The organism is Microvirga massiliensis, assembly GCF_001006805.1.
Classification (GTDB): domain Bacteria; phylum Pseudomonadota; class Alphaproteobacteria; order Rhizobiales; family Beijerinckiaceae; genus Microvirga; species Microvirga massiliensis.
Genome location: NZ_LN811357.1, coordinates 35,779 through 92,543 on the forward strand (window position 1 = coordinate 35,779; position 56,765 = coordinate 92,543).

The 56,765-nt window shown below is 65.3% G+C and carries 55 protein-coding genes; 25 read left to right on the forward strand and 30 right to left on the reverse strand.

Annotated features, from left to right (window positions below):
* The 5 genes from BN1233_RS22590 to BN1233_RS22610 all read right to left on the reverse strand — a co-directional run.
* A partial coding sequence (locus BN1233_RS22590) for a molybdopterin-dependent oxidoreductase (protein WP_046865901.1) occupies nt 1-1,735 on the reverse strand: 1,735 nt, incomplete at its 3' end.
* 7 nt (nt 1,736-1,742) lie between these two features.
* Nucleotides 1,743-1,964: a formate dehydrogenase gene (locus BN1233_RS22595; protein ID WP_046865902.1), complete on the reverse strand. Its 222-nt coding sequence runs from the start codon at nt 1,962-1,964 to the stop codon at nt 1,743-1,745.
* A gap of 91 nt (nt 1,965-2,055) precedes the next feature.
* Entirely contained in the window at nt 2,056-2,658 is a 603-nt protein-coding gene (locus BN1233_RS22600) for a TorD/DmsD family molecular chaperone (RefSeq protein ID WP_187144348.1), read from the reverse strand.
* Between the two features lie 284 nt (nt 2,659-2,942).
* Complete coding sequence (locus BN1233_RS43215) at nt 2,943-3,707, reverse strand: DUF3306 domain-containing protein (protein WP_052763886.1); 765 nt, start codon at nt 3,705-3,707, stop codon at nt 2,943-2,945.
* Nucleotides 3,704-4,225 (reverse strand): DUF3305 domain-containing protein, encoded by a 522-nt coding sequence (locus BN1233_RS22610; RefSeq protein ID WP_046865904.1) that lies wholly within the window; start codon nt 4,223-4,225, stop codon nt 3,704-3,706. Before BN1233_RS22610 ends, BN1233_RS43215 begins: the two co-directional genes overlap by 4 nt.
* Before the next feature lie 183 nt (nt 4,226-4,408).
* On the opposite strand from BN1233_RS22610, the gene BN1233_RS22615 reads away from it, so the two are divergent.
* Together BN1233_RS22615 and BN1233_RS22620 are read left to right on the forward strand one after the other, a co-directional pair.
* A complete protein-coding gene (locus BN1233_RS22615) occupies nt 4,409-4,654 on the forward strand; it encodes a type II toxin-antitoxin system Phd/YefM family antitoxin (protein ID WP_046865905.1) in 246 nt (81 codons plus the stop codon).
* Entirely contained in the window at nt 4,651-5,109 is a 459-nt protein-coding gene (locus BN1233_RS22620; RefSeq protein WP_046865906.1) for a PIN domain-containing protein, read from the forward strand. Before BN1233_RS22615 ends, BN1233_RS22620 begins: the two co-directional genes overlap by 4 nt.
* A 26-nt stretch (nt 5,110-5,135) precedes the next feature.
* Here the strand turns inward: BN1233_RS22620 and BN1233_RS22625 are convergent, their stop codons facing one another.
* The 3 genes from BN1233_RS22625 to BN1233_RS22635 form a co-directional block, all read right to left on the reverse strand.
* Entirely contained in the window at nt 5,136-6,143 is a 1,008-nt protein-coding gene (locus tag BN1233_RS22625) for a DUF6352 family protein (RefSeq protein WP_046865907.1), read from the reverse strand.
* 79 nt (nt 6,144-6,222) lie between these two features.
* Nucleotides 6,223-6,768, reverse strand: coding sequence for a DUF6505 family protein (locus BN1233_RS22630; RefSeq protein WP_046865908.1), 546 nt, complete (start codon nt 6,766-6,768; stop codon nt 6,223-6,225).
* Nucleotides 6,765-7,520 carry a biotin/lipoate--protein ligase family protein gene (locus BN1233_RS22635; RefSeq protein ID WP_046865909.1) on the reverse strand — a complete coding sequence of 252 codons (756 nt, stop codon included), beginning with the start codon at nt 7,518-7,520 and terminating at the stop codon, nt 6,765-6,767. Before BN1233_RS22635 ends, BN1233_RS22630 begins: the two co-directional genes overlap by 4 nt.
* 219 nt (nt 7,521-7,739) lie before the next feature.
* On the opposite strand from BN1233_RS22635, the gene BN1233_RS22640 reads away from it, so the two are divergent.
* Nucleotides 7,740-9,731: a 4Fe-4S binding protein gene (locus tag BN1233_RS22640; RefSeq protein ID WP_046866142.1), complete on the forward strand. Its 1,992-nt coding sequence runs from the start codon at nt 7,740-7,742 to the stop codon at nt 9,729-9,731.
* A 458-nt stretch (nt 9,732-10,189) separates the two neighbouring features.
* On the opposite strand, the gene BN1233_RS47155 is transcribed toward BN1233_RS22640, so the two are convergent.
* The 4 genes from BN1233_RS47155 to BN1233_RS22655 form a co-directional block, all read right to left on the reverse strand.
* A complete protein-coding gene (locus BN1233_RS47155) occupies nt 10,190-10,327 on the reverse strand; it encodes a hypothetical protein (protein WP_154678283.1) in 138 nt (45 codons plus the stop codon).
* 257 nt (nt 10,328-10,584) lie between these two features.
* A complete protein-coding gene (locus BN1233_RS22645; RefSeq protein WP_046865910.1) occupies nt 10,585-11,865 on the reverse strand; it encodes a c-type cytochrome in 1,281 nt (426 codons plus the stop codon).
* Between the two features lie 7 nt (nt 11,866-11,872).
* The gene (locus BN1233_RS22650; protein ID WP_063776646.1) at nt 11,873-13,816 is read right to left on the reverse strand and encodes a molybdopterin biosynthesis protein; all 1,944 of its coding nucleotides are present in this window, start codon (nt 13,814-13,816) and stop codon (nt 11,873-11,875) included.
* A 157-nt stretch (nt 13,817-13,973) separates the two neighbouring features.
* Complete coding sequence (locus BN1233_RS22655) at nt 13,974-14,942, reverse strand: hypothetical protein (protein WP_187144349.1); 969 nt, start codon at nt 14,940-14,942, stop codon at nt 13,974-13,976.
* Between the two features lie 184 nt (nt 14,943-15,126).
* Here BN1233_RS22655 and BN1233_RS22660 point away from each other — a divergent pair, with 184 nt between their 5' ends.
* Together BN1233_RS22660 and BN1233_RS22665 are read left to right on the forward strand one after the other, a co-directional pair.
* Nucleotides 15,127-15,363, forward strand: coding sequence for a sulfurtransferase TusA family protein (locus tag BN1233_RS22660; protein ID WP_046865913.1), 237 nt, complete (start codon nt 15,127-15,129; stop codon nt 15,361-15,363).
* Nucleotides 15,364-15,426: 63 nt separating this feature from the next.
* A complete protein-coding gene (locus BN1233_RS22665; RefSeq protein WP_187144350.1) occupies nt 15,427-16,173 on the forward strand; it encodes a phosphatase PAP2 family protein in 747 nt (248 codons plus the stop codon).
* Nucleotides 16,174-16,213: 40 nt separating this feature from the next.
* On the opposite strand, the gene BN1233_RS22670 is transcribed toward BN1233_RS22665, so the two are convergent.
* Both BN1233_RS22670 and BN1233_RS22675 read right to left on the reverse strand, forming a co-directional pair.
* Nucleotides 16,214-16,537 carry an Hpt domain-containing protein gene (locus tag BN1233_RS22670; RefSeq protein WP_046865914.1) on the reverse strand — a complete coding sequence of 108 codons (324 nt, stop codon included), beginning with the start codon at nt 16,535-16,537 and terminating at the stop codon, nt 16,214-16,216.
* 520 nt (nt 16,538-17,057) lie between these two features.
* On the reverse strand, nt 17,058-17,447 hold the full coding sequence (locus BN1233_RS22675; RefSeq protein ID WP_046865915.1) for a hypothetical protein: 390 nt from the start codon (nt 17,445-17,447) through the stop codon (nt 17,058-17,060).
* 414 nt (nt 17,448-17,861) lie between these two features.
* Here BN1233_RS22675 and BN1233_RS22680 point away from each other — a divergent pair, with 414 nt between their 5' ends.
* From BN1233_RS22680 to BN1233_RS22695, 4 genes are all read left to right on the forward strand, one after another.
* Nucleotides 17,862-21,512 carry a VCBS domain-containing protein gene (locus tag BN1233_RS22680; protein ID WP_046865916.1) on the forward strand — a complete coding sequence of 1,217 codons (3,651 nt, stop codon included), beginning with the start codon at nt 17,862-17,864 and terminating at the stop codon, nt 21,510-21,512.
* 49 nt (nt 21,513-21,561) lie between these two features.
* Nucleotides 21,562-23,772: a CHASE2 domain-containing protein gene (locus BN1233_RS22685; RefSeq protein ID WP_342341664.1), complete on the forward strand. Its 2,211-nt coding sequence runs from the start codon at nt 21,562-21,564 to the stop codon at nt 23,770-23,772.
* Between the two features lie 317 nt (nt 23,773-24,089).
* A complete protein-coding gene (locus BN1233_RS22690; protein ID WP_046865918.1) occupies nt 24,090-24,317 on the forward strand; it encodes a hypothetical protein in 228 nt (75 codons plus the stop codon).
* 22 nt (nt 24,318-24,339) lie between these two features.
* A complete protein-coding gene (locus tag BN1233_RS22695) occupies nt 24,340-25,332 on the forward strand; it encodes a magnesium transporter CorA family protein (protein ID WP_046865919.1) in 993 nt (330 codons plus the stop codon).
* Nucleotides 25,333-25,789: 457 nt separating this feature from the next.
* On the opposite strand, the gene BN1233_RS22700 is transcribed toward BN1233_RS22695, so the two are convergent.
* The 14 genes from BN1233_RS22700 to BN1233_RS47160 all read right to left on the reverse strand — a co-directional run bounded on the left by BN1233_RS22700 (nt 25,790) and on the right by BN1233_RS47160 (nt 38,827).
* A complete protein-coding gene (locus BN1233_RS22700; protein ID WP_046865920.1) occupies nt 25,790-26,248 on the reverse strand; it encodes a prefoldin domain-containing protein in 459 nt (152 codons plus the stop codon).
* A complete protein-coding gene (locus BN1233_RS22705; protein ID WP_046865921.1) occupies nt 26,248-26,445 on the reverse strand; it encodes a hypothetical protein in 198 nt (65 codons plus the stop codon). The genes BN1233_RS22700 and BN1233_RS22705 overlap by 1 nt, the downstream gene beginning before the upstream one ends.
* Nucleotides 26,446-26,511: 66 nt before the next feature.
* Nucleotides 26,512-27,051, reverse strand: a complete 540-nt coding sequence (locus BN1233_RS22710; protein ID WP_046865922.1) for a TIGR02594 family protein — start codon at nt 27,049-27,051, stop codon at nt 26,512-26,514.
* A 302-nt stretch (nt 27,052-27,353) separates the two neighbouring features.
* Nucleotides 27,354-28,484 (reverse strand): hypothetical protein, encoded by a 1,131-nt coding sequence (locus tag BN1233_RS22715; RefSeq protein ID WP_046865923.1) that lies wholly within the window; start codon nt 28,482-28,484, stop codon nt 27,354-27,356.
* Nucleotides 28,485-28,515: 31 nt separating this feature from the next.
* A complete protein-coding gene (locus tag BN1233_RS22720; protein WP_046865924.1) occupies nt 28,516-29,205 on the reverse strand; it encodes a hypothetical protein in 690 nt (229 codons plus the stop codon).
* Nucleotides 29,206-29,215: 10 nt separating this feature from the next.
* Entirely contained in the window at nt 29,216-29,488 is a 273-nt protein-coding gene (locus tag BN1233_RS22725; protein ID WP_046865925.1) for a hypothetical protein, read from the reverse strand.
* Nucleotides 29,485-30,903 (reverse strand): hypothetical protein, encoded by a 1,419-nt coding sequence (locus BN1233_RS22730; RefSeq protein ID WP_046865926.1) that lies wholly within the window; start codon nt 30,901-30,903, stop codon nt 29,485-29,487. The genes BN1233_RS22725 and BN1233_RS22730 overlap by 4 nt, the downstream gene beginning before the upstream one ends.
* On the reverse strand, nt 30,903-31,235 hold the full coding sequence (locus BN1233_RS22735; protein ID WP_046865927.1) for a hypothetical protein: 333 nt from the start codon (nt 31,233-31,235) through the stop codon (nt 30,903-30,905). The genes BN1233_RS22730 and BN1233_RS22735 overlap by 1 nt, the downstream gene beginning before the upstream one ends.
* Nucleotides 31,236-31,300: 65 nt before the next feature.
* Complete coding sequence (locus BN1233_RS22740; RefSeq protein ID WP_046865928.1) at nt 31,301-32,386, reverse strand: phage capsid family protein; 1,086 nt, start codon at nt 32,384-32,386, stop codon at nt 31,301-31,303.
* 46 nt (nt 32,387-32,432) lie between these two features.
* Nucleotides 32,433-33,047, reverse strand: coding sequence for a hypothetical protein (locus BN1233_RS22745; RefSeq protein ID WP_046865929.1), 615 nt, complete (start codon nt 33,045-33,047; stop codon nt 32,433-32,435).
* A 251-nt stretch (nt 33,048-33,298) separates the two neighbouring features.
* Nucleotides 33,299-34,810, reverse strand: coding sequence for an SGNH/GDSL hydrolase family protein (locus BN1233_RS22750; protein ID WP_046865930.1), 1,512 nt, complete (start codon nt 34,808-34,810; stop codon nt 33,299-33,301).
* Between the two features lie 499 nt (nt 34,811-35,309).
* On the reverse strand, nt 35,310-36,941 hold the full coding sequence (locus tag BN1233_RS22755) for a portal protein (protein WP_046865931.1): 1,632 nt from the start codon (nt 36,939-36,941) through the stop codon (nt 35,310-35,312).
* Nucleotides 36,942-37,107: 166 nt separating this feature from the next.
* Nucleotides 37,108-38,655: a terminase large subunit domain-containing protein gene (locus BN1233_RS22760; RefSeq protein ID WP_187144351.1), complete on the reverse strand. Its 1,548-nt coding sequence runs from the start codon at nt 38,653-38,655 to the stop codon at nt 37,108-37,110.
* Nucleotides 38,582-38,827 carry a hypothetical protein gene (locus BN1233_RS47160; protein ID WP_147707448.1) on the reverse strand — a complete coding sequence of 82 codons (246 nt, stop codon included), beginning with the start codon at nt 38,825-38,827 and terminating at the stop codon, nt 38,582-38,584. The genes BN1233_RS22760 and BN1233_RS47160 overlap by 74 nt, the downstream gene beginning before the upstream one ends.
* A gap of 582 nt (nt 38,828-39,409) precedes the next feature.
* Between BN1233_RS47160 and BN1233_RS22775 the strand changes: the two genes are divergently transcribed.
* On the forward strand, nt 39,410-39,754 hold the full coding sequence (locus BN1233_RS22775; protein ID WP_046865934.1) for a hypothetical protein: 345 nt from the start codon (nt 39,410-39,412) through the stop codon (nt 39,752-39,754).
* Between the two features lie 312 nt (nt 39,755-40,066).
* Here BN1233_RS22775 and BN1233_RS22780 read toward each other — a convergent pair whose 3' ends face one another.
* Nucleotides 40,067-40,450 (reverse strand): response regulator, encoded by a 384-nt coding sequence (locus tag BN1233_RS22780; protein ID WP_046865935.1) that lies wholly within the window; start codon nt 40,448-40,450, stop codon nt 40,067-40,069.
* Between the two features lie 131 nt (nt 40,451-40,581).
* On the opposite strand from BN1233_RS22780, the gene BN1233_RS22785 reads away from it, so the two are divergent.
* From BN1233_RS22785 to BN1233_RS22835, 12 genes are all read left to right on the forward strand, one after another.
* Nucleotides 40,582-41,325 (forward strand): Crp/Fnr family transcriptional regulator, encoded by a 744-nt coding sequence (locus BN1233_RS22785; protein WP_046865936.1) that lies wholly within the window; start codon nt 40,582-40,584, stop codon nt 41,323-41,325.
* A 416-nt stretch (nt 41,326-41,741) separates the two neighbouring features.
* Nucleotides 41,742-41,924, forward strand: coding sequence for a hypothetical protein (locus BN1233_RS47165; RefSeq protein WP_154678284.1), 183 nt, complete (start codon nt 41,742-41,744; stop codon nt 41,922-41,924).
* A 136-nt stretch (nt 41,925-42,060) separates the two neighbouring features.
* A complete protein-coding gene (locus BN1233_RS22795) occupies nt 42,061-43,095 on the forward strand; it encodes a chemotaxis protein CheB (protein WP_046865938.1) in 1,035 nt (344 codons plus the stop codon).
* 5 nt (nt 43,096-43,100) lie between these two features.
* A complete protein-coding gene (locus BN1233_RS22800) occupies nt 43,101-46,682 on the forward strand; it encodes a CheR family methyltransferase (RefSeq protein WP_046865939.1) in 3,582 nt (1,193 codons plus the stop codon).
* A 539-nt stretch (nt 46,683-47,221) separates the two neighbouring features.
* Nucleotides 47,222-47,377 carry a hypothetical protein gene (locus tag BN1233_RS47170; RefSeq protein WP_154678285.1) on the forward strand — a complete coding sequence of 52 codons (156 nt, stop codon included), beginning with the start codon at nt 47,222-47,224 and terminating at the stop codon, nt 47,375-47,377.
* Between the two features lie 207 nt (nt 47,378-47,584).
* The gene (locus BN1233_RS22805) at nt 47,585-47,794 is read left to right on the forward strand and encodes a cold-shock protein (protein ID WP_046865940.1); all 210 of its coding nucleotides are present in this window, start codon (nt 47,585-47,587) and stop codon (nt 47,792-47,794) included.
* A 271-nt stretch (nt 47,795-48,065) separates the two neighbouring features.
* The gene (gene trhA / locus BN1233_RS22810; RefSeq protein ID WP_082145601.1) at nt 48,066-48,689 is read left to right on the forward strand and encodes a PAQR family membrane homeostasis protein TrhA; all 624 of its coding nucleotides are present in this window, start codon (nt 48,066-48,068) and stop codon (nt 48,687-48,689) included.
* Nucleotides 48,690-48,755: 66 nt separating this feature from the next.
* The gene (locus BN1233_RS22815; protein ID WP_046866145.1) at nt 48,756-49,187 is read left to right on the forward strand and encodes a cupin domain-containing protein; all 432 of its coding nucleotides are present in this window, start codon (nt 48,756-48,758) and stop codon (nt 49,185-49,187) included.
* Nucleotides 49,188-49,764: 577 nt separating this feature from the next.
* Nucleotides 49,765-50,130, forward strand: coding sequence for a hypothetical protein (locus BN1233_RS22820; RefSeq protein WP_063776647.1), 366 nt, complete (start codon nt 49,765-49,767; stop codon nt 50,128-50,130).
* On the forward strand, nt 50,123-50,266 hold the full coding sequence (locus tag BN1233_RS48505; RefSeq protein WP_187144352.1) for a hypothetical protein: 144 nt from the start codon (nt 50,123-50,125) through the stop codon (nt 50,264-50,266). Before BN1233_RS22820 ends, BN1233_RS48505 begins: the two co-directional genes overlap by 8 nt.
* Before the next feature lie 743 nt (nt 50,267-51,009).
* Complete coding sequence (locus tag BN1233_RS22830; protein ID WP_147707449.1) at nt 51,010-51,258, forward strand: hypothetical protein; 249 nt, start codon at nt 51,010-51,012, stop codon at nt 51,256-51,258.
* Nucleotides 51,255-51,512, forward strand: coding sequence for a hypothetical protein (locus tag BN1233_RS22835; RefSeq protein WP_147707450.1), 258 nt, complete (start codon nt 51,255-51,257; stop codon nt 51,510-51,512). Before BN1233_RS22830 ends, BN1233_RS22835 begins: the two co-directional genes overlap by 4 nt.
* Before the next feature lie 263 nt (nt 51,513-51,775).
* On the opposite strand, the gene BN1233_RS22840 is transcribed toward BN1233_RS22835, so the two are convergent.
* On the reverse strand, nt 51,776-52,714 hold the full coding sequence (locus tag BN1233_RS22840; RefSeq protein WP_046865945.1) for an IS110 family RNA-guided transposase: 939 nt from the start codon (nt 52,712-52,714) through the stop codon (nt 51,776-51,778).
* Between the two features lie 424 nt (nt 52,715-53,138).
* On the opposite strand from BN1233_RS22840, the gene BN1233_RS22845 reads away from it, so the two are divergent.
* From BN1233_RS22845 to glgA, 3 genes are all read left to right on the forward strand, one after another.
* Complete coding sequence (locus BN1233_RS22845) at nt 53,139-53,663, forward strand: hypothetical protein (protein ID WP_046865946.1); 525 nt, start codon at nt 53,139-53,141, stop codon at nt 53,661-53,663.
* A 394-nt stretch (nt 53,664-54,057) separates the two neighbouring features.
* On the forward strand, nt 54,058-55,323 hold the full coding sequence (gene glgC, locus BN1233_RS22850) for a glucose-1-phosphate adenylyltransferase (protein WP_048708344.1): 1,266 nt from the start codon (nt 54,058-54,060) through the stop codon (nt 55,321-55,323).
* Nucleotides 55,323-56,765 carry a glycogen synthase GlgA gene (gene glgA / locus BN1233_RS22855; protein ID WP_046865947.1) on the forward strand — a complete coding sequence of 481 codons (1,443 nt, stop codon included), beginning with the start codon at nt 55,323-55,325 and terminating at the stop codon, nt 56,763-56,765. The genes glgC and glgA overlap by 1 nt, the downstream gene beginning before the upstream one ends.

Here is a 56,765-nt window from a genome sequence, read left to right on the forward strand (position 1 = left end):
GGTACATGACCTCGTAGTCGTCCTTCGACTCGAAGGCCGGCTCGACGATCTTCTCGCCCCATTGCAACGAGCGGTTCGACGCCGTGCGCGAGCCGTGGCATTCGAGCGAGGTCGCGATCGGCAGGAGATAAGTGCCGTTCTGGCGGCCGCTGATCGCCGCGAAAGTGGTCGGATGCGGATCCGCAACCACCAGGAGATCGATCTTCTCGAGTGCCTTCACCATCTCGGGGATGCGGCTCACGGTGTTGCCGCCGTGCCCCATGACGATCATCGCCCGGATCTTATCCTTCTGGTCGATCTGCTCCATCGGGAGATTCACGGCATCGAACCAGCGCGTCGAGGTGATGCCGGGCGCCTCCATGTTCTCCTTGCGGGAGCGCGGCTTGCGGCCGTATTGGGCCGGCACCTCGTCGAACTGGTTCTGGAACCACTCGTAATCGACTTCCCAGACGCGGGCCCAGTGTTTCCAGGCGGCTTCCGTGAGGCCGTAGTAGAGCGGCAGCGAGGTGACATCGAGCCCGAGATCGGTCGCGCCCTGCACATTGGTGTGGCCGCGGAAAATGTTCGCCCCGGTTCCCGGCGTCCCGACATTGCCGGTCGCAAGGCAGGCAACGCAGAACGCACGCACATTGGCGGTGCCGACTGTGTGCTGGGTAGCGCCCATGCACCAGATGATCGTCGCCGGCTTCTCCGTCGCGAATTTCTGGGCGACGCGCTTCAATTGCTCGCCCGGCACGCCGGTGATGCGCTCCACTTCATCGGGGGTGTATTTCGCGACCTCCTTGCGGACGTCGTCCATCCCGTAGACGCGCTTGGCGATGAAGTCCTTGTCCTCCCAGCCGTTCTCGAAAATGTGCCAGAGCATGCCCCAGACGAGGGCGATGTCGGTTCCCGAGCGGAAGCGGACATATTCCGTCGCGTGCGCGGCCGTGCGCGTGAAGCGGGGATCCATGACGATCATGTTGCCCCGGTTGATCTCCTTGCTGGCGAGGAGATGCTGCATCGCGACCGGGTGGGCTTCGGCGGCGTTCGAGCCGATGAAGACCATTGTCCTGGCATTGCGGATGTCGTTGTAGGAGTTCGTCTGGGCGCCGTAGCCCCAGGTATTGGCGACGCCGGCCACCGTCGTCGAATGGCAAATGCGCGCCTGGTGGTCGACCGAGTTCGTGCCCCAGAAGGCGCCGAACTTGCGCATCAGGTAGGCGCCCTCGTTCGTGAATTTCGCGGAGCCCAGCCAGTAGACGGAGTCGGCGCCGGATTTCTGACGGATCTCCATCATCTTGTCGCCGATCTCGTCGATCGCCTGATCCCACGAGATGCGCTGCCACTGGTTGTTGACGAGCTTCATCGGGTATTTCAGGCGACGCTCGCCATGCACGATCTCGCGGATCGCCGCGCCTTTGGCACAATGCGTGCCGCGGTTGATCGGGCTTGTCCATGACGGCTCCTGCCCGACCCAGACGCCGTTCTGCACTTCCGCGGTCACCGTGCAGCCCACCGAGCAATGGGTGCAGATGTTCTTGCGGATCTCGACCGGTGTGCCGGCGGCAACGGGCGCGGCGGCGGCCTTACGCACCGATCCGAGCGGGATCGCGCCCACGGCTGCGAGCCCGCCGACTGTAAGGCCCGAGCGTCTCAGGAAAGTCCGGCGGTCGATCGCGCCGGAGGCGAGCCCTGCTCCAAGGGCCTGCAGCTTGCTGCGGTTTGCGGTGCCGCTCTTGCGCTTGATCAGCATGGCGCCCTCACTTCTTCTTCAGGGTCTCGTAGCCGTTGGTCCGGTAAAAGGCCTTCACGTGATCGCTCTCGCGATACCGGGCCTTCGTCTCCTCCGGGCCCGGGTCGTAGGCCTGCGCCTCCGTGGAGGCGAGTGGCGATGCGACGGCAGCCACGGCTATCGTCGAAGCCCCGCCCATCGAACGAAGGAAGCGTCGGCGGTCGATTGCCTTCTTGTCGGTCTCGTTCATCTGCTCCTCCATCAGGACGAGTCCGCTAGACTTGTCCGCAGCCGGGCGGCGCGACACCACCCGCGGTGAAACATGTTTCCGACGCGCTCGCTCACGCGTCCATCGCAAATGCTTCCGCCTCGATCTCCATGAACAGCCGTCCGACGAGGCCGGCTGCCCGATAGAAGCCTGCCCGCTGGCACATCTCGCAATCCGCGAAGAAACGGGCCGCCCATGGCTTCAGGTGACGCTCGAAAAATTGTCGATCGGACCCCGGCTCCGCACCGAGGCGTCCACCGGCAAGGCCGGCCATCACTTCGCACAAGATCGCGATGTGATCTTCGGGCTCGCGCTGCTCCTCGACACGCTCGATTCCGAGCCGGGCGAGGTCCTCGCGCACCCGCGCGAGCGGCCGCTCGTAGAGAAAGCCGGTGAGATAATAGGATCCGTAGGGCAGCAACTCCCCTCGTCCGACACCGATGAAGAGATCGAAGAATTCACGCGAGATCGCATCGGGATCCATGCCGAGAGCGGCATCCGCGAGCGCGATATGCGCGAGGCCGAGCGGACTCCCATCGCCCTTCAGTTCGGACACGCGCGCGAGCACCTCGCCCGTCGGCGCTCGCCCGAAGAGAAGCGCGAGCAACGCATATTCGTTCGAGCGCAGGAGATCGACCTCGTCGATCTCCTGCCCGTCGGGCACGGGTTCGGTCATTTGATGAAGAGCGAAACGGGATTGGCCGCCAAGGGCAGAGGAAAGGCGCAGCGCAGGATCGACGGGACGCTGAACAGGATCAGAACTCCAACACGAGGTTACCGAACGTGAGGTGCCGAACGAGAATGAGGAGCCCTCGCTCTCCGTTGCAGTGACAGCACCTTCGACCCAGAGTGACGCATACATTTCCCAACCGATCGGCGCGTCCGGCTCGCTGCCGGCCCCGCTTCCCGGACGCGATCATAGCCCTCCGGGCAAGGCGCGCAAGTCACTCTGGAACCTTTTCAAACTGGCCTCGCGCGCCCATGGCGCCGACGAGGCGAATGCGCGAGGCGGTTTTCGGCGGGCTCGGATCGCACTGCAGCATCGTCGTGCAGTTCCGGCTGCCCGTGGGCGATTGCAGGCGAAGCTTGGCTTTCGGGCGATCCGCCGGCCGGCAGGTCGACCTCATCGCGCGTATTTTGCTGCAACGCAGCATCAGTGTCGGAGCGTGTTTGCAACCCTTCTACCACTTTGGACTCATCTGGCAGCGCCTGGTCGCTCTCGTCGGGCGACGCGGTAATTCTTCGTTCGCTCTCCTGGCTCGGACGATTGCTGAAGAGCGTGCGCAAGACACCGTCCGCATCATCACCCGGTAGTAGCGGCCCATTCCCGGGCACGCCGCCGGGTGTGTTCCAATCCCAGGCATAGTCGCGTGCGTCCCCGACATAGTCGCGGATGGCCGGGTCGACCGACCACATCCGCCGGAGAGCGGCATTGCGAAGAGCTTCGGGGACTCCCTTCCTGAGAAAGCCCGCGATGTCCGTCTGCGCCGAGATCTCCTCGATTTTCGGCAGCGCCGCGAGTTCCTCCTCGGTCAGGGTGGGCTCGACCGACGCGGGTGCCGTTCGCTCGGCACCACCGGACGATCCTTCTTCGTCCGGTCCATGACGGAGCGGCTCGGGGTGGGTGGTACGAGACTCACCCGATGGAGTTTCGGTTCCGGCGCGATTGGCCTCGCGTTTCCGCCGTGACCAGCGAGCCAGGAAATCCTCGCGATCGTCGCTCATCCTTCGTCCTCCCGGTCCCGAGGCCTGCGATCCTTCACGCCGGGGTGGCGGTCGGCGAGAGCCTCCGGATCGGCACGATCCCGCTTGCGCTTGAAGAAGGTTCGCTCGACGTGAAACGCTTCCACGAAAGCGTGAACGCGAGCCTGGATCTCGAGCGGCATCGGAACGGTCTCGACGATGTCGCCGATGCTGCCGGCCAGTGCCTCTCCTTCATACGGATCCGCAATCACGGACACGAGTTCGACCTCCTCCCCTGCCGGGCGCAGCACGACCCAGAGCGAAGGCACGGCGGCGGAAAGATTGTCGCGATAGTGCCCTGTTGCGGAGGAATAGAGCGTGACCTCGGCATCGCCAGCATAGAAGGTTTCGTCGGTCCCATTGCGACCGAGCGGCGTGCCCGGCTTTGTCTCCGGAACCGCGGGAAGAGCGGCGGTCGGGATCCAGGCATGGCTCGCCCACGGACTCGCCAGCTTTCGCCGTGCGACGACGATGCCGATATTGAAGTGATCCTGCGCCATCCCGATCCCTACGCGATCGCTTCTGTCTTAACTCGTCAACTGCCCGGATCCAGCCTGATGGCAAGCCGGCCATCAGGCTCGACGGCCATCGCATGGTGAATAGGACAGGCGGCGGCAATTTTCATTGCAGTCGCTGCATTTTGTCACTATAGTAGTGAATATGACTACTTTTCTGGAGCCGTTATGGAAGAAACCGTTTCGGCAGCCGACGCCAATCGCAAATTCTCTCTTCTTCTGCGTGGCGTTCGCGATGGCCACAGCTATGTCGTGACGAGCCATGGAAAGCCCGTCGCGCGGATCGTTCCTGCAGGTCGGAACGAGAGCGCTGCAACGGGTGTGCGCGCAGCGCTGCTGTCCCGCCTCGAACAACAACCTATCAACGACGCGGAGCGCTGGACGCGCGACGATCTTTATGAGGACGATCCGTGAGGGTCGCGCTCGACACGAATGTTCTCGCTTATGCCGAGGGCGTGAACGGGATCGGGCGGCGTGACGTCGCCCTCGATCTCGTTCGCAGACTGCCCCAAGAGACGACCGTCATCCCGGTTCAAGTGCTTGGCGAATTATTCAACGTGCTGGTCCGCAAGGCGGGACGATCGCGCAGCGATGCCCGTGATGCTCTGCTGAGTTGGAGCGACACTTTTGCCATTGTCGAGACGTCATCGAAAGTCATGCTGTCGGCCATCGATCTGGCAGCGGACCATCACTTCGGCATCTGGGACGCAGTCATCCTGTCTGCCGCCTCGAACGCGAGTTGTCGGCTGCTTCTGTCGGAGGATCTTCAAGCGGACTTCACATGGGGTGGAGTGACAATCATCGATCCATTCGCATCACCACGCCACGTGCTGCTGGATGCCCTTCTGGGCGGCGCTCCCAGTCCATAGCCGGAGCCATTATATGGCAGGCAGGCTCATGCAGCCCGCACCCGTCCGTGCAAGGGCAGGCCGACGATCAGATTCTGGGGCTTCATCCGCAGCGTCCGAGCCTGATCCATGGCCATAATCAGGTAGACGGGACTTCCCTCGGCGCGTGGGTCCAGGACCGCTCCCGGCTCGAAGTCCAGGCGGAACAGGGCAAGGACGCGTTCGCCCGCTTCGGGGTCGATCTCCTCGTTCCGCCATAGCGCGTTGCCAATGCGCGTCGCCTCCGCATCGAGCACGACGAACCAGCGCCAGTCGCGATCCTCGATGCGATCGAGTGGCGTGACGCGCACGGTCACGTGCAGAAGGTGACGCACAAACGTCTCGATCGCGCGGGCGAGACCGTCCCGGCTGCGCGGTTGCGAACCGATGGCGAGCGCCATCGTGAAGGCATCCGAGCGGCTCCAGTAGGTCCAGGCATTCTCCTCGTCGAGAACGTCGAGCTCGGTCGTTGGGTCACGCCCGAGCATCGCAACGAGGGGAGAGGCTCCCTGTCCTTTCTGGTGCTCTTCCACGAGCTCGAGATCCGCCAGGAGCATCGTACCCTCGTGGAGCGACGCGCGTTGCGGGCGAAAGAAGAGTTCCGCCGCCCGCAGGACGTACGGGTCGTCGCAGCCGTCGAGGGCGTTGCGCAGGATGAGGTGAACGAGATGATTGAGGAAGAGCGGCGGCACCTGCACGCCGTTGCGGACGATCGCGAGATACGCGCCTTCGACCGTTCCGGACTTCAGGAGGCAGTCCCGGAAAGCGATCATGAAGGCCCAGTTCTCCCGCGCATCGGGATCGGCGAGCCGTTCGACCTCACGCGCATCAACCTCTCTGCGGGGATCTGCGAGGAGCAATGCGTGGAGCGCGCGCTCGGCCGGGCACGCCTCCTCGGGCGGGACGAGTTCCGGTCTCGCGAGATAGGCGAGAAGGAGCTCGTCGGTCACCGCCAAGCCACCGCCATCCGTTCGCCGCGTCAGATGATGGCCGGACGAAACCCAGAACTCGCGCATCGGACCTCAACTCCACAACCGGCCGTGTCCTTGGCCTGCCGGATCGGCCGGCGGCCAGGAGACGACCGCGACAGGTACATCAGTGCTTCTCGTCAAGGTTGATGAGATCGACGTGCTCCTCTACCTCATCGGTTTCGACGAACTCGAAAGCGCGCGCGAAGGCGTGCAGGCCATCGCCGCCCTTCATGGCCTCGGGGCGCCGGTTGAGCGTGCGAAACTGTTCTCGGATCACCCCGGCTTCGATCGTGCGGCGCATCGCGATCACGGTACCGAGCGGATGATCGGCCAGGGACTTCGCAAGCCGAACCTCTTCCTGCGCCACTTCCTCGGCCTCGGCGAGGCTCGGCGCACCGAAATGCTTCACGAGCCCCTCAGCAAAGCGCGAGACGACCGCAGCTTCCTCATCGGCCGTGATTTCGGCCACGTCGACCAGCGTCGAAAACCCGAGGCTCTCGGTTCCGAGAAAGCCGGCCCGGAACGCCGCTCTCTCCTTGGGATCGAGATCTTCAAGCTCAAGGCCGACGAAAAAGCCGGATCCCGGGACGGCCCATTCGCCGGGCTCTGCAGCCCGGGCGAAGACGAACGTGTCGGAAGGATCGAGCCGCAAGGCGCGAAGCATTTTCATAGGCCGACGAGCCGCGGCAGGCCGGTCTTGCGATCGAGCCAAGTGGCGTCCTGAAGCGGGCCCAGAAGCGGCACCCGTGCCGGCATCCCCTCCCGATGCACGAGCAGGTCGCCGTTCGTGTCGAGCCCGCGCCGCGCTTCACCAGCGTCTACGGACAGATGGGCGAGGTATTTGCTCGCGACCACCTCGAAGCCCTGCTCGTTCCATAGGTCGAAGGCCACGAGGAGATGTCGCGCGAAGCTCTCGACGATCGAGCCGTGTTCCTGCGGATCGAATCCCTCTTCCTCGAGGAAGGTCACCTCGGGCAGCAACCCGGTATCACGGTGGCCGACGGGGGATGCGAGCAGCATCGCGCCGAAGACCAGGAAATCGGGTACCTCCTCCTCGGGACAGTCCTCGGGCCAGCCGAGCCGCGCGCCGCCGATCCGCGCGTCGTTGAAGTGCACGGTGCCGGGCCACGTGAATGTGATCGGCCGCTCGGGCGGTGCGAAGGAGGCGAGCGCATCCACGAGTGCAACCATGCCGGCGAAGAAGCCGCGCCGTGCGGAGACCAGCGGTTCCTCGGGTTCGAGCACGACTGCGAATTCCAGTACGTCGAAACGGCCCACGGAAACGAGAGTGCCGGCTCCGGATTCCCGGCCGATGCGGCAGGCATGGGCGAAGGCGTCGCCCGACTCGCGGAGCGACACCAGCCGGTATCCTGGCGGAAGAGCGAGAACCGGCGAGGAGGTCCTGGGAGCGGAACTGGGCATGGCGTTGCGGACGATGCAGACCCTTCGCGGTGCGGTGTGATCCGGATCGCCGGTTGCGACCGGCGGTCTCTATCGGTTTCCTGGAACCGTTCTAGTATAGGAGCCGACCCTCCAGCGCGAGAAGCGTCAAAACGCCCCCGAATGGTGGCAAGGAGCAGTGTGGATCCTGTGAAGAACTCCGAAAACCGTCTGGTCGTCGCGTGCTCCTGCGAAGGGACGATGCCGCTCGACGAAGGCACGCTCGCCCGCTCCTGCGGCGGAACCCTGCGTACCGCCAGCCATCTTTGCCGCCATCAGATCGATCTCGCCAAGGCCCTCATGGCGGATGACCGCCCGATCACGATCGGATGCACCCAGGAGGCGCCGCTCTTCAGCGAACTCGCCGAGGAAAGCGGCGCGGAGGATCGCGTCACGTTCGTGAACATCCGCGAGATGGCCGGCTGGACGCGCGATGCCGCTTCCGCAGGGCCGAAGATGGCGGCGCTCCTCGCGGCAGCCGCCGAACCTGTGCCCCCCATTCAGCTCGTCTCGCTGAAAAGTGAAGGCGTCGCGCTCGTCTATGGCCGCGATGAGCTCGCCATCGAGGTCGGCCGCCGCCTAGCTGATCGTCTCGACGTCACCATCCTTCTCACCCGGCCCGGCAACGTCGTGCCGCCGCGCACCACGGACTTCCCCGTCCTGAAGGGCACGATTTCGGGCGCCACGGGCCATCTCGGCAGCTTCGCGTTGCGCGTCGATGACTACGCCCTGCCCTCGCCGTCCTCGCGGGACCGGCTTCTGTTCGGCGAGGGGCGCAACGGCGCCACCTCGACCTGCGATCTCGTCATCGACGTCTCGGGAGGCGCACCGCTCTTTCCCGCCGGACAGTTGAGGAACGGCTATTTGCGGGCCGATCCGCGCGATCCCGCCGCTGTCGAGCGCGTCATCGGCGAGGCGGGAGGGCTCGTCGGCGAGTTCGACAAGCCGCGATTTATCAGCTTCGACGCCGGACTCTGCGCGCATTCGCGCTCGAAGATCACGGGCTGCACGCGCTGCCTCGAATTGTGTCCGACCGGAGCGATCACGCCGGCGGGCGACCATGTCGCGATCGATGCCGCAGTCTGCGCGGGCTGCGGGGCCTGCGCATCGGTCTGCCCGACGGGTGCTGCATCTTACGCGCTGCCGCCCGTCGATGCGCTGATGCGCCGGCTGCGCACCCTGCTGATGACCTATCGCGAGGCGGGCGGCCGTGATCCGGTGATTCTCTTCCACGATTCCGATCATGGTGAGCCTCTCATCGGCGCTCTCGCGCGGTTCGGTGACGGGCTCCCCGCGAACGTGCTGCCGGTGCGTGTCAACGAGGTGACGCAGATCGGTCCGGAGATCTTCGCAGCTATCTTTGCTTACGGAGCGGCAGGCGCACGCCTCCTCACGCGAGCCAAACCGAAGCATGATCTGACCGGCCTGCAGCGCGGGCTCGCGACGGCGAACGCGATCCTGGCTGGGCTCGGCTACGGATCAGGACTCGTCACCCTTGTCGAGACCGACGATCCGGATGCATTGCGCGCGGCCCTCGACCGGGTCGAGCTGGGCCGGCGGCCCGACCAGCCGGCGACTTTCCTGCCGCACGGCACGAAACGGAACATCCTCGAACTGGCCGTTCGCGAACTCCACCGCGCCGCGCCGGCACCGGTCGACGCGATCCCGCTCGACACCGGCGCTCCGTTCGGCGGCTTGAACATCGACACGTCGGGCTGCACGCTCTGCCTGTCCTGTGTCGGCGCCTGTCCGACCCATGCGCTCTCGGATAATCCCGACAGGCCGATGTTGCGCTTCACCGAGAGCCTCTGCGTTCAGTGCGGGCTCTGCGCTGCAACCTGCCCGGAGCATGTCATCGCGCTCGAACCGCGGCTCGATTTCGCGGCTTGGAACGAGCCACGCCGGATCGTGAAGGAGGAAGAGCCGTTCCACTGCACCGGCTGTGGCAAGCCTTTCGGAACGCGGAGTGCCATCGAGCGCGTCATGTCGAAGCTGCGGGACAAGCACTGGATGTTCGCCGGCGCCGAGGGGCAGGACAGGATCCGGGTGCTCACGCTCTGCGAGGATTGCCGTGTCGAGATCGTGGTCAACGAAAGCTTCGATCCCCACGCGATGCCGGAGCGCCCCCGCCCGCGCACGACGGAGGATTACCTGCGTGAACGGGAAGCCAGCGGACGCGATCCTCTGAACTGACGGGCAGCGTCCTAGCCATATGGCCGATCGGCACAGGCCCTCGATCGAACACTTGGCTGATAGGCAACTGCTGACGCGCCCATTAGAAAGATGATCGCATTGCGACAGGGGTAAAGGGGAAAGCCGCAATCGGCTTTCCTTCCGAGGGGGCAGAAGGGGGAGCGCGGAACACCGCCTCCCCCTTTCTGCTGTGTGGGTTGGCGCTCTCGCAGAGTGCGCACCCATTCTCCCGTATTCGCGTCGTCGTTGCGCGCCGCAGGCGAAGTGCTTCATCCTGAGACGGTGGTCTGGATCGCTTCACTTCGTTCGCAATGACGAAGAGGGCGTGAGAACGCGAAGACCACTGCCGGAACTGGCATGAACGCCGGACCCGCTACCGTCATTGCGAGCCGCAGGCGAAGCAATCTACCCGTCGACCAATGCGTTGCTGGATCGCTTCGCTCCGCTCGTCAGGCCACTCACCGCTTCAGCGAGCGCCGGAACGACTTCGCGAGGTCGGCAAGGCCGACCAGGATTGCGGCGAGAATGGAGCCCAGGGCTCCGAGGATGCCGTCGAGGGTCTTGCTCCGTTTCGTCTTCTTGAGTTCGGCTGACATCGGGATGTTCGCTTGGGGCTGGAACGCTCCACGTGGAGCCCGAGGCTTCGTTGTCCAGCCTGATGGGCCCGGACGAACGTTTCGAGGCCTGGAGGCTCGATCCCGCCTCACCCTCGACCCTGAAAAATTTTCTCGAAGCCCCGGGAACCTTCCCCGATATCGGGCATTGTCTTCGCATCCCGGCCCCTTTCTGCCCCCACGGGCCGGAGCCTTCAAGAGCGCCCCTCGAGGCGCTCTTTTTCTTTCCGGTTCGTCCTCTACCGGGTCGCCTTCTCGATGAAGCTCACGAGAGCCTCGCGGTCCGCGGGGTTGTTGATCGTCTGTTCCGGCATCTTGGTGCCTGGCGTGTAGCGCGATGGGCCGATCTCGAAGAGGCGAGCGATGGTCTCGCGTCCCCAGACGATGTCGAGATCCTTCAGGGCAGGAGAGAAATTGTAGCCTGGGGCGGTTGCGATCCGCCGGCCGAACACGCCGTGCAGGGTCGGGCCGGCCCGGTTGCCGCCGTCCGGCGTCAGTGTGTGGCAGGCCGCGCAGGCCTGGAAGACCTCGGCGCCACGGTCGCCTGCGAAGACCGTTCGGGGATCCTCAGGCTTCGAGAGCACGACCGGACCGATATGCTCCCCGGTCGCCACGTCCCAGCGGCGGATGATCCGGTCGGCGCCTCCGGTGAAGAGTTCCCGCCCGTCGGGGCTGAACGCGAGAGACCAGACCGGGAAGCCGGGTCCGTTGATCGTGAAGTCGATCTTCCCGGATTCGCGCTCCACGAGAGCAACAGCACCGCCGATCGCGCCAGCGGCGATTTTCGTTCCATTCGGCGAAATGCCAAGCGCCAGGATCGGCGTTGGCCCGAGCTCGACCTTGTGCCGGACCTCGCCGCGCGCATCGAGAATGCGCAAGGCGCCGTCGGCGCCACCGATTGCGATCTCTCCGTTGGGTGCGGCCACAACGCTGTTGAGCGGGAGGCCGAGCGTCACAACCGTGGCCTCCGCGCCATCCGCGCTCCAGAGCCGGAGCGTGCCGTCGTAGCCCGCTGTCGCGATGCGCCCATCGGGAAGAAAGGCGACGCCGTTCACCTGGCCCTGATGGCCCTTGAGGACGCGCGGCTCACCCCCGGTGAGGCTCGTTACCCGGGCGGTGCCGTCCCAGGAGGCGGATGCGATGCGCTTCCCGTCCGACGACATGCTGAGCGCAACGATCGGCCCTTCATGGGCCGCAAGCACCGATTGAGGCTCCGTCTTCCCGGGCTCCCAGACGGCGATCCGACCGTCCTCGCCGCCCGTCGCGAAGCGGCCATCCGGCAGGGCGGCAACGGCATTCACGGCGCCATTATGCAGTCGCAGGACCGCCAGGGCGACACCGCGCTCGAGATCCCACAGGATCGCCGACTGGTCGAAGGAGCCGGACATCGCAAGCTTCCTGTCCAAGGACAGGGCAAGTGCGCGCACCGGCCCGCCATGCCCGCGCAGCTCCGCAGCGACGACGCCTGGGAGCGCGATGGAGAGGACGAGCGCAAACAGCGGGAGAAGCAACCGGATCATCGCAACCTCACGTCGCGGCCGGCGTGAAACCGAGAGCCCGCAGAGCCTCCCCGGTTTCCGGCAAGCGAAAGATTTCGAGAAAGGCCTGCACGGCAGGCCTCGTGCGCCGGGCCGGAACAAGCGCAAAATCATAATGCTCCTCCGCCACGGAGATGAAGGCGAGGCCCAGCGCTCTCGCGACGGGCTCGATGGCAAGGCCCCAATCCGCGCGTCCCTGGGCGATGGCCGCGGCCACCGCCGAATGGGACTTCGGCTGGTTGAAATAGCCCTCCGGCCGTGCCCCGCCGAGCAGCCGGTCAGCCAGGATCCGCGTTCCGGAACCGGCATTGCGGTTCACCATCACGCAGGTGGAATCCGCGAGGGTGGCTGCGACCGCCTCGGTGGCCGAGCGCCCCTCGAAACGCGGATCGCCCGGCCTGTGCACGATCCCCTGCATGCGCCGCCAGCCGGGGATCCGCTCGAGCGCGCCGAGGAGCTCTGGTCCGTTGTAGGCGCCGGTGGCCGGGTCCATCAGGTGCACGGGAGCGAGATCGCACTCGCCGCGCCGCGCCGCCGCGAGCCCGCCGAGAGAGCCGACGGCCATGAGGCGGGCTGAGAATCCCCGCTCCGCCAAGTGGCCGACGAGATGATCGAGCCCCGTGCAATGGCTGCCGATCACGACGAGATCGGGCGTTCGGACATGGGGCGAAAACAGCGCGACTTCGACCTGCGTCCCTGCGGGGAGGTGGTCCGCGAGCGCCTCGATCCGGATGAAGCCGTCCGCCTGCGTGAAGGCCGTGACCGCTCCCGATCCCTTGCCGGTCGGATAGGCGCGGATGCCGTCATCACCCTCGACCAGCGCGACCATCACGAACTCCGTCCGCCCGAGCTCGGACGGGACCCGCACGGGAACGGTCGCCGTGAGACGGGCTTCGTCCCGTTCCGGCAGGCCGGCGAGCCGCCGGAGGGCCGGGGCGACCATGTCATGGAAGGTGAACATCGCGGAGGTCGGAAAGCCCGGCAACACCACCACGGGCTTGTCGTTGCAGACGGCGAGGCACAGGGGCTTGCCGGGCTTCAGCGCGACGCCGTGAACCACGATTCCCGGCCGGCCGAGACGCCCGACGAGCCGGTAGGTCAGATCCCCGGCGCCCTTGGAGGTTCCGCCCGAGAGGATCACCGCGTCGCACTGCGTATAGGCGCGGGTGAGCACATCCGAGAGAGCGGCCTCGTCGTCCGGGACGGCGCCGAAGAACACCGGCTCGCAGCCGTTCTCGGCGAGCGCTGCGGCAATCACCGGGCCGTTGGCATCGAAAATCTGGGCTGGCCCGAGGGTGCCGCCGGGGGCGACGAGTTCGTCGCCCGTCGAGATCACCGCAACCCGCGGCTTGCGGTAGACGATGACGTCGGCAATGCCGCAGGCGGCGAGCATCGCGAGTTCGCGCGATCCAAGCACCGTTGCGCGCCGCAGAACCGTTTCGCCACGCGCCATGTCGGATCCCGCGAAGGAGACGAACTGGCCGGGCGCCGGCGCGCGCCGGATCCGGATTTCGCCTGCCTCGCCCGGATCGGTGTGCTCGATCATCACGACGCTGTCCGCGCCGCGGGGAAGCGGCCCACCGGTCGCGATAGGCGTCGCGGTGCCCGGCGCAACCGCGACCACGGGCATGGTCCCGCAGGCGATCACTTCCGGGTTGAGCCTCAGGGGGATCGGGCTTCCCTCCCCGCCCCCCGCGAGATCGGCCGAGCGGACGGCAAACCCGTCGACGCCCGACCGGTCAAAGGGCGGCACGTCGACCGGGGCGACGACGTCGGCCGCGAGCACGCGCCCGAGGGCCTGCATCAGCAGCACCGTCTCGACGCCGAGCGGTCCCATGGGGAGAGCGGCTGCGAAGCGTCGAAGCGCCTCCTCCCGCGAAAGCACGGACAGGAACTGGTCCTGCCGAAAGGCGGAGGGGAGCGGCTCGTTCATCATCACCTCAAAGCAGGATGCCGCAAGGAGTTGCCCTGGACGCCCCTGGCCGCAGGCCGCTCTCGGGCATCATCGCCTTGCAGCAGGATGTCGGATGGATCTGCCGGTTTCCAAGGTCGGCCAACTTTCCCCTTTACGCAAACCGGCCGGCAACGCCTCAAAGCGCGGCCGCCGTCACGCGCTCGCCGGCGGCGAAACCTTCGCTCTCCGGAGAAAGATGCAGGATCGCATCGGCCCGGGAGAACGCCGTGAGGGATAGGGCTCCGCCGCCGAGCGGCTCAAGCCCGCCCTTTGTCTCAGCAAGGAAGACGATCTCCGCCAGGCCGACCCGGGACGCGATCTTCGCGGTGAGCGGCCCGGATCGCGCCGGGCGCGGGTCGCGACCCGCGAGGGCTGCGACCAGAGGATCGATCACGCCGAAGGCAACGGCCAGCATGGCAGCCGGCCAGGGCGGCACGACCAGAATGGCCGAGTTCTCCGTCGCCACGACCCGGACTTGCTCTGCGCCGGCGAGGGCGAGACCCTGCGCGAGAATCCGCCCCGCCGAGGCGAATTCCCGGGGATCCGGCGCGACGATGATCCGGAGGGGCGCACCTGCGTGTTCCGTGACGGGCGAGGCGCCCGGCAGCGCAGTGACGAGCCGCTCCAGAAATTCGGAACCCGCGATGCAGACCGGCACTCGCCGGATCTCTGCATCGGCAAGACCGCAGGCCATCGCCGCCGCGGCGTCCGTCGGGCGCAGAATCGAGCCCCTCGGACGCAGCACGGTACCCGCGCGGGCATCCTCGCCCGCAAGGCGCGCGTTTTCGCCGGGCTGCGGCGAGAAGACCGCGCCGGCGAAGATCCCCTCCCCCTCCACACTGTCGGCCGGGATCACGGCATCGGAGCCCGCGGGCAAGGAATCGCCCGCACTGACCGGCTGGAGGCTCGGGAGCGGCACTGGCGAATAGGACGACGCTCCGATGAGATCGCGGCTCGCCACCGCATAGCCAGCGAGCGCGGCGACCGGCACGGAAGGAATGTCTGCGGGAACGACGAGATCCTCGGCCAGCACCTGGCCGATCGCCGCATCGATCGCGACGCGCTCCGCCTGCGAGACGGGCAGGATCAAACCAAGCTCCGTCATCAGGGCATCGATCGGTTTGAGCGAAATCACGTTGTTCAAGAATGCCGTCAGGGGTTGGAGGTTGCCAAAGCGGCGGGCTTTCTGTTCTGTGCCGCCCGGCCTCGGCCGATGCGCACGACGATGCGCCGCCGCCGAGAGATGCCGCGGAACCTCCCTGCCCTGCAAGCTGTGACTCCTGCAATCCATGTCAGACCGCGAACTCGACCTCACCGGCCTCAAGTGTCCTCTTCCGGCGCTGAAGACCCGGAAAGCCCTGGCGGGGCTCGCGCCCGGCGCGACGATCGTCGTGACCTGCACGGATCCGCTCGCGGCGATCGATATCCCCAACCTTCTGCGGGAGACCGGAGACGTCCTCGAAAGGCAGGCGCAGGAGGATCGGCGCCTCGTCTTCAGGATCCGGAAGTCGGAACGGCCCGGCTGAGCCGCCGGCCGGCCGCGTCCGGGACATGACGGCACCATCCGGTGACGTCTGCGTTTTCCGCCCATGCGCAACTACCGGCACCGCCTCGAGGCGCTTCAGGCTCGCACCGGGCTCGAGTTCCCGATCCTGGCGGCGCTCGGCGGATTGGCGGCAGCCCTCTATGCGTTCAGCAGTCTCGTCGATGAGGTCGGCGAAGGGGAGACGCGGGCTTTCGATACAGCGATCCTGCTGGCCTTGCGCGATGCTGGGGACACATCCCGCCCGATCGGCCCATGGTGGCTCGAAGTCATGTTCCGGGACCTCACGAGCCTCGGGAGCACGGCCGTCCTCACGCTCATCACGATCATCGCGATCGGCTATCTCCTGATCGACGGCAAACGCGCGGCAGCCTTGGTCGTGTTCGTCGCGGTCGGCGGCGGTACGGTCCTGAGCTTTCTCCTGAAGCTCGGGTTCGACCGGCCGCGCCCCGACCTCGTGGCCCACGCAGTCGACGTCTACACCACGAGCTTCCCGAGCTCGCACGCGATGCTCTCGACCGTGACCTATCTCACACTCGGCGCGCTCCTGGCACGCCTGCAGGAGCGCCGGCGCCTCAAGATCTATATCATGGGAACGGCGGCAGCGATCGCGCTGCTGACCGGGTTCAGCCGCGTCTTTCTCGGCGTCCACTGGCCGACCGATGTCCTGGCGGGCTGGTGCGTCGGCGCAGCCTGGGCTCTCGGCTGCTGGGTGGTAACGGCTTGGCTGCAGCGTCGCGGCAAGGTGGAATCCGCGGCCGAGCACGGTGAGAACGAGAAGATCGCGACCTGAGAGGGCTTTCCGACCGCATCCTGTCGCGCACGAACGCGAATCACAACTCGAGATCGATTTCGCGCGCGAGTCGTTCGAGGTGCTCGCCCAGCGAGGTGCGCGCTGCGCGCCCGGCCAGTGCAGCGTCGGCGGCCTCCTCGAGGGCTGCTGCGGTTCGGCTGATTCCACTGAAGCCGAGCATCCCCGATACGCCGATGAGCTCGTGTGCGACCTGTCGGAACTGCGTCAGAGGGGCGGGCGAGCGATCGACCCCCAGGCGCTGCTCCGCATCCCGGAGGCGATCCCGATAGCCAGGCAGACGCTCCCGAAATCGTTCGCGCAGCTCGGCGAGTTTCGGGTCCAGAGAGGGGGGCGGATCACTCATGACGGCAGGGTATCATTCCCTGCCGAAGGCACGAATGAAAAAAGGCCCCTCCCCGGCCAAACCGGGTGAGGGGCAGACCCGGGAGGAGGCGCCCCGCAGGGTCACTCGTCCGCCGGAGATCGGGTCAGGGGCCCCGGCAGACGATCGCGGTCCGGCTGCGTGATCCAGACCGCCACACCCCCTCCCTGGAAGGGAGGATGCCTTACTGTGCCCTCGGCGGACTGGGCCATGTGTGCGGACGCGCACATTGAGGCAAAAAAGATTCGACTGTGCACGCTTCTTTCGCCTTCGGCTCAAATGGCGGAAGCGGGTCCGTCGCCACTCTCCGTTTCCGGCCGTGCTCCTCGCGTTCTCAGGCCCTCTTCGTCATTGCGAACGGAGTGAAGCCATCCAGGAGCGCATCCGTCGACGGGTAGATTGCTTCGCCTCCGGCTCGCAAAGACGGCTGTGCTATGGGATGGGTGGAGCGTGCCGGTGACGACCCGCCGCAACCAGGGCCTCCTCATCGGAGCCTGCGGAATCACATCCCGCCTTCTTCGGGCACCATTTTCTCGGTCGTCAAGGCGCAGCGGGTTCGGAGCGTATGCTGGGCGCTGGCGAGATCGGGGCTCCATCCCTCCACATACGCCTTCATCTGGCCGTAGCCGACGAGGTCGATGGACTGGATCCCGCGGATGCGCAGAGGGCCCGTCACATGGTCGCCCTCCGCAAAGACGAGAATGCCGTCCTCCCACGTGAGGAGGACGAACTCTCGCTCGGTGCGGACGACGAAGCTCGAGCAGAATGGCTTGAAATCCAGAACGATCGTGCCGGCGATGCTGGGATCGCTCGATCCGCTCAGGACGAGTCCCACGAAGGCTGCACCGAAGGCACCGCCCCAGACCGCGGAACTGAGGATCAGTGCTTTCATCGCACGCCTCCTCGCGACCGACTGCGAGCAGTCGCAATCGAATTTTGGGTCGAGTCGTGCGGGAGAGTCGGTGCACGCAGATCAAGCGCTCTCACCGCAAAGTGGGCGTATCCTATGCCCGAAGTCTTGTTCGATGTGTGAGTCTCCGCACCAGCCGCGCCGAAATCCGGAAATAATTGAAAAGAGATAGCGAGGTTTCCCGCGGGCTTGGCCTCGAACGCGGCTCGGAGGCGGCACTTCTGCCCGTCACCGCAATCCGAAGTCATCAAGATCTCGGAACGAACCCTTCCACGCCGCTTCCCTCTATTTCTCAAGGCTGATGACAGTTGCCTCTCGACGTCAACTATCGTCTACTTTGCAATAATGCCCCCTTCCGCTTGGGAAGCCAGGCGTCCAACACAAGGATGTTGGGCCGTGCAGACAACGGGACAGGATTCCGGAACCGATCTCGAACGCGATGCCGCCTCGACCCCGGGGGCTGCGTCCGAAGGCGGGATCGTGTCGCCTGAGCCGAGCCTCGACTTCACGGCTCACCTTGTCCAGGCAGATCCCCTTCAAGGCGAGGGCGAGAGCGAAAGGCTGGCCGCGCTCGGCGGGATTGCGCTGACGGAACGGGCCTCCGACCCTGCCGACTCCGGCAATCCGCATCTCCATGCCCAAGTCTATGCCCAAGCCACAGCCCCCCCTTCGACACCGGCGTCCATCGGACGGGTTGAAAAGGTGGCCGGCAGTGCGACAGCCATCCGCAACGGAGTTCCCGTCGCGCTCCATCAGGGAGATCCGCTCTTCAAGGGTGACGCCGTCCAGACCTCCTCCGGCTCATCCCTGACCATCAAACTTACTGACGGAACCGTCTTCGGGCTTTCGGCCAGCGCACGGATCGTTCTAGACGATCTCGTTTACAGTGCAGGCTCGACGACGAATTCCGCGTTCTTCGAGCTCGTACAGGGCATCATCGGATTCGTTGCCGGGAAAATCGCGGAGACGGGTGATTTCCGGGTCGAGACGCCGGTTGCCACCATGGGCATTCGTGGAACGGCGGTACGGGTCGAGATCTCCGCCGCAGACGGGACGACCAAGTTCTCCCTCCTGACGGAGCCGGGCGGCGCGGCCGGCTCGTTCGTCCTGTTCGACAACGCCAATCCGGCACGCGTGATCGGGAGGGTATCGAATCCGGGCGTCGCAACGGTCATCGCCATTTCCGGCGCGGCGCAGGTCAACATCACTGAGGTCGTCAAGTCGCCCGAGGAGATCCAATCGGACAACATGTTCGTCCGTGATCTCTTCCAGAGCGTCGGAGAGCCTGGGCAAAGACGGGGCAGCGGTGAATTCAATGGGCTCTTTCCGCATCCGGAGTTGGCATTGCTCTCGTCTCCGGACAGTCCGGAACTGTCCGCGCCCATTTTTCCTCTGGTCCGTGAGTTCGCGCAGGTGCAGATCGAAACGCCCCTGCAGGACGTCGTGGCGACCGGCACGGCCATCGAGGATGGTCCGCTCGTGGCGCTCCGAGGGGCCGACGGCAGCCCGAGACACCTCCCGAGAGCGGAGAACTTGCCTGCAGGCGTCTCTTACGACGAGGCCACGGGCGCATACACGCTGGATCCCTCGCATCCGGCCTATCAGAGCCTCGGGGCCGGAGAGACCGAGACGGTGAGCGTGCGTCTTAGCACCGTCGAGAATGGCAGGACCGTACCGGTGATCCTGTCCTGGACCATTACGGGCGAGAACGACGCACCTGTGGTAACTGTGGTCGATCCGAGAGTCGGTTCCGAGAAGGACACTCCGGAGCGGGTATCGCTCAACCTGTTCAGGGATCTGACGACCGCTCATGACATCGACCGGACCGACACGCCCGCCTTCGCGGCCGGCAGCGCCGTCGTTGCGGCCGCCGCAGGCTCCGACGCGACTGACACGTCCCTGATCAGCGTCGACCAGACAACGGGCGACATCAGGTACGACAGAGCGAGCTTCAATTTCCTCGGCGCGGGCCAATCGGCGATCTACACGATCAGCTTCGACGTGGTGTCGGGTTCTGACCGGGTCCACAAGGTGGTCACGTTGACCATCACGGGTGAGAACGACGCACCGGTTGTGAGCGCGACCAATCCGGCTACCGGCTCGGAGAAGGACAGTTCGGAGCAGGTGTCGTTCAATCTGTTCGGCTTGGTGACCGCCCATGACGCTGACCAGACCGACACGCCTGCCTACAAGGCCGACAGCGTTCTGGTTGCTGCGGCTGCCGGCTCCGACGCCACCGACACATCCCTGATCAGCATCAATCAGGCGACAGGTGTGGTTACCTACGACCGGGCGGACTTCAACTCCCTCGGCGCAGGCGAGGCGGCGATCTACACGATCAGCTTCGACGTGGTGTCCGGCTCCGATACTTCTCGGCAGACGGTCACATTGACCATTGCCGGCGAGAACGATGCACCGGTGGTGTCGGTGGTGGATCCGGCGACTGGCTCGGAAAAGGACACTCCGGAGCGGGTGTCGTTCAACCTGTTCACGGATCTGACGACCGTCCATGACATAGACCGGACCGACACGCCTGCCTTCGCGGCCGGCAGCGCCGTCGTCGCGGCGGTTGCAGGCTCAGACACTACCGACGCAGGGCTGATCAGCGTCGACCAGACAACGGGCCAGATCAGCTACGACCGCGCGGATTTCAATTTTCTCGGCGCGGGCGAGTCGGCGATCTACGGCATCGGCTTCGACGTGGTGTCGGGCCCGGACCGGATCCACAAGGTCGTCACGCTGACCATCACGGGCGAGAACGATGCACCGGTCGCAAAACCGGATGACTTTCGCGGAATTCACGAGACCGCGCCGACGACGCTCGACGTCCTGTCCAACGATTTGGACACCGACGGCGACAGGCTGACGATCACGCACTGGACGCAGCCGCGCGAAGGCTTGGTATTCCTCAACTCTTCCGGGGAGCTGGTTTTCGATCCGGGAAAGGACTTCGAGGCGCTCAGCGCGAACCAGACCGCGACCGTATCGTTCGACTACACGATCTCGGACGGATCGGGCGGAACTTCCACTGCGACAACGACGGTGCAGGTCGAAGGTTCGGGTCAATTCACGTCGCCGCTCCACTCTGCCGTTGCAACCGGAACCTTCCCCTTCAACGGTCAATCCGTGTCGATCCAACTCGAGGCGCCGGAGCGCACGACGACGTCGAACGCGGATGTCGGTCTCGATATCGGCTTCGGCGCCCAGCGCCCCATGAACATCCTCTACGTCGTGGATATTTCCGGGAGCACGGGCAATGCATTCGAGGGGACTCCTACGGGAGATCTCAACGGGGACGGAAGATCGAACACGATCCTCGACGCCGAGATCGACGGATTGATCAAGCTGACGGAGCAGGTTCGAAGTCTCGGCCTCTCTCCGGCCGACGTCACGGTCACGGTGATCCCGTTCGACAGCAGCGCCGATCCCGCCAGCAACCAGACGCCCTCGGCCTCATTCGGTCTCGGAACGTCCGGTGACGAAACGGTCGCGAATTTCCTGAAAAGCCTCAGCATCGGCGGAGGCACGAATTTTGAGAACGCATTGCAGGCGGCCGTCGAGAGGCTCCATGTGCTCGATCCGGAGCAAAACGAGAACAATGTCCTCTATTTCCTTTCCGACGGATTCGGGAGCAGCTCCTTCGCCGACGAGGTGAAAACCTTGGAGTCGACGTTCGACACGCAGATCGCAGCCGTCGGCATCGGCGAGGACGCGCGTCTCGATCTCCTCGACCGGATCGACAATACGGGAGGGAGCGAACGCGTGACGTCCACCGACGAGCTCAATGCGACCCTGGTCGGAACTTTCCGGCCGGGTGAGGTCGTCGATCTGCAGATCTTCGTGAACGGACGGGAGCTTCCGGGCGTCGGACCGGAGGACCTCGTCCAGACGGAAAACGGCTTGGCGCTCGACGCCAGCGCCGCGGGCCTGTCGCTGCATGCAGGAGAAATCAACAAGGTCCTCGCATCCGTGACGTTCACGGACGGCGTGTCACTCACCACGCAGCTCGACATCACCGGGGCTTTGCCGTGGTCGACCGATCTGTAAGCCGCAGTCGTCGAGTCGACTGCCCCACGACGGGATCGCCATGAGACGAATGGCGCAAGCGCTGCAGCTCTTCGGGGTGGGTCGCATCGTCGCCCTGCTGCTGTTGTTCGACTGGCTGATTCTTCGCGTGTGGGATCCCGCTCCGCTCGACGCGCTGCGCCACAAGGCCTTCGACGTCTACCAGATCGTCCAGCCGCGTCCGGTCGGAAACGAGTCCGTCGTGATCGTGGACATCGACGAGGCCAGTCTGGAGGCGATCGGCCAATGGCCCTGGCCGCGCACGATCGTGGCAGATCTCGTCGAGGCGATCTCGAAGGCCGGTGCGGCAATCATCGCCTTCGACGTTCTTTTTCCCGAGCCGGATCGGACCTCGCCCGCAATTGCCGCCGCCACGTATCGCGAGCTCGATCAGGACACGCGCGAGAAGCTGCGAAGGCTTCCGAGCAACGACGACATTCTCGCGAGCGCTATTCGCAGGTCGACGGTCGTTCTCGGGCAGTCGGGCTATCGGGACGCGGCCGTGAAGCAGAAGGCCGAGGCCCCGGAACAGACCGGCTTCGTCACGATAGGTCTCGATCCGCGGCAATTCCTCGTGTCATTCCCGCATCTGCTTCGGAACGTGCCCCAGCTCGAAGAGGCCGCACAGGGCCGCGGCCTCTTCTCGATCAAGGCAGAAGATGACGGGATGGTCCGCCGGGTCCCGCTGGTCGCGCTGGCGGGCGGCATCATGGTCCCCTCGCTCGCTCTCGACGTCATCCGCCTGATGACCGGATCAGGTGCGATCGCGGTCAAGACGGGTATCGCCGGGATCGAATGGGTCGGCGTTCAGGGCCTGAACATTCCGACGGACCCGAAAGGGCGAACGTGGATCCATTTCGCGCGCTACGGCCCGGACAAATACGTCTCCGCCCTGGCTCTCCTGCAGGGAAAGGTCCCGCCGGAGCGACTCGCCGGCAAGGTCGTGCTGATCGGCACGTCGGCCGTCGGATTGTTCGATCTCAAGACCACACCCGTGAATCCGGTGATGCCCGGCGTGGAGCTGCACGCCCAGCTTCTCGAGGGCGTCACCGCCGGTCAGACCCTGAACCGCCCGGCCTATACGACGCTCATCGAAATCTGCACGGCCATCGTCCTGAGCCTCGCGCTGATCGCACTTGCCCCCAATTTGGGCGGGCTGCCGCTTTTCATGATGGGCGGTGTCATCGCGGCCTCGACGATCGTGCTGTCCCTGGCCGCGTTCCTGCGCCTGCATCTTCTGCTGGATTACACCTTCCCGCTGATTGCGAGCTTCTCGGTCTATCTCCTGCTCGTGTTCACGAATTACGTTCAGGCCGCGGCCGATCGGCGGCAGATCCGCTCGGCTTTCAGCCAATACATTTCGCCGGCGCTCGTGGAACAGCTCGCGCGTTCCCCCGAAAAGCTGGTGCTCGGCGGCGAGCACCGCGAGATGACCATCATGTTCTCGGATCTGCGTGGTTTCACGGCGGTGGCCGAGTCCTACCATGACGACCCGCAGGGCCTGACGACCCTGATGAACAGGCTGCTGACCCCGCTCACCAACGTCGTGATCGATCGCAGCGGCACGATCGACAAGTATATGGGCGACTGCATCATGGCGTTCTGGAATGCGCCTCTCGACGATCCGGCGCACGAGGCCAATGCCTGCGATGCCGCTCTTGCGATGGTCGAGTGCCTCGCGCGGCTCAACGAGCAGCGCGCGCAGGAGGCTGCCGAGGCGAATCAGCCATTCCTGCCGCTGAGAATGGGGATCGGTATCAATTCCGGCCCGTGCGTGGTCGGCAACATGGGATCCGATCTGCATTTCAACTATTCGGTGCTCGGAGACACGGTCAATCTGGCATCGCGCCTGGAAAACCAGTGCACGCGCTACGGCGTGGCGGTCATCGCGGGCGAGCGGACGGCGCGGGCCGTTGCCGGGCGTTTCGCCGCCTTGGAACTGGATCGGCTGCAGCTTAAGGGAAAGAGCAGACCGGAACGCATCTTCACCATTCTCGGGCGTTCCGATACGGCCGCGAGCCCCACGTTCGATCGCCTCTCGAACCTGAACCGGTCCATGCTGTCCTTCTACCGCTCACGGGATTGGGCGAGGGCGCTCGAGACCATCATCCTGTGCCGCGAGGCCGGGAGAGGCTTCGGGCTGGACGAATACTACGCTTTGTTCGTGACCCGGATCCGCAGCCTGATCGACACCCCGCCGTCTGAGCAATGGGAGGGGGTCACGGTGCTGGACGCGAAGTGAGTGGGCTCACCCGGGGCCGGGCCTCCATTCGGGAGGTGCGCGGGGGCGCCGCATCCCGGCCGGACGTCCATGGAAAGCCTGGAAATATCCGCGAAAGCACTCTTTTGGCTTGACGAGAGCACGGGAGAGGCCCATTTCGGACCTGTCCGCGCCCTCCGTCCGAGCGACCGGTGCGGCTCCACTGGAACCCTGAACGAAATGCCAAGCGACAGTCACAGTCGATCGACCGTGCCGTCATGGGCCTTCGTGGACGCCTGATCGCCTGATCGGCTCACCCACGACCGGCCCGTGGCGGCTGGTCGAACACGAGGTGAGCCATGATCTTCCCGAACTCCTCCTCCCGGGTCATCCGCGCGGATACGGTGGCCCATCCACGGGACCGCAGCGTCGCCGCGATCCTTTTCGTCCTGCTGGCGCTCGTCTTTGCGCCCGTGGTCGGCCTGCACGTCGCGATGGCCGCATTCGGGCCTGGCCAAGCGGCCTCGGCCGAGCAGGGCCGCGCCGTGCCGATAGCCAAGCCGTCCACCAGACTCGCCCACGGCTGAGCCGAGCGGGAGAGCCGATCCGATGGTGCGCTTCTACGGCCTGCGCCAGAACCGCCTTGCGCGTCTCGAGCAGGCGTCCGTCTCGCGCGTGCCGAAGCCTGACGACGTGGTGTGGATCGACCTCTTCGAGCCGTCGCCGGAGGACAAGCAGGCCGTCGAGACCCTGCTCGGGCTGGAAATTCCGACCCGCCAGGAAATGGCCGAGATCGAGGAATCGGCGCGGCTCTACGAGGAAAATGGTGCGCTCGTCATGACGGCGGTCGTCATCTGCGGCGCCGGCGAGGGCAGGCCCTTCCGGACGCAGGTCACCTTCGTGCTGACGCGGACGCATCTCGTGTCGCTGCGCTACGCCGACCCGGCCCCGTTCCGCACCTTCGAGGCGCGATTTCAGCGCCAGCCCGAAGTCTACGTGACGAGCGACCGCATCTTCGTCTCGCTCCTCGAGAGCATCGTCGAGCGGGCCGCCGACGTGCTGGAGCTGGTGGCCGCCGACCTGAACGAGGTCTCGACCAGGCTCTTCATCGAGGAGGAGCCGCAACACAGGCGGAGCAAGAGCATCGAGGACGAGCTGCAGGCGCTGATCAGGCGGCTCGGGCGCAAGAACATGATGGTCTCGATCCTGCGCGAGAGCCTGCTCTCGCTCTCCCGGCTCGTGCCCTTCCTGCGCCAGGGCGCAGGAGACTGGCTCACCAACGGCAACCCGGCGCGCCTGAAGCAGCTCGACCGCGACCTCCGCTCGCTCACGGCCTATGAAGGGCAGCTCTCCTCCGAGATCGTGTATCTGCACGACGCGACGCTCGGCCTGATCAATCTCGATCAGAACCGGATCATCAAGGTCTTCTCCGTCGCAGCGGTTCTCTTCCTGCCGCCGACCGTGGTAGGCACGATCTACGGCATGAACTTCGAGTCAATGCCGGAACTGAAGTGGTTCTTCGGCTATCCGTTTGCGCTCGGCCTGATGATTCTGTCTGCCGTGCTGCCGTACCACTGGTTCAAGCGGAAAGGGTGGCTCTGACGTCACTCTGTCGCGTCGTTGCGAGACGGAGGCGGGGCGAATTATCCGAAGACGGGTAGATTGCTTCACTGCGTTCGCAATGAAGAAGAGGGTGTGAAGACGGGCAGTGCAGAGCCGGAACCGGCATGAACTCGCAGTGACGAAGAGGGTCTGAGGGCGGGCGGTGCAGGGCCGGAAACGGAGTAGCGCCGGACCCACTGCCGTCCTTGCGAGTCGCAGGCACGATGCACTGCCACTTCCGCCACACCTCCGTCTTTGTGCGCCGCAGGCGCGATGCACCACCCATCCCGCCGCACATCGTCATTGCGAGCCGCGGGCCGTGTGCACAGCCCTTTCCACCGCCTCACCGTCATTGCGAACGAAGTGAAGCAATCTACCCGTCGACGGATGCGCACCCGGATTGCATCACTCCATTCGCAACGCCGGTGGGAATACACAAAACACACTCACCGAACTCCTATCGCACCCCACGCTCCAGGCGCTCCAGGCGGTTCTCCAGCCTCTCGATGATCCGCTCCTCGAATCGCCAGCGCTCCTCGTGCTCGCGTCGCGGAACGAGCTCCTGTGTGATCGACGCCTGCCGGCGCTCGAGCCGCGCTTGCGCCTCCTCGACGGGCCGCAGCACCAGGGCGCCGACGACGCCTATGAGCGTCGCGGCGACGCCGAGGCCGGACCAGATCAGCGCCCAGGGCGTGCGGCCCCGTTCGTCGATGCGCTCGGCGATCTTCCTGACTTCGCGCGCAACACCTTCGACGCCACGCTCCAGGCCCTGAACCCGCGCCTCGAGGGCGGCGAGTTCGGCGGGAAAGGGATTGGGAGCACGAAGGTTCATGGCAGTCCCCGTCGGCAGGGAGTTGAAATGCGCGGTGGCCTCCACCGCGCGGGACAGCAATGCATCGAAGGGTCCGAGGCCCATCACAGCCGCGACGCGTTCACGCCGCGCAGCGCACCGGCCGCCAGGGCGAGCACGCCGGAGATGACGGCGAGGAGGAGTTCCGCCGTACTCGGGTCGGCGAGAAATGCAGCGAGTGCCGGCCGGCCGAAGATGCCGGCAAGCGCCGCCGCGCATGCGAGAAGGCCCGTAACGACACCGGGCGTGAGCAGAGTCTGCATGAAGGTCTCCCTTGCGCCTCGACAGGAATTCCCGGCGCGATGAGGCGGAGCACGCGGGACATCGGATCAGGCTTCGTTGGCGGAGATTGCGCCGGTGGCCGTGAGACGGATCGGGCGAACCGCGCGCGGCTGCGCGAAGCGCCATGGCGCACGGCGACAAGCCGCGAGGCGATCGCGAAGAATGCGGATCACGCAAACGGAATCGGACTGGTTGCCGCCAAGCACGTGGAACGCGAGATCGTCCTCGCCGACATAGAATCCGACATGTCCGCCGCCCGGGCGACGGAAGACGAGCAGATCCCCCAGCGCCGGTTCATCGACATCTCCGCCGAAGCGCGTCCAGTTCAGCGCCCAGAGCGGATTGCGCACGGGCTCCCACCCGGCGCGCTTGACGCAGAGCGCCGCAAAGAGGCCGCACCACGGCGTCGAATCCGCCAGGAACACATCGTCGATGTCGAGCTCTTCCGCCCATGCAAGGATCGCCGGATTGCTCGCACGTCCGGCATGTTCCTGGACGCCGTAGAGGCGGATGGCTTCGACGAGATGACGCGGCGCAGTGATCTCCGCCAGCCAGGAATAGCGGCGCGGCAATGCGAGTTGTGGCATGATTTGCTCTGCGGTTTTGATGAAGAGTGGTGTGATGTTGAGATTGGAGAGCGCAGCGTTTCCTCCTCACCCGCCCCTTCGGGGCGACCTCTCTCACCAGGAGAGAGGCGAAGACGCGGCAGCGCGCACATCACCTCTCCCTCGATGGGAGAGGTCGGCTGCGCAGCAGCCGGGTGAGGGTGGCAGCGCCGACGTGACAAGCACTGCGCAACACCGCGCTCGACAGAGAAAGCGCGGCGCCAACACCCCTCACCCGCCGCCCTTCGGGCGTCGACCTCTCCCGCAAGGGGAGAGGTGAAACCTCACAACTTCCGGTAGAACGTCCCGAGCACCGACGGCTGCAGGTTGATCATCGCGAGCGAATTCCCTTCGCTCGCGATCGCATGCATATGCGCAGGGATGGTGATCGTGCCGGTCGACGTGACCGCAACCGCCTGTGCGTTGCTGCCGGATGTGAACGCGGTCATCGGCGCGCCGGGCGCCGTGTAGGACGGCGTCGCGGCGCCGGCGCTTCCGGTGCTTCCGCCGTGATCGTGCTGCGCGAGCTCCTTCACGCGCTGTTGATGCACGTGGAGGCCGCCCGTGTTCCCCGCAACCTGCGCATCGTCGAAGAACGAGAACCGTGCGGGCGTGCCGGATTCCGAAGCCGTCGCGGCAGCGGAGAGCGTGATCGCGCTGCCCGCGATATCCGTGATCGTTGCCCCTGACGGCACATGTGCCATGCGGACTTTCATGCCGATCGCGAGCCCGGCCGCGTTCGCGACGACCGCCGAGGCGGATCCGTTCGATGTGGTGACCGTCGTCGAGACCTGGATGCGGTTCGCCGCGACATGGCCCATGTCGTCGAGGCCAACGGGCGTGCGGCCGCGCAGATCCGGCAGCGCAATCGTCTTGTTCGCCGCGAAATCGGCCGCGCCCGTCGCGCCGCGGCCGCCCGAGACCGGGCAGATCATATTGTCGTAGGTGAGCCAGAGGTATTCGAACAATGCCTGCGTGTCGGCATTCGCGCGCTCCGTCGCACCGGATCCCGCGGAGCCGATCGTGCGGCCATTGTCGCGCACCCAGCCGGCCCGCATGCCGGCACGCGGCAGCCACAGCACGTCGCCGGTCTGGAAGAGCCGGTCCGCGCTCACTTCGGATCCGCTTCCGCTTCCGGGTGCGGGATTGGCGATGCCGCGGAAATACCAGAGCTGCGCGCCCTCGCGCGTCAGCGCCTGCTCGTCGTAATCGCCATAGGGAAGATAGATCGCCGGCCACATCCCGAACGCATCGGCTGCAATCTCCTGCGGCAGCGGCGTCGCGAGCGCCGGGTCCGCATAGACAGTGAGCGGAGTCGTGGTGGAGCCAGCGAAAAATCGTACCCGCGCACCGGCTGCGATTGCGGCGTTGATATCGAGGGCGCGCGTGCCGGAAAGTCGCCAGAGGACGGCCATCAGTGCATCTCCAGGAGAACGGCGGCCGCATTCATCCGAACAGCTTGCCGAGCGATCGTCCGCCCGTGCCGAGCCCGAGGAGCCGCGCGCCGAGATTGAGGCCGCCCATGAGGGCGCCGAGCCGGTTCGCGGCAGCCTGGTCGCCGGCCCTGAAACCCTCCACGCCGGCAGCGGTCACGGTCTTCGTGGCGTCGCTCACGGTTCCGGCCCGATCGGCCCCGTACTGATAGCCGAGCCGGCCGAGATCCATGGCAGCCCCGGCCTGGGCGCGAGCAACGTCGAGGCCGCGTGCATCGAGCCCGGCGAGGCGACCCAGCCAATCGCCGTAGCCCTGATCCGCAAGGCCCTGCGCGAAGGCGATTGTATCGGCCTCCGCATTGCCGGAACGAAGCGTTCCAGCCGCCGCGTGCTTGCGGGCGAGCGCCTGCAGGCCCTGATCCAGCGTAAAGCGATAGCCGGGCGATGCGCGAAAGGCGTCCTCCGCAATAGCCCTGCCCTCCTCGCCGTTCAGACCGAGCGCACCGTCGAGCATCGCGCCGGCGCGGTCCGCGCGTGCCGTGAGCGGCGCAAGGACCGACGCCGCCGTGTCCGCACCGGCGCGGGCCCGCTCGAACCCTTGCGCGAGTTCGCCGAGGGCCGCATCCCTGCCCTTCGAGAGCTCGTTCGCGGCCCAGATCGCCGCAAGGCGCCCACGCCGTCCGGAAAATGCTCCACCAGCCATTCTGTGATCCTCATGTCAGGAGTGTCGATCTGAGCGCGCCGCCGTCGTTCGCCCACAGGCGCAACGTGCCGCTCGTGGTGTTCTTCCAGATCCGGAACTCGCCGGGCGGGATGTCGCTCGCGACCGGATCGACCGGGCTCGTCATGATCGCGAGCCGCGCCTCGTGGTTGGCGAGCGCGCGCCTCACGCCTGCGAGAAAGGCGTACCACACGCGATCCACCGCGCCGCCCGCCGTGTTCTGGATCGACGAGAGCGCGTTCGGCAGAGTCGGAACCGTCATCATCGTGCCCGCCGTCCTGCGCCGACATGCGCGCCGATCAGGGTGAACGGCACTGGGTCGGCGCATTCGACCGCGATCACGAGCCCCGCAGGCTCGATGAGCCCGAGCCGGTTGACGTTCACCCGCTGGCGCACATGCCCCTGCGCGCCGATCGCACGCCTCATCGGCTCACCGAACGTCGCGCCGCCGTCGCGCGACCACGACACGAGGCAGACGGGTTGCGTCTCGATCGGATCGAGGCCGGAGGCCACGCCCGTGCCCGTCACGATATCGATGTCGAGCCGGCTCGCGGTGGCCCGATTCGGGAAATCGCCGGTGCTCAGACTCTCCACCCGCAGAACGAGCGGATCCGAGCCCTCGCGCTGCATGGCCTCGCTGATCTCGAACACCTTGCCGCTCGCCTGGTCGCCGACGAGCCACTTCCCGAAAGCGCGGACGGATTGCGAGGCCCGGAACGTTGCCGAGCCGTGGCTCCGGCGCTCGTGCCAGCTCTGCATCGTGAGATCGTAGACCCAGCACCAGGCGGGCGAGCGCAGCACCCAGAAGGCGTGGCCGGCGGCCATGAACACGAAAGCCTCGAGCGCCGTCCTGTCCGGCAGGCCCTCGATCGCGCGCTCCACCGGATGCGTCGAGACCCGCACGGGCGTGTACCCATCGAGGCGATACACGACAGCGTCGTCGCCCACGAAGAGAAGCGTGTTCGTCCAGCCGTCCTCGAAGCCGGCTGCAGCGCTCGGGCCCGCGAGACCCCGTGGGATCACGGTCACGCGCGAGAACGGAAAGCCGACCGGGTTGCCCGTGTTCTGCCAGACTTCGATCGTCCCGAGCCCCATCAGGAAGAGCTCGCCGCGAAAGGTGATGCCGCGCCGGAGCCCGTCCGGCTTCGCCTCTGCGAAGGCGGTATCGAGCGTGTTGATCGCAATCGTGTTGAGGCCGGTCGATCGCGCCCGCGCGTCGCCGTAGGTGAAGACGAAATAGCCGTCGATCGCGGTGACCGCGTTCGGTGCGCCGACATCCGGATCCGGATAAGAGGCCGGCGGTGCGGTCGGGGAAATCACATAGGCAGCGCCATCGGCGACGCTCACGACGTCCGGCACCGGGCTCCGGTTGTTGCGCGCGAAGGTGACGGGTCCGGTTCCCGGCAATGCTCCGAGATCGGTCACCGTCCAGGTCGTGCCCGTGAGGACGGCGCTCGCGAGCCGTCCATCGAGAGCGAGGTAGAGGGTTGCATCCACCAGGATGAACCCGCGCAGGTGGGCGCTCCCCTCCACCTCGAAGACCTGCGCGAGGCCCGGAACGCGGCGGCGCACGATGCGCCCGTCTTCAAGCGTCTCGGCATAGCCATTGACGAGCCGGCCTGCGCTCTCGCGGCCGCGCGCACCGGGCGCCGAGGAGATCGGAAAGACGATGTCCGGCATCAGAAGTACTCCGCTTCGATGGGCTCGCCCGTCTCACCTGTCGGCTGTTGGGCCCGCAGGCGCAGTTCCGCGGCGGAGCGATCGGGCGCCGCCACGCCGAAATCGGCCGCGACCGCCGCGGCCACGAGTTCCGCAAGCGGCAGGAACGCCGCATCGTCGATCGCATCAGTGTCCGCGACCACCGCAACGCCGCGGGCGGAGAGATCGGCGCGCACCGAGGGCAGCGTCGCCCGCACAAGCTCGGCGTCCTCCACTGCGACCGGCTGGCCGGCCGCCACGACCTCAAGGAGGCCGAGCACGCGGCGGATGAGATCGTTCGTGGTGCGAGGCATGGAATGACCCTCGAATGAGGACGGGGCGGCCGAAGCCGCCCCGTGCGCTGATGCTGCAGGTTTGATCAATCGCCGGTCGCGGCGAAGAAGCCCGTGACCATGCCGCGCTGCTTGCCGATGACCGCCGCATCCTTCGTGCCGAACCGGTAGGCGAGCTTCTTCATGCCCCATTTGCCGATCATGCCGAGGCCCTTCACCTGCTCGTAATCGTCGGTGTCCTCGCGGCTGCGGTAGCGGGACTTCACGCCCCAGCCGAGCGCCTCCTGGCCACAGAGATAGACCGGCGCGATATCGATGCCGGCATTGCCGGCGCCGGCGAGGAGCGGCATGTCATCGACCTCGTGCACGAGCACGCCGTCGTAGTCGAGATCACCGCCCAGGAAGATGCCCTCGTTCTGCTCCACCACATTGACGGTGGCCCGCACGCTCTCGATCTCGGACTTGAGATCCCGGAAGGCGTACGGATGCACGAAGGCGATAAAGAAGCGGCGGTTCTTCTTTTCGACGCGCAGCGGCGTGATGCGCGGCCGCGCCAGCAGCGCGATGCGCTTCAGGAGTGATACGCTGGCGCGGCTCAACTTGTCGGCGGCAGAGTCCACATTGGCGAGCGCCGTCGCATGCGTAGCATTGAAGTTCGCCTTGGCGGCACCGTAGAGCACGCGGTCGGCATTCGCCGCGTTCCAGGCGTTCTTGTCCGCAGCGCTCGCCGAGCCATAGGGGACGTCGCAGGCGGCGCCGACATCGAGCAGGCGATCGATGACCTCGAGCTTCACGTCCTCTTCCGCCCAGGCCTTGAGGTTCTCCCGTGCGGCGGAGCGCAAGTCGATGGCGGCAAGGTCGAGGTCGAGCTCGTGAAGGCTGATCGCCTTCTTGCGCATGTCCCACAGGACCTTGTCGCCGTATTCGCCCATCTGGGACTCGCTTCCCTTCAGCGGCGTGCGTCCCTTGATGGTGCCCTTCTCGAGATTCGTGATGAACTCGAAGGTGATGCCGTCCGCGCGCTTGGAGGCGAGGTCCTCCTTCATGCGGATGATGTTGTTCTCGCTCGTGCCGGAATAGGCCGCGAACGGATTGGTCTGGAAGAACTCCGTCGAGAACTGGTCGTCCCAGATCTCGGGAGTGAGCTGCGCGATCGCGCGGGTCTCGGCCATGGGTCACCTCGGTTGTCGTTTGGGGATCTGCGTGTCGAAATGCGCGTCAGCGCTTCATGATCGCGGAGAGCGGCTGCGGACCGTTCCAGGTCACGCCGGAACGTGGACCCGCAGAACGGCCTTGCGCGAAATTCGAGGGCATCGGGCCCGGCGAATGGCCGGCGCGCGGTGCTCCGTTCTGCAGCTCCGCCAGGAGCTCCGCGCGCAGCTTCTCGCGATAGGCTCTCGGATCGCGGCCGATCTCGGAAAGGACTTGCTGCTGCTCGTGCCAGGCCAGGAGTTCGCCGTACGGATGCGGCGCCGCCATAATGCGCCGATAGGCCTCCTGCACCTGCGGATCGGATCCGATCGCGTTGGCTAGCGCCTGATAGGCAGCCTCGACTCTCTCCGATCCATGCTTCTCGACCGCCATCATCTGAGAGACCTGCTCGCGGATGTTGGCGTCGGATGTCTCCATGGCGCGCGGGGTGCGGACGGCGTCGAGAACTTCCGAAAAGCGGCGTTCCCAGACAGCATTCGCGTCGGCGAGCTGTTTTCCGAAATCGCTTTGTTCGGGAGAGTTCGGCGTGGAATCCGAAGCGGTCGGGAGTTCGGGACTCGCGGCATCGGACAAGGCTTCGCCCTGCCCGGACATGATCTCGTCCAGGGTCTGTGTCGTCACGGAATCCTCTCGCGTTACGGTGAAAACACGCCCGTCACAGCCGGCGACGCTGGCCACCTGCCCGGTGGCGGGGTTGGGACTTATGAGTTTGTTGTGCTCTGTTGATTCAGCACAGTATAAGGCCCGAGCGCCTCTGGATTGCTTCGCCTTCGGCTCGCAATGACGGAGTGGGCGTGATGTATGGCTATGCCAATCCCCTCACCGTCATTGCGAGCGCAGCGAAGCAATCCAGGCCCACGCTCGAGAGATACTCACACCGTGAACGTGCGCGCCACCGCCGCAACCGCCTTCGCGGCAAGCACATGCAATGCCGTCGACGGATGCACGCCATCCGCCGTCGGGTAATTCGCGACACCGTTCGTGATCCACTTGCCCGGATTCACGGAATCCTCGACGAACGGATTCGGATCGATCAGCCCGTCGATCGTGCCGTCCGCGACGCAGGCGCGAACCCAGGCATTGAACGGATCACGCTTGCCGCCGCCCGCCTCGAACCCGGCGGCAGGCACCTGTCCGGCCGCCGAGGCATAGGTATCCGTGGTCGAGGCGATGCGCGGGAAGATCAGCACCTGATAGACCTTGAGGCCGCGCCGGCGGCAGGCCGCCCAGACCTTCAGGGCCGAGCTCTGCGCGGCTGCGAGCGATTGCGAGGCGAGATCGTTCGTGCCGGCCTGCACGATCGCGTGGCTGCAATAGTGCAGGAGCGCCATGCGGCGCGGCGCATCGGGCGTCAGGAAGTTCGACAGGTTTCCGCCCGAGCGGCCGATCATGATCCACGGCCACATGCCGCCGGCCCCGTCGACATCCTGCAGCCCGCGCGGGACAAAGCCGTAATTGCCGCCCGCGACGATCCCGGAATTCGAGGCGTCGCCGGAACCGAAGGCAATGCTGTCGTTGAGGATGGCGATCGCCGGAACCGGCCGCTCTGCCCGTCCGATGACCGCGATCGGGCCCGGAATTCCGTTGCTTCCCACCGTTCCCGTCGTGCGCGCAGCGAGGAGCCCGGTTCCGTAGATCTGCGTTGCCGCCTCGGTCGACTTGACGAAGCTCTCGCCGTTGACCGCCGCATTGCGTCCGGTCGGAACCTGCAGGCCCGGCGCTCCGGGAAAGTCGCTGCGTACCCAGAAGGCCGTCGAAGGTTCGAGGTCGATGCCGATCGGGTCGCTCGTGACGAGTCCCGCGCCGGCCTCGAGCGCGCCTTGTAGTTTTCCCTGGAAATAGGCCGGCACATGCTTCGCCGGCGTGTCGAGCTCGATTGCCGCGCCGATCGCCAGATTGTTGGCGAGCGCGGTCTCGACGCCGCCTCCCGACGACAGGAGATAATAGGCTGGATAGAGGAGCTGCAGGTCCGATACCGCGACGGGCGGCGACTTCACGCGAACGCGGCTCTCGTAGCGGCTGCTCGCGTCGGACGCGGTCTGCGCATTCGCGATGAAGCTGCAGGTCGCGACGAGCTGGAGGCGCGGCGCGGAGCTTGGTTGCGTTTGTGCCGACGCGATCCCCAGCTCAAGACGCAATTCGCTCGTCGGCGGCTCGGGGAAGTCTCGAAGGAACGTCACGCGTGCGACGGCGGATTGCAGTACCACAGAGAAATCTCCGCGCAGGGCCGAGAACAGTACGCTTCCACCGCCGACATGAATGACCGCGGCTTCGGTCTGCAGGTCGGTCGCGGAAAGCCAGGGCGGAATGGGAAACGTCACCGATCGCCCCGCCGTGATGGCGCCGCTGACATAAGCCGAGAGAAAAGTAGTTCCGGAACGCATGAGCCCTCCCTTGCGGAGCGAGTTCCGCAGTGAGTGATGAGATGTGAGGTGTTGAAGTGAGGCTTGCGCAGCGATGCCGGCCTATTCCGCCATTGCGGCTGCAGGAATACGCACGGTCCCTTCCGCCATGACGCGCCGCGGGTGAGGCGATCCATCCTGAGACGGGTAGATTGCTTCACTTCGTTCGCAATGACGAAGAGGGTGTGAGAGCGCGAGGAGCAGGGCCGGAAACGGAGTAGCGCCGGACCCACTGCCGTCATTGCGAGCCGCAGGCGGTGCGCATAGCCCTTTCCGCCGCCTCACTGTCATTGCGAGCCGGAGGCGCAGTGCGCTGCCCCTCCCACCGCCTCACCGTCCTTGCGAGCCGCAGGCGCGATGCACTGCACCTTCCACCGCACTTCCGTCATTGCGAGCCGAAGGCGAAGCAATCTACCCATCGACGAAAACGCTCCTGGATCGCTTCGCCCAGCGCGCAACGACGGCAGCGGGCCCTTAAGCGTCAAGCCCCTGCTGCCCGCTCCATCATCTGCAGCAGCCTGTCCCTGTTGCGCAGGTTCGGCGCAGCTTCGATGAGAAGCCGAAACGGGATCTCATTCTGCGCATCCAGCTTCTTGAGCTCGACGAGCGCCTGGAACTGCTCGATCGCGGGCGCGATCATGTCCGGCGCGTCGTCGATGACGATGTCGACGTCGAGATCCGCAACCGAATGAACCACCACCGGCAGCCCCGTCAGCGGATGCGCAACGGCCGCATTGAGCCCGATCCATTTCAGATTACGGGCGTCATCCGTGACGCGGATCCAGGTCTCGCCCGTCCAGAACTGGCGGATCAGGTTCCACACGCGGCGATACACGCCGTGGTCGAGATCGCGTAACGTATCGGTGAGCGTGCCCATTTGCACGGAACCGCCCTGCTGCTCGGCGAGAATCGCGCGGCCCGACATCTCCTTGCTGCTCTTGCCGAGCATCGCCGCATTCGGCCCGAGCGCCTCGAACATCTGCACGGCCTGTTGCAGCAGTTCGAAATGGCCGGCCGCCTGATCGCCCGTCGGGATGATCCCGAAGCTGCGGCCCCATTCCGCGCCCATCGGCAACTGCACGTGCCCGTCCGGCCGCGCGAGTTCCTGGCGCAGTTCGCGCACGCTCGTCGTGCCCTGGATTTCGGGCGTCCCGAAGGTCTGTCGCGCGGTGAAATGGTGCAGCGCCTTGGAACGGCGCTTGTTCACCTCGTCCTGCACGTCGACGAGATCGCGCACCGCGCCATAGCGGTTGTTGTCGCGGTCCACTGCGGCCGAGCGCCAGATGTAAGGGTGCACACGCCTTCCGTGCTCGTCGCGCCATGGCGACGGCCCCTGGCGAAGGATGCCGCCACGGGTGAATTCGCAGAACGACCATTCGCCCGCCTCGTCGAGATGATAGTCCTGCACGACGCGCACGCGCCGGCGCCGACCGGACTGGACCCAACGCGTGGAGCTCGGCCTGTCCTCGAAACTGCCCTGTGCGGCGAGATCCGCGGTTTCGTCGAAGACCTGCCCGGCTTCCGCGCCGTAGTGACGGACCGCCTCCTCGCGGTCCATCCAGAGGACGAGCCCGAGATAGGACGCATCCGAGAAATCCTCCGCCGCGGCATGCGGGTCCCAGAACATGCGATCCCACGGGCAGCGTGCGAGACGGACCCGTAGGGACGGCGCACCGGGTCGCGGGAACAACTCCTCTTCCGCAACCGCCTCGACGCCGCCCCAGCCCGCGGTGAGGATGTCCTTCCAGACGCGTGAGCGGATCTGCTCGTATCGATTGTCATCCGCCACGAAGGCGAGCGCATCCGTCGCCGCGATGGCGTCGTCTTCATGCGCTGGCGTGCGCGGCAAGGCGCGCGGCCGCGTGCGCTGCGTCCGCTCGAGTCCTTGCAGGAAGTCGATCTTCTGCTTCACGAGCGGAAAGGTGATGACGGGCTGGCCGCGGCGGCGGAGCTGGCGCATTTCGGCCTCCGTCCATTGCTTGCCGTCATAGTAGTCGACGTCGCGTTCGGCGCGGGCGCGGTTTTCCCGCGCGGCATCTTCCGCGGCCTCGAACTCCTCGACGCGGCGTGCATGATGGGCGGCGAGGTCGCTAGGTGTCGAGATGTCGTGCACGATGACGAGTCCTCTTGATTAGGTGGGAGCTGCCACCCTCACCTGGCTGCTACGCAGCCGACCTCTCCCATCAAGGGAGAGGCGGCGCGGCCTGCACATCACCTCTCCCCCAGAGGGAGAGGTCGGACGCGAAGCGTCCGGGTGAGGGGGGAAACTCTGCGCTAGTTCACAACGTCTTCCACGACGCCGCATCATCCTCATCCTCGAGCCAGTCACGCTGCTGTTCTCTGCTCTCCTGCGCAACCGCACGTGGCGCCTGGATGTGATCCAGCAATTGCCCGATCAGCCCCAGGGCATCGACCTGGTCGTCGTGCACGGCTGCCGGAAAGCGCAGGAGCTCGCGTTCGAACTCCGCGCGCCAGGGCGCATCGGCGGGCAAATACAGGCCGTCCATCGCCATGCGTCCGCGGATCGCCTGGGCGCGCACGGCCTTGTCATGGCGCGAAGGAAAGGCGCGGCGGAACGTGTAGGCGCGTCGCTGCCGCGCGAGCGCGAGGAGAAAAGGTCCCACGCCGGCCTTGATCTGGCCGCCCTCCTCCGCCCATTCGAGCGGCTTCCACTTGAGGACGAGATCGCACCATGCCGCCGCCCAGGCATCGGACGAGGCCTGCGCGCGCCAGAGGTCGAGCACGTACAAGCGTCCACTTGCATCGATGCCGACGACGAGATGCACGGTGTAGTCGCCTCCATGCTCGGTGACCGCGTAATCGGATGCGCCATAGACGTGCAGCCCGCCACGGGCCGGCAGCATCGCAACCGGCTTCAGCCATTCGGCCTTGAAATACGCGCCCGTATCGGGCGTCGGCCGCTGCTGATAGAGCGCGGACCAGGTGCGCGGGTTCGCCTGGAACTGCGCCCAGTGCCCGGCATCGAACCATTCCGGCCAGAGCGTTTCGCCGAGCCTGCGCCCGAGCGGATCGTCGGTGCGGTCGCAGATCGCCGGCAGGCAGAGCACCTCCCAGACATGCCCGTCGCGACAGGCGAGCGCTCCGCTGTCCCCATCCCAGCCAGCCGGGAGAAGCCCGCCCGCGAGATCGTCCTCGTGCCAGCGCGTCATGACGAGAACGACGAAACCGCCGGGGTAGAGGCGCGTCTTGAGATCGTCCTCGTAGGCTTCGCGGGTTCGGCGGCGGATCGTTTCGCTCTCCGCCGTATCACGACCCTTCACGGGATCGTCGAGGATGAGCCCGTGTGCGCGATGGCCCGTCATCCCCGAAAGGATGCCACCCGCGAGATATTCCGAACCGTTCGAGAGCGCGAAGGATTCCGCCGCGCTCCGGCTGCGTGTCAGTGCGGCTCCGAACAGGCGCGAATAGTCACTCTGCTGGATGATGCCCCGCGTGCGCCGTCCGTGCTGGCGCGCGAGCGACGTCGCATAAGAAGCAAGAATGATCCGTGCGCCCGGCCGTCGCCCGAGATGCCAGGCCGGGAACACAGCCGACGCATAGGTCGATTTCGCGCTGCCCGGCGGCATGAACACCATCAGCCGTCCATACGGTGTCTCCGACGTGCGCTGCAGGGCCGAGAGCAGGAGCGCGTGATGAGCAGCAAGCAGCGCCTGCGTCGCGGGCCGGCCCGGTACGTCGATCGCCGTCGCGAAGGCGAGGAGATCCGAGCGTGCCTGCCGGCGCAAAGCCAGCTCAGAGCGGGCGCTTTCCCGCCGCAGAAGCTCCGTCTGCGCCACGCCGGGCGACGGTTTCAAGGTCTTCGTCACTCCAGTCCGCCAGGCTGTCGTCTCGGTTTTCCGGGATGGGCGCTTTCGCCGGCGGTTTGCCGTAGGTGCGGTCGAGGATCTCGCGCAAGGCCGCGAGTCGGACGGTTTCACTCTCGGCCTGTTCCGAAAGCTGCAGCAGCCGCTCCATCACCGCATCGAGATGCGGCGCCATCCGCGCTGCGAGATCGGGCAGGACGGCGCTGTCGTGATTCGTTGCAGGAGGCGAAGGCGGTTCGCGCTCCGGATCATGTGGCGACACATTTACATGGCTGCGCCGCCGCACGGAGCGGCGACGACCGGTGCGGGGCGGTGGCATGAAACGGTGCGGAATGAATGAGATGGCGTGATGCGTGCAGTGATCGAGGAGCACGCGGTATGTGTTGCTCTCGCGTTGCGAGACGCAACTCTTCACTGTGGGAGAAATTACCCGATCGACTCCGGAGTGTCAAGTTTTGTTTCTGGTTTGTTCTCGGAGGAGGCGTAGCGCCGCAAGGCATCTCACCCTTCGCTCTCGTTCCGCCTCGTCGCCTGGTTCGGAGCTTCCTCGGGCCATGACCCTTCGCTCCCATTCCGCCTCGTCGAGCACTTTCGGATACTCCGGGTCAGTCTCGCCGAGGCCGAGGCGGCTGTTGTATACTGGGAACGCTCGCTGTCGCCCGCGAAGCAGGCGCGCTGCGCCGAGGATCAGGATCCGGTCGAGGATCTCTCGGCCGAACTCGAAGGGATGCTCGGCCACGACATCCAGGAGGCCCACATGAAGCCACGCGCCCTCGCCTACGCGCTGTCGTTCGGTTCGCTCTGGTGTTTTGCTGCCGCTGCGCAACAGCTCCCTCGCTTCGACATCGAGGCGACCTGCAAGGGCGCGCATGCCCTGACCAAGGAGGATAGCAACCCGGCGCAAGGCTGCGTCCGGGACGAGACGGACGCACAGCACCAGCTCCAGGCCATCTGGAGCAGCACGGCGGCCGCCAACCGGGAAACCTGCGCACAGGAAGCGCAGATCGGCGGGTCGCCGAGCTATGTCGACATGCTCACCTGCGTGCAGATGCGGGAGGGCACCCTCTCCTCGACGCCGCCCCGTCAGCGCCGCCAGCCGTGACGACGAATTGAGACGGCTCTTTCGTCCGTGCGAATGGAGTGAAGTGATTCAGGAGCACATCCGTCGACGGGTAGATTGCTTCACTTCGTTCGCAATGACGAAGTGGGCGTGAGGGCGTGAGGAGCAATGCCGAAAACGGAGTGGCGCCGGACTCACTGCCGTCCTTGCGAGCGGGAGGCGTGATGCGCTGCCTTTCCACCGCCTCTCCGTCCTTGCGAGCCGCAGGCGAAGCAATCTACCCGTCGACGGATGGTTCGCCTCGCCGCCAACTCGCAAGGACGGATGCGCGGCGGGACTGCCTGTGCACCGTGCCTACGGGGACATCAGCCAGGGCAGCATTTTCGCGAGTTCGTCCGGCCTGAACGGCTTCTCCCACCGGGGCACCCCCTTGTAGGCGGCCGGGACGGCGGATTGGTCGTAGCCAGTCGCGAAGACGAACGGAACGCCCTGCCGGATCAGGGTATCCGCTACGGGGAAGACGGTCTCGCCCCTGAGGTTGATGTCGAGCACGGCGGCATCGATCCGCTCGCCCGATTCCAGCAGGCCGAGCGCCTTGTCCCTGGTCGGCACCGGCCCGACGACCTCGGCCCCGAGCTTTTGCAGGGAATGGGCCATGTCGTCGGCCAGGAAATACTCGTCCTCCACCACCAGAACACGGCGGTGAGCCAGACTCTTGTTCGCTGTCGAACTTGCCATGGCTCTCTCCTGAATCCTGCCTCACAGGGAACTACAGTGCGGATAGAATCACGGAGCGATCCTAGACATAACACAGGTTAAGGCGAGGCGTTCCACGTGCTACAGAGTGTCGGATTGCAGGAACGAAGCCGATGCCGACCCATCTTATCCGAAAGCTGGAGCTGTTCACGATGCTTTCAGCTGAAGATAAGCAGGCCCTCAAGGCAGCGGTGTCCCAGAGAATCCGGCAGCTCAGGCCGAAAGAGGACATCATCCACGAAGGGGACGAGCCCCGGCACGTGACCCTGATCCTCGAGGGCTGGGCCTGCCGCTACAAGTATCTGGAGGATGGACGGCGGCAGATCATGGCCTTCCTCCTGCCCGGCGACATCTGCGACCTGCGCATGTTCATCCTTACCCAGATGGATCACTCCATCAGTGCCGTCTCCTCGATCACCTTGGCCGAGATTCCGGCGGATATGCTCCTCGACTTGGCCGACAACTCCCCTCGTATCAGCCGGGCTCTCTGGTGGACCTCGCTCGTCGAGGAGGCGATCAGCCGGGAATGGATCGTCAACAACAGTCGGCGCAACGCCACCGAGCGCATGGCCCACCTCCTGTGCGAGATCTTTATCCGGCTTCGGGCCATAGGCCTGACGAACGGCCAGAGCTGCGAGATCCCCGTGATCCAGGCGGAGTTCGGCGACGCGCTCGGGCTGTCGACCGTCCACGTCAACCGTACCCTGCAGGATTTGCGGGCGGCCAACCTGGTCCTCCTCAAGGGGAAGACCCTGACGATTCCGGACCTGGACTCCCTCAAGGCTGTCGCTCTGTTCAACGCGAACTATCTCCACCTCGACAGGGAGGGTCGGGAGTTCGACGCGAACGAGGCGTGATGCTCCGTTTCCGGCCGTGCTCCTCGCGCGCTCATGCCCCCCGTCATCGTGAGCGGCGTGAGGCAATCCGGGAGCGCCTCTGTCGAGGGGTAGATTGCTTCACTTCGTTCGCAATGACGGAAGTGCGGCGGAAGCAGCAGTGCATCACGCCTCCGGCTCGCAAGGACGGGAGTGCGGAGGGAGGGGCAGTGCATCACGCCTGCGCGCGCAAGGACGGCAGTGGGTCCGGCACTATTCCGTATCGGGCCCTGCACCGCCCGCCCTCACACCCTCTTCGTCATTGCGAACGAAGTGAAGCAATCTACCCGTCGAAGGATGGTTCGCCTCGCCCGCCGCGAGCCAAAACGCGCCGAACCTCAATCGGCTCCGGCCCCGTCACTCTCCAATCGCAGGATAGCGCGGAGGATCTCGTTCCGGTGCTCCCGCCACGTTTCCAGGCATTGTCGCAAGGCGTGCAGAAGTTTCTCCGCTTCGACCACACTATGGCCGCCCACGCGCATTTCTTCGATCAGCTCGACCTGCCGGGCGATCCGTTCCTCGCCCATGGCAATGTCGCGGTCGGCCTGGGCGAGATGCTTCCTTTCGTCCGCGAGGCTTAGCAGAGCCGTCTCCATGCCGTTAGGGCCTTGTCCGCAACCATAGCGCATAACAAGGGATGACGCACACCCGTGCGGAACAGTTCCACCCGCCCCGTTGTTCCTGAAGGGCGCCACTTCGCGCGGTAAGGGACAGCCCATGGGCAATCGCGACATCATCGTCATCGGGGGCTCATCGGGCGCCACGGCCCCTCTCAAGGCGATCCTCGGCGCCTTGCCCGAGGATCTCCCGGCAGCGGTCTTCATCGTGCTCCACATCCCTGCGCGAAGCATCGGCATCCTGGCGACCGTGGCCTCAGCAGCCAGCCGGTTGCCGGTCCACCCTGCCACCGATGGGATGCAAGTCGAGCGCGGCAATATCTATCTGGCCGTGCCGGATCATCACATGATCGTCGCCGACGGGCATATCAGGCTCGGGCGCGGCCCCCGCGAGAACATGGCACGGCCCGCAATCGATCCGCTGTTCCGATCGGCAGCCATCGCTTACGGGCCTCGGGTCATCGGCGTTCTGCTGAGCGGTCTTCTGAACGACGGAGCCTCGGGCCTGGAGGCCATCAAGCGCTGCGGCGGCATTGCCGTCGTGCAGGATCCGGCGGATGCCATCGCGGACGAGATGCCGCGGAGCGCGATGTCGGCGGTCACCGTCGACCTTTCCGTGCCGAGCGCTCGCCTCGGAGACGTTCTATCCGATCTCGTCCGGCAGCCTGCTGGGCCCGGAATGCCGGTCCCGCCCGACATCCGGCTCGAGGTCGACATCGCCGCCGGCGAGCGCGTCGACACAAGCATCGTGCGCCGCATCGCCGATCCCGCGGCGCTCACCTGCCCGGACTGCGGCGGCGTTCTCTCCGCTGTTCGCGGAGGAAAGCCCCTTCGCTTTCGCTGCCAGGTGGGGCATAGCATGACCGCTGAGGTCCTGGCGAAGGAACAGGAAAATGCTGTCGACGAGGCGCTGCGGGTGGCGCTCCGCATCATCGAGGAGCGAGCGGAGCTGGTGGAACGCATGGCCGAGGATGGACGCAATGCGGGACGCCGCGCCGTGGCCGAGATGTATCAGGAGAGAGCAAACGAGTACCGGCAATATGCCGATACGCTTCGTCGGGCGGTCCTCCTTTCGATGTCGTCAGCCGAGCCTTCGGGCAATGAGGGCGGACAGGAGGAATCGGGTCGAGAGTAGCGGCAATGCCAGGACGCAACAGGTCTGACGAAGACCAGACCGCCAATATCAAAATTGTCCTCGCCATCGGTGCGTCGGCAGCAAGCACTCAGGCGCTTCGTCATTTCCTGAGGCATCTCGCGCTGCAGGAGGACATGGCGGCCATCGTGGTGCTCCAGCATCGAGAGGCCCTGGACGAGGAAAGTCTCAGGCAAGCCCTGGCCAGGTCAGGGCATGAGCTGATGACCGTGAAGCATGGCGCGGCCATCGAACCCAACAAGGTCTACCTCCCGGAGGCGAACGACATCGTCACGGTGGAGAATGGCCGCTTCCAGACTCGGCCGGCGGAGCAGCGGCCGGGCGAGAGAGGGACGATCGACTCTCTCCTGGTCTCGCTCGCCCGCGAAGAGGACGGCAAGACGGTCGCGGTCCTGTTCTCAGGGACGGGCGGCGACGGCACGCTCGGCGTGGCAGCCATCAAGGAGGCAGGCGGTCTCACGCTCGCCGAGGGGAGCGAGGAGCATGGGGCCGGAGAACTCGCCACCAGCAACTCTCCGGCAGCCCTCGCCGATTTCGTCCTTCCCGCTGACGCGCTCGCCGAACGCATCGTTCTCCATGCACAGCACTTCGTGCGCCTGGAGAAAGAGGCTGCCCGCAGGCATGACGAGCCCGAGATTGCGACGGCGCTCACCAGCATCGCCACGCTCCTCCGGAACAAGACCGGGCACGACTTTCACGGTTATAAGAAGGGCACCTTCCTGCGCCGGGTCCAGCGCCGCATGCAGGTCGTGCAGGCCGAGACGATCCAGGATTATGTGGATCATCTTCGGGCTCATGCGGAGGAAGCACAGAATCTCTTCAACGACCTTCTGATCGGGGTTACGCAATTCTTCCGCGACCGGAAGGAGTTCGAGCTTCTCGAGTCACAAATCGTCCCCAGGCTTTTCGACGGCAAGACGCGCAACGATCAGTTTCGAGTCTGGGTGATCGGCTGCTCGACGGGCGAGGAGGCGTATTCCATCGCCATCCTCCTGCGCGAGCACATGGCGAGGCTCGACGAGGTGCCGCAGGTCCAGATCTTCGCGACGGATCTCGACGGCCGTGCCCTGGCCAACGCACGGGCCGGTCGCTACACGAACGCGATCGAGAAGGACATGACGCCGGAACGACTGGCGCGCTGGTTCGTCAAGGAAGGCGATACCTACTGCGTGGTCAAGGAGCTGCGTGAAATGTGCATCTTCTCGCAGCACAGCATCGTCAAGGATGCACCGTTCTCGCGCATCGACCTTCTGTCCTGCCGCAATCTCCTGATCTACCTCGACGCCGACGTGCAGAGCCGGGTGATCCCGCTCTTCCATTTTGCCCTGAGGCCGGGAGGCTTCCTGTTCCTCGGCAATTCCGAGAACACCTCCCGGCACACGAACCTCTTCGCTCCGATCGAGAACCGCTCCCGGATCTTCCGTCGCCTGGATACGGGCGCACGTATCCTGCCAGACTTTCCCTTGACGGCCGTGGACCGCCGTATCGTCGAGCCGGCTCCGGCCGTTCGCCCTCGTACCATCGAGGGGACCTTGACCCGTCGCGCCGAGCGGATCGCGGAGCGCTACGCCCCGGCCTACGTCATCACGGACGAGGCTTCGAACGTGCTCCATTTCTCGGGAAGGATGGGGCGATACATCGATCCGGTGGGCGGCGCCGCGACGCTCAACCTCCTCAATCTCGTTCATCCGGATCTGCGCCTGGACTTGCGCGCCGCCCTCACGAAGGCTGGCGAGCAGAACGCAAACGTGGAGGTTAACAATGTCCGAATGGGGCAGAACGGGCACTTCCTCCTCGTCGACCTCGTGATCGAGCCAGTCCGGGACAATCCGAGCTCCGCGCGCAATTTCGTCGTGCTCTTCAAGGACGGAGCAACGGTTCCGGATTCCGAGGAAGACCAGAATTCCGGCGTCCCTCACCAGGGCAACGAGCACGTGCGGGAGCTCGAGGCGGATCTGCGCCTGACGCGCGAGCGACTTCAAACCACGATCGAGGAGCTCGAGACCACCAACGAGGAGCTGAAATCCTCGAACGAGGAATACCAGTCCCTGAACGAGGAGCTGCAATCGGCCAACGAGGAGCTGGAAACCTCGAAGGAGGAACTGCAATCCGTCAATGAGGAGCTGACCACGGTCAATGGCGAGCTCGCCCATCGCGTCCAGGAGCTCGGTCGCGCCAACAGCGATCTGAAAAATCTCCTCGAAAGCACTCAGATCGCGACGATCTTTCTCGACAATCAGTTGCGGGTGACGAATTTCACGCCCGCCGTGACCGACATCTTCCATCTCGTGGAAACCGACATCGGCCGCTCGATCAATCATATCAAGTCGCGCATCACCTACGAGGAGTTGCAGGAGGATGCCCGCCGTGTGCTGCGAACGCTCAACAGCGTCGAGCGCGAGATCGCGACTTCGACGACCGGCCGTTACTACATCGTTCGCGTCTTGCCCTATCGCAGCATCGAAAACTTCATCGCCGGCGTCGTGGTGACGTTCGTCGACATCACCGAACGCAGACGCGCGGAAGAGGCGTTGCGCAGCAGGGAGGAGCGCTTTCGGCTGATCGTCGAGAGTGCTCGGGACTACGCCATCTTCACCACCGATCAGACAGGCCGTATCGACGAGTGGTTCGCGGGTGCGAAGTCCGTGTTCGGCTGGACGGCAGAGGAGGCAATCGGTCAGAACCCGGCGATGATCTACACCCCGGAAGACCGGGCCGGCGGTGTCTGGGAGAGGGAGTTTGCAACGGCGCGTGAGACGGGCACGGCTCCCGACATGCGTTGGCATGTCCGAAAGGACGGCTCGCGCGTGTTCATCGAGGGCTCGGTGTGGGCGCTGCACGACGCCACAGGCCGCTTCCGCGGCACGATGAAGATCGGGCAGGACGTCACCGAGCGCCGCAGGTCCGAGGAGGCCCTGAAGGCCAGCGAGAACCAGGCCAAGCTCCTCGTCGCCGAGCTGCAGCACCGGGTGCGGAACACGCTGGCCGTGGTGCGCTCGATCGCCCAGCGGACGGCGGTGTCGAGCGAGTCGGTGGACGATTATGCGATGCACCTGGAGGGACGGCTTGCCGCCTTTGCACGGGTGCAGGCAGCCGTGACGAGGGATCCGACAGGCGGAATCGACCTGGCGATGCTCGTGGCAGACGAACTCCTCGCCCATGCGGCCCATGAGGGAGAGCAGGTCGAAAGCATTAATGGTCCCGGCGTGCGCCTCCAGCCCAAGGCTGCCGGAACTATCGGCCTCGCCATGCACGAGCTTGCGACGAACAGCGTGAAATACGGCGCTCTCTCATCCCAGAACGGACGCATCAGGATCGAATGGACCGTCGAGGAGGCGCAGGGTGTCCCGCACATCGTCTTCCAATGGATCGAGACGGGGGTGAAGCTCGCGGGCGAGCAACCCAAGCGGCGCGGCTTCGGCACCGAGCTCCTGGAACGAACACTCGCCTACGAACTCAACGGCGACACGAATCTGCGCTTCGAGCCAGGCGGCCTGCACTGCACCATCACGCTGCCCGTCGATGATCGGATTCTGGTGGTCGAGGCCGAGAGATACGAGCGAGAGTGATCGAGCTCGCTTCGTTTGCACCTTTTCAATCGAGCGTAGTGTTGCACTGTGCTTGCGAGGTTGGCGCTGCCACCCTCACCCGCCGCCCTTCGGGCGTCGACCTCTCCCATCGAGGGAGAGGTGATTTGCGAGCGCCGCCCTCTTCACCTCTCCCCAGGAGGGAGAGGTCGCGCGCGTAGCGCGCGGGTGAGGGGGGAAACGCTGCCCTTTGCCGACAAATTCTCACGGTAGCAAGTACAGGTCGCCAGGAAAGCGAGAACCCGACGAAACAGCACGACAGCCTGGTTCGAGGCCCTGAGGCGGACAGTCTCGTCCTCTCTTGCATTGTTGCGGTATATACTCCATATTCTGGAAGTCGACCTGACCTATTCGGCCTGCTCTCTGTTGCTCCCGATCGAGCGCCGAGCCCGCTTCCGCAATCATGTAAGTTTGACCGCTGCCCCCTCTGGGTCGGCGCTGCGTCGATTGCACCTCATTCGACTTCCGAAATCCAACAACGATCACAAGGCCCACGGCCGAAGTGACTTAGGAATCAGCTCATGCACATCAATTCCCATACGAATCCGGTGAAGGCGCTCTCGCCCCCAGTGCCGGTCAAGACTGAACCTCGCGCGGCAATCCCCGTGTGGCAGCCTCAACCGAGTGGCCTCACCCGCGAGGAGTTGCGCAAGATCGTCGCCGACCTCATCGGCTGAACATTCTGGTCGTCTCGGCCTTTCAAACGCCGTGATCGGAGCTTATATAGAGAATATCGACTTTGGCCGGACAATCGGGCCGTTTCGCCTCAGGCAATGCCGGGCGCGCGTTCAGACTCTCTCCAAAAATCGACGAACCGAGCGACAGGTCGTGCTCTCGCACGCCTGGCAGCTCACGTGCATCCCGCATTGACCAAGGACGTTCCCATGAACACGGGTACTGTGAAATTCTACAACGACATGAAGGGCTTCGGCTTCATTCAGCCGGATAACGGCGGCAAGGACGTGTTCGTCCATGCGACGGCTCTCGAGCGCGCAGGTCTGCGCGGTCTCGTCGAGGGCCAGAAGGTATCCTTCGACACGGCGGAAGACCGCCGCTCCGGCAAGATCGCCGTCAACAACATCCAGACCGCGTAACGCGCCGCGCGTTCACAGCGCGATCGAGCCTTTGAGCTCTTCTCGACCGCTATTCCGCAAGGAATAGCGGTCTTTTTGCTGCCCGACCCTGATCGAGCTTGCGCGACCGGCGCCAGGAGCAAGTCGACACGCACGCCTTTCGTTGGTCAATGCCCTGCTCTCATGAAGACTTCAATGTTTCGCCCATCGGATGCGGTCTGGACGAGTGGTCAGGCGGAGGTGGAAGCGCTAAATTTAGAAAGGACGAGGGCTCTGACCGCTGGGGCTGAGGATGCGCACCTATGACCGGTCCGAACTGATTGCAGACGCCGCCATCCACGCAGCCGGCATCCTCGGAGGGGTGATCGGCAGCACAACCCTGATTCTCCTGGCTCCGACGTCGACCCCGATCCTGATCTATTCGGCGGCGCTCGTTGCCGTGCTCGTGACCTCAGCGGCGTACAATCTGTGGCCCGCCTCACGGGCCAAGCAGATTCTCCGCCGCTTCGATCACGCCATGATCTTCCTGCTCATCGCTGGAACCTACACTCCGTTCCTTGTGCAAATGAACGGGGCGCCAAGAGCGATCGCTCTTGGGGTCGTGGTGTGGATGATTGCGCTCGGCGGCGTGGTGCTGAAGCTTACGTTCCCAAATTCCTGGGAGCGACTCGCAATCGGCCTGTATGTTGCTTTGGGATGGAGCGGATTGCTGGCTTTCGACCTGATCGTCAGCATGCTGCCCTCCTCGACAGTCTTTCTCCTTTGCGTCGGCGGAGTGCTCTACACGGTCGGTGTGGTGTTCCACACTTGGAGAAGCCTTCGCTTTCAGAACGCAATCTGGCATGCGTTCGTCCTGGCTGCCTGTGTTCTGCACTATTGCGCCGTGCTCGATTGTTGGGTGCTGACCCGGGCCTGAGTATCCACCTTGTAAAGTTTTTTTGCCAAGTGTATCGTAAAGTCACTTTACGTAGCGGGGCCTATGATGGAAGCGCACACGGGGGATGTGGTGCGGATCGGCAGCCTCGAACTCCGCTTTCTCGTCGATGGAACGCAGGGCTCCGGCAGCCTCGTGATGTTCGAGTTCGTCGTGCCGCCGAGCGCCCGGGTTCCGGCTCCGCACTTCCACAAAGAGGTCGATGAGATAATCTACGCCCTCGAGGGCACCACCACCACGACCTTGGACGGGCAGAAGCACGAACTTCGGGCTGGACAGAGCCTCCTGATCCCTAGAGGCAGCGTTCACACGCACGAGAATGTGCACGGCGAGACGGCGCGATCCCTCGTCGTTATGACACCGGGTTCGATCGGGAAGCGCTATTTCGAGGAGGTGGCTCGGGAGGTAAACGTTCCCGGCAAGCCTGACATCGCCAAGATCAAGGAGATCATGCTCCGGCACGGCCTCGTGCCTGCTTAGAGCCCATTTTTCCATTTTGGCAGAACGAACCCAAATTCGGACTTCCGGGAATGCGTTCACCCCTATGATGCCGCGCACTTGGTTCGGTCAGCGCAGAGGCGAGCACTTGTTCTTTGGCATCGGCGCGGACGTGGATCTGGTCGAATGCCGACCCGGTGTGCGCTCGCGGTCCGGGCGTGGCAGATGATGGAAATAAAAGTATCAATCAGGGGGAATGTGTGTAAGATGATCCTGGTTTTTCAACTTGAAGAGATTTTGAGAAACCGACTGTCGGTCGATTGTGTCGGTGAGCCATAGCCTTGATCGATGGCGCTCTGAACCCGAGGACTTGCAGTTGAGCAAGCTGCCTCGCGCATCGGGTCAGCAGGCCTGCTGCCATCTCAAGAAGGGACGCCGCCGTGCAACGGCTCATTCAAACCTGGAATCATGACAAGCTGACGATCCTCAACGTAGTGTTGGTGGTCGCTATCCTGACCTTCCTTTACTTTGTGGTCCTGCCGTGAACGCCGGAGCAGATGCGTAAGCATCGGTTGGCGTCTTTCCTGAGCTTTCCGACGGAATTCCGCCAGACAGGGTCATGGCAATGGTCGACAACCCGACGAACCTCGACGAGCACCGCGGCATGGCCGCGCAAGTCGCGACCGAGCTACGCCGCATGAAGGCCGAGGTCGAGGCCGATCAGGCAGCGCTTCGGCAACGACGCGAGGAGCTGGAAAGGCTGCTTTTGGCGGCTCCGGCCGCAGATTGGCCCGAGGCAGTGGAGAAGGCACGGTATCTTCTGTCCCTCTTCGCCGAGACGCCCGCAGCCGCGGATCCTCGCCGAGAAAAGCTCATAAACGATCTTCTTTCGGACTTTGAACGGCTTTTGAGCGAGTTGCCCGGTTCTCCGGTGCCCACACACACGAACAGACTTACTTGCAACCCAGGAGAGAACGATGCCTAAAGGAGAGAGACGCGGAAATCGCGAGGCGAAGAAGCCGAAGCAGGACAAGCCGAAGGCGGCTCCTGTGACGTCGCCATTCATCGTGACGCAAGGCAAACCGGGCACCACACAGGGAAAGCACGGAGGGAAGAAGTGATTCTTCATCCCCTCCTCTCCTCCCTCGCGCTGCTGGTGTTCGTTGCTTCGACATCGGCTCAAGCCGCTCCGGGTTCCCAGGAACCCGCTCAGAAGTCCCAGGCCATCCCGGGCGTGCAGAAGCATTCGGAAAGAGCCGGAGCACCTGCCAAGGGATCCGAGTTCACGGAGGCCGACTACAAAGCTCTGCGCGACCGGGACGAGTCTCGCCAACGAATGTGGGATAAAAAAATGAAGGCACTGACCAGGAGCATCTGCACGGGATGCTGAGAGGACTGCGAACAATGCCGCTCCCATCCGGACTCCCGAGCCGGCACGCTCTGACAGGAAACTGATCCGGAGCTTTCAAGTCTTGTCCGCAGCCAGATAGCAACGGAAAGTTCCGCTCGCCTGATAGGCTCGAAGCCGAGCGGCTGCCCCCCGGCCGGCAGCGTGCGATCTGTGGGAGGCTTGACCATCCCGCATCTGCCGACGCGTGACGACGCATAGGAGCGGGCATCACAGATATTCGTGAAATCGCACTCGCTCGATGATATCGTCGAGCGGGCGCATCGAATGATGTTCAAAATCGTCAGTCGACTATTTGGCTTGGCAGCATAGCGCGCTGTTGCTGCTCGACGCTGGAAGCCCGTCTCGACCCGCGACTGAATCGAGGCACCAGTTTCACTCGGGTTTCCAGCCGAGCTGTCTGGAATGGAAGGCCGGTAATGCCCCTCAATGTCCTCCGCCGGAAGGGAGGCTGATTTGGACGTGCTCGTGACGCCCTCTCCCGGTCCAAGAAAGGCCTGGGACTTGACAGATCGTCTCGGGCGGAAAGTCGGGCAGATTATCAGCTCGGCGGAGGACGAATTCATCATCACCGCTGCTGAGACCCGACTTGATGCACCCTTGTCAAAAGCGCAGCGAATCCAGCCCTCGCTCGATGCGGCAATGGACGAAATTGCAAAATGCCTGAGAGGTGTATGCCAGTTTTCCCGTAAGGAGGATCGATGATGGATGCGACAGTGTTCGCGGAAGGACGCGGGGTGTGGCACGTGAATGCCTCACCGACGATGCGCAGCCTTGGCGAGATCGTTATGGGACCGCAAAAAACCGCTAGGATCGTGCCGGACGACCCGCCGTCGATGCTCGACGGTGTCGATCCTGGCCCCTACGGCTCGGTCGAAGAGGCCATGGCAGCAATTGGCGCTCATCTGGGCGGCCAGTGTGGGCATGCTCGGCAGAGGCGACGGGTGCAACCGTTTTGATTGGCCGGATACCGGCGAGGAGACCGAGACGGGCCTGAACGACGCGACGAAGGATAGCGCCATCGTCTGGCCGTCCGAGCCCGGACGATCACCTCAGTTTCGCCATCGCAGAAGTCGGGTGGATTACAGCGCAGGCATGAGCTGGCCGATACGGCGCTTGCTCTGCGCAAGCCCTATGCTTGCAACGTCAGCGCCCGCCCCTCCCCCTCCCTTGGCGGGAGGTCGCCGCCTGCAAGGCGGCGGGTGAGCGACTGTCTGGACTGTCAAGCCGCGAGGGCACATTGGGCGCGCACGTCGCGGGCTTTGGCGTTGAGGCGCACGAGCAGCTTGCGGGCGAGCGCCACGCAGATCAGCTTCTTGGGCTTGCCGGCCTGGCTCAGGCGGGCATGGCAGGCGGCAAAATCCGGATCGTGGCGGCGCACCACCTCGGCGACCACAAACAGGATCTCGCGAATGCCGCGGCGGCCACCGCGCACCGGGCGCTTGCCGGTGATCTTGCCACTGTCGCGGGCGATCGGCGCCAGCCCCGCGAGTCTGGCCACCGCCTTGTTGGACAACGTGCCGATCTCGGGCATCTCGGCCATCAGCCGCGCCACGGTGCGATCGGCCACGCCCTTGATCGACCGGAAGGCGGCATCGAGGCGCTGCCACAACGGATCGCTGTCGATGAGCGCGCTGATCTGGCCCGCGAGGGTGCGGATCTGGCGGGTTACGAGCGCCACCACTTCATCGATCGAGGCCAGCACCGCAGCATCGCTGACGAGCCGGCGCTGGTTGATCTGGGCGGTGCGCAGTTCCGTGAGCTGGCGCAGCCGCGTGACCCAGGCCGCGAGCCGGCCCTGGGCCTCGCGCGCGGGCTCCTGCGCGACGATGCGCCGAACCTCGGCGAACCAGGCGATCAGGCCGGCATCGAGGCGGTCGGTCTTCTCGATCACGCCCATGGCCTCGGCGAAGCGGCGCACCGCGCGCGGATTGACGATCGCGCAGGGCACCCCGTGCGTCCACAGCAGCGTGAAGGGCAGCCGCTCGTATCCGCCGGTCGCCTCCATGGCGACCAGGGTGGCGCCGTGGCTGCGGCAGAACTCCGCCAGGGCCGCGATGCCCTGCGGGTTGCGGGCAAAGCGCGCCACCGCGCCGGCCGGGCCGATGCGCGCATCGAGCATCGTCGCGGACACATCCACTCCACAGATGATCGTCATCACGCTAACCTGCCTTGTCCATGCGATCGTGAGAGACCAAGCGACTGTTCGGTCGCGTGCGACTGTTCGGTCGCGTGCGACTGCGGCGGCGGTCCCAAAGCTCACCCGCGGTTGTCGCCGGAGGGGAAACGGGCGCCGTCCGCCGCGTGGCGGGGCCGGTGGCCACCGGCCCCGCCACAGCGTCAAGTCAAACACGCTTCAACGCCACAGCCCAGATACAAGGGAGAACACCGCGCTTCCTCGATGTTTTCTCCAAAAATTCTCACACACCAGCCACCGGCTCACCTGCCCACAGTGCAAGGCCACCGCTGCTGCCAAGCCGCTCCGGCACTCCGCAGTCACACCTCAAGTCATCCATCGGATTGACAGACATGGCCCTTGGCGCGCAACATCATTGCCCTGGGGGGCCGCCACGAGGTTGGCTGCCATGGAAGGTTTCGAACACGTACTGAACTGGAAACTAAAGCAGGGCTCACACCCTTTCCCGGGAAAGGACGGCGGTACCTGCATCAATGAGGCGGCTCTGGTCGCGGCCGGCTTTGAGTACAGGCCGATCCGCGCAGCCGAGGACATGCCGGCATGCTTCTCGCGTCCGATCTGCCGGCTGGCGATGCGACTCAACGACGAGGCCAATGACACGGACCGTCAGCGCCTCCTCCCCTTCGTGACCCGGCTCGCCTGCGCGGACACGCCGGAGATCGAGCGGGCCCGCGCGGCCTATATCGCATCCCATGCGGGCGGACACCTGCCCTTCCAGAAAGGCCTCGAAGTGCTCGAGGGCGCGCTCGCAATCGGACGGAAGTCTGACCTGTTCGAGCCAGACGACGTCAAGTCCAGGATGGATGCGGTGCGCGCAAGGGCGACCACACCTACATCGCTCCCCGACACGCCTCTCTTCGCCAAGATCAAGAGCTGGTTCCTGTCGAAGGGCGAGCTGGAGCACACCAGCTAAGGCTGCACGATGCGGCGGCGCACCATCGCGCCGCCGCATCACGCCGGCACCCGCACGGGTGAGCATGGCGCCATATCAATCACGTGCAGGCGTGATCCGACCCGGAATCCACGGCATGCCTGCACGTTTCCGACACGATACGCCCTCCATGAGCCCTGGCAGCCGCGATCCTCGGCGGCTCACAAGCCCGGGCCTCCCCTCGCGACTGACACCTTCGCAGCCACTTCCGCGTCGTCGTGAGCGCAGCGAAGCGATCCAGCCCGCCCTTCCCGAGCTTGGATCGCTTCGCCTGCGGCTCGCCATGACGCCATGCCGCGATACTTAAAGCCGGGAGAGAGGCCGGCATCGCCCATGCAGGCCGCAAGAGCCTCGTTGCAGGCAGGAGGAAGCACCCGTGTCGGATGTTCGAGGCAGTTACGCTCCCATCGCTCGCCACACCATGGCCTATATTCTCGCGGGCGGACGCGGCAGCCGGCTCATGGAGCTGACCGACAAGCGAGCGAAACCGGCCGTGTTCTTCGGAGGCAAATCGCGCATCATCGACTTCGCGCTGTCGAACGCCCTCAATTCTGGCATTCGCCGCATCGCGGTCGCGACGCAATACAAGGCTCACAGCCTCATCCGGCACCTGCAGCGCGGCTGGAACTTCCTGCGCGAGGAGCGCAACGAGAGCTTCGATATCCTGCCCGCAAGCCAGCGCGTCTCCGAGGACATGTGGTATGCCGGGACGGCGGACGCGGTCTACCAGAACATCGACATCATCGAGAGCTATGGACCCGAATACATCGTGATCCTGGCCGGCGATCACATCTACAAGATGGATTACGAGCTGATGCTGCACCAGCACGTCAGCCAGGGCGCCGACGTGACGGTCGGGTGCATCGAGGTTCCGCGTAACGAGGCGAGCGGGTTCGGCGTGATAGCCACCGACGAGACGGGCCGCATTCTCTCGTTCCTGGAGAAGCCCAAGGATCCGCCGGGCATGCCCGACAAGCCCGACATGGCGCTCGCCAGCATGGGCATCTACGTCTTCGCCACGGACTTCCTCATCGACCAGTTGAGACGGGACGCAGCCGAACCGGGCTCGAGCCGCGATTTCGGGAAGGACATCATTCCTCACCTCGTCCGCAACGGCAAAGCCGTCGCACACCGTTTCACGGATTCCTGCGTACGCTCCTCCCCGACGAGCGAGGCCTACTGGCGGGACGTCGGCACCCTCGATGCCTATTGGAAGGCGAATATCGACCTGACCGATCCGCTGCCGGCCCTCGATCTCTACGACCACGACTGGCCGATCTGGACCTTCGCGGAGATTACCCCGCCCGCGAAGTTCGTTCACGACGATGCCAATCGCCGCGGCAAGGCGGTCGACTCGCTGGTGTCGGGCGGCTGCATCATCTCGGGCGCTACCCTTCGGAGAAGCCTCCTGTTCACCGGAGTCCGCATTCACTCCTATGCTCAGGTGGAGAACGCGGTGATCCTGCCGGGTGTGGATATCGCCCGCTCCGCGCGGCTGAAGGACGTCATCATCGATCGCGGCGTACGCATCCCGGAGGGCCTCGTCGTCGGTGAGGACCCGGACTTCGACGCGCAGAGATTCCGCCGCAGCGAGGGTGGCATCACCTTGATCACGCAGCCGATGCTCGACAAGCTCAGCTAATGAGCTCTCTCGAAGTCCTTTCCGTCGCGTCCGAAGTCTATCCGCTGGTGAAGACGGGAGGACTCGCCGACGTGGCTGGCGCGCTTCCCGCCGCTCTCCGGCAGGAGGGCATCACGGTTCGGACACTCGTCCCGGGCTATCCTGCCGTTCTCGACGCGCTGGATGTACCGGAGCGGCTGCACGAGTTCGGCGACCTCTTCGGCGGTGAAGCCCGGCTGCTTGCTGCGCGTGCGGCAGGGCTCGACCTCGTCGTCCTCGATGCCCCGCATCTCTATGCTCGGCGGGGCTCTCCCTACTTGGCCCCTGACGGCCGGGACTGGCCCGACAACGCCCAGCGCTTCGCCGCGCTCGGCTATGCCGCCGCCAGGATCGGCAGCGGCCTCCTGCCCGGCCTCGTGCCCGATGTCGTGCATGCCCATGACTGGCAGGCCGGGCTCACGCCGGCCTATCTCCGTTTCGGCGGGATGGCCCGTCCGCGCACCGTCGCCACGATCCACAACATCGCCTTCCAGGGCGTGTTTCCGGCCGGGCTGCTCGCGTCCCTCGGCCTGCCCTCCGAGTCCTTCACGATCGACGGCGTCGAGTATCATGGCCAGATCAGCTACCTGAAGGCCGGCCTTCAATTCGCGGACCGGATCACGACGGTCTCGCCGACCTATGCCCTCGAGATCCAGACCCGCGAGGGCGGCATGGGGCTCGACGGCCTGTTGCGGACCCGCTCGCACGTGGTTTCGGGAATTCTGAACGGGATCGACGAGACGGTGTGGGACCCCGCGCGCGACGAGCACCTCGCCTCTCCGTTCGACGCCCAGTCCCTGGACCGGCGCGCCGCAAACAAGGCGGCCCTGCGGGCCCGCCTGGGCTTGGCGCAGGACCCGCGAACCCTGCTTTTCGGCGTGGTGAGCCGCCTGTCCGGGCAGAAGGGGCTCGACCTTCTGCTCGAGGCCCTGCCGGTTCTGCGTGAGTTCGGGGCCCAGCTCGCCCTTCTCGGCTCCGGCGACCCGGATCTCGAGGCCAGCTTCCGGGACGCCGCAGCTGCCCATCCTGGCCGGATCGGCGCCGTGTTCGGCTTCGACGAGACCCTGGCGCATCAGATCCAGGGCGGGTGCGACGCGCTGCTCGTGCCTTCGCGCTTCGAGCCCTGCGGGCTCACGCAGCTCTGCGCCCTGCGCTATGGAGCGGTTCCCGTGGTCGCGCGCGTCGGCGGCCTCACCGACACGATCATCGACGCGAACGAGATGGCGCTGGCCGCCGGCGTCGCGACGGGCGTCCAGTTCGCCCCGGTCAGCACCCTCATGCTCGCGGCCGCCCTCGGCCGCACGGCCGAACTATGGGCCGACCAGGAAGCCTGGAGGCGAATGCAGCGGAACGGGATGATGGCCGATGTCGGCTGGGCCCGGCCCGCCCGCCATTATGCGGAGCTCTATCGCGGCAAGACATGA

Coding starts and splice junctions, on each gene's coding strand:
- BN1233_RS22675 (WP_046865915.1), bottom strand. CDS start 17,447: ATGAAAGCACTGATCCTCAGTTCCGCGGTCTGGGGCGGTGCCTTCGGT.
- trhA (WP_082145601.1), top strand. CDS start 48,066: ATGCGCACCTATGACCGGTCCGAACTGATTGCAGACGCCGCCATCCAC.
- BN1233_RS48505 (WP_187144352.1), top strand. CDS start 50,123: ATGCCTAAAGGAGAGAGACGCGGAAATCGCGAGGCGAAGAAGCCGAAG.
- BN1233_RS22805 (WP_046865940.1), top strand. CDS start 47,585: ATGAACACGGGTACTGTGAAATTCTACAACGACATGAAGGGCTTCGGC.
- BN1233_RS22845 (WP_046865946.1), top strand. CDS start 53,139: ATGGAAGGTTTCGAACACGTACTGAACTGGAAACTAAAGCAGGGCTCA.
- BN1233_RS47170 (WP_154678285.1), top strand. CDS start 47,222: ATGCACATCAATTCCCATACGAATCCGGTGAAGGCGCTCTCGCCCCCA.
- BN1233_RS22835 (WP_147707450.1), top strand. CDS start 51,255: ATGATGGATGCGACAGTGTTCGCGGAAGGACGCGGGGTGTGGCACGTG.
- BN1233_RS22650 (WP_063776646.1), bottom strand. CDS start 13,816: ATGAACGAGCCGCTCCCCTCCGCCTTTCGGCAGGACCAGTTCCTGTCC.
- BN1233_RS22645 (WP_046865910.1), bottom strand. CDS start 11,865: ATGATCCGGTTGCTTCTCCCGCTGTTTGCGCTCGTCCTCTCCATCGCG.
- BN1233_RS22700 (WP_046865920.1), bottom strand. CDS start 26,248: ATGGGCCTCGGACCCTTCGATGCATTGCTGTCCCGCGCGGTGGAGGCC.
- BN1233_RS22820 (WP_063776647.1), top strand. CDS start 49,765: ATGGCAATGGTCGACAACCCGACGAACCTCGACGAGCACCGCGGCATG.
- BN1233_RS22695 (WP_046865919.1), top strand. CDS start 24,340: ATGGTGCGCTTCTACGGCCTGCGCCAGAACCGCCTTGCGCGTCTCGAG.
- BN1233_RS22710 (WP_046865922.1), bottom strand. CDS start 27,051: ATGCCACAACTCGCATTGCCGCGCCGCTATTCCTGGCTGGCGGAGATC.
- BN1233_RS22630 (WP_046865908.1), bottom strand. CDS start 6,768: ATGAAAATGCTTCGCGCCTTGCGGCTCGATCCTTCCGACACGTTCGTC.
- BN1233_RS22720 (WP_046865924.1), bottom strand. CDS start 29,205: ATGGCTGGTGGAGCATTTTCCGGACGGCGTGGGCGCCTTGCGGCGATC.
- BN1233_RS22610 (WP_046865904.1), bottom strand. CDS start 4,225: ATGGCGCAGGATCACTTCAATATCGGCATCGTCGTCGCACGGCGAAAG.
- BN1233_RS47155 (WP_154678283.1), bottom strand. CDS start 10,327: ATGTCAGCCGAACTCAAGAAGACGAAACGGAGCAAGACCCTCGACGGC.
- BN1233_RS22795 (WP_046865938.1), top strand. CDS start 42,061: ATGGGCAATCGCGACATCATCGTCATCGGGGGCTCATCGGGCGCCACG.
- BN1233_RS22735 (WP_046865927.1), bottom strand. CDS start 31,235: ATGCCTCGCACCACGAACGATCTCATCCGCCGCGTGCTCGGCCTCCTT.
- BN1233_RS22625 (WP_046865907.1), bottom strand. CDS start 6,143: ATGCGCGAGTTCTGGGTTTCGTCCGGCCATCATCTGACGCGGCGAACG.
- BN1233_RS22780 (WP_046865935.1), bottom strand. CDS start 40,450: ATGGCAAGTTCGACAGCGAACAAGAGTCTGGCTCACCGCCGTGTTCTG.
- BN1233_RS22750 (WP_046865930.1), bottom strand. CDS start 34,810: ATGCGTTCCGGAACTACTTTTCTCTCGGCTTATGTCAGCGGCGCCATC.
- BN1233_RS22785 (WP_046865936.1), top strand. CDS start 40,582: ATGCCGACCCATCTTATCCGAAAGCTGGAGCTGTTCACGATGCTTTCA.
- BN1233_RS22670 (WP_046865914.1), bottom strand. CDS start 16,537: ATGAGTGATCCGCCCCCCTCTCTGGACCCGAAACTCGCCGAGCTGCGC.
- BN1233_RS22635 (WP_046865909.1), bottom strand. CDS start 7,520: ATGCCCAGTTCCGCTCCCAGGACCTCCTCGCCGGTTCTCGCTCTTCCG.
- BN1233_RS22740 (WP_046865928.1), bottom strand. CDS start 32,386: ATGGCCGAGACCCGCGCGATCGCGCAGCTCACTCCCGAGATCTGGGAC.
- BN1233_RS22640 (WP_046866142.1), top strand. CDS start 7,740: ATGCCGCTCGACGAAGGCACGCTCGCCCGCTCCTGCGGCGGAACCCTG.
- BN1233_RS22690 (WP_046865918.1), top strand. CDS start 24,090: ATGATCTTCCCGAACTCCTCCTCCCGGGTCATCCGCGCGGATACGGTG.
- BN1233_RS22655 (WP_187144349.1), bottom strand. CDS start 14,942: ATGACGGAGCTTGGTTTGATCCTGCCCGTCTCGCAGGCGGAGCGCGTC.
- BN1233_RS22815 (WP_046866145.1), top strand. CDS start 48,756: ATGGAAGCGCACACGGGGGATGTGGTGCGGATCGGCAGCCTCGAACTC.
- BN1233_RS47160 (WP_147707448.1), bottom strand. CDS start 38,827: ATGGCGCCGCATCTCGATGCGGTGATGGAGCGGCTGCTGCAGCTTTCG.
- BN1233_RS22705 (WP_046865921.1), bottom strand. CDS start 26,445: ATGCAGACTCTGCTCACGCCCGGTGTCGTTACGGGCCTTCTCGCATGC.
- BN1233_RS22775 (WP_046865934.1), top strand. CDS start 39,410: ATGAAGCCACGCGCCCTCGCCTACGCGCTGTCGTTCGGTTCGCTCTGG.
- BN1233_RS22595 (WP_046865902.1), bottom strand. CDS start 1,964: ATGAACGAGACCGACAAGAAGGCAATCGACCGCCGACGCTTCCTTCGT.
- BN1233_RS43215 (WP_052763886.1), bottom strand. CDS start 3,707: ATGAGCGACGATCGCGAGGATTTCCTGGCTCGCTGGTCACGGCGGAAA.
- glgA (WP_046865947.1), top strand. CDS start 55,323: ATGAGCTCTCTCGAAGTCCTTTCCGTCGCGTCCGAAGTCTATCCGCTG.
- BN1233_RS22800 (WP_046865939.1), top strand. CDS start 43,101: ATGCCAGGACGCAACAGGTCTGACGAAGACCAGACCGCCAATATCAAA.
- BN1233_RS22660 (WP_046865913.1), top strand. CDS start 15,127: ATGTCAGACCGCGAACTCGACCTCACCGGCCTCAAGTGTCCTCTTCCG.
- BN1233_RS22600 (WP_187144348.1), bottom strand. CDS start 2,658: ATGACCGAACCCGTGCCCGACGGGCAGGAGATCGACGAGGTCGATCTC.
- BN1233_RS22665 (WP_187144350.1), top strand. CDS start 15,427: ATGCGCAACTACCGGCACCGCCTCGAGGCGCTTCAGGCTCGCACCGGG.
- BN1233_RS22615 (WP_046865905.1), top strand. CDS start 4,409: ATGGAAGAAACCGTTTCGGCAGCCGACGCCAATCGCAAATTCTCTCTT.
- BN1233_RS22715 (WP_046865923.1), bottom strand. CDS start 28,484: ATGGCCGTCCTCTGGCGACTTTCCGGCACGCGCGCCCTCGATATCAAC.
- BN1233_RS22685 (WP_342341664.1), top strand. CDS start 21,562: ATGGCGCAAGCGCTGCAGCTCTTCGGGGTGGGTCGCATCGTCGCCCTG.
- BN1233_RS22730 (WP_046865926.1), bottom strand. CDS start 30,903: ATGCCGGACATCGTCTTTCCGATCTCCTCGGCGCCCGGTGCGCGCGGC.
- BN1233_RS22725 (WP_046865925.1), bottom strand. CDS start 29,488: ATGATGACGGTTCCGACTCTGCCGAACGCGCTCTCGTCGATCCAGAAC.